Annotated in this window: 52 protein-coding genes and 5 pseudogenes; 36 read left to right on the forward strand and 21 right to left on the reverse strand. The window is 60.6% G+C overall.

Translation table 11 applies throughout. The features are described 5' to 3' along the window. Window positions 1–57: 57 nt before the first annotated feature. A complete protein-coding gene (locus tag P9292_RS41750; protein ID WP_309965938.1) occupies window positions 58–921 on the reverse strand; it encodes an NADPH-dependent oxidoreductase in 864 nt (287 codons plus the stop codon). A gap of 295 nt (window positions 922–1216) precedes the next feature. On the opposite strand from P9292_RS41750, the gene P9292_RS41755 reads away from it, so the two are divergent. The 6 genes from P9292_RS41755 to P9292_RS41780 all read left to right on the forward strand — a co-directional run bounded on the left by P9292_RS41755 (window position 1217) and on the right by P9292_RS41780 (window position 6951). Beyond that, window positions 1217–1663, forward strand: coding sequence for a hypothetical protein (locus P9292_RS41755; protein WP_309965941.1), 447 nt, complete (start codon window positions 1217–1219; stop codon window positions 1661–1663). Between the two features lie 41 nt (window positions 1664–1704). Then, window positions 1705–2373 carry a sulfate ABC transporter substrate-binding protein gene (locus P9292_RS41760; RefSeq protein WP_309965944.1) on the forward strand — a complete coding sequence of 223 codons (669 nt, stop codon included), beginning with the start codon at window positions 1705–1707 and terminating at the stop codon, window positions 2371–2373. 100 nt (window positions 2374–2473) lie between these two features. Next, the gene (locus P9292_RS41765; protein ID WP_309965946.1) at window positions 2474–2746 is read left to right on the forward strand and encodes a hypothetical protein; all 273 of its coding nucleotides are present in this window, start codon (window positions 2474–2476) and stop codon (window positions 2744–2746) included. After that, window positions 2743–4521 (forward strand): SulP family inorganic anion transporter, encoded by a 1779-nt coding sequence (locus P9292_RS41770; protein ID WP_309965949.1) that lies wholly within the window; start codon window positions 2743–2745, stop codon window positions 4519–4521. The genes P9292_RS41765 and P9292_RS41770 overlap by 4 nt, the downstream gene beginning before the upstream one ends. A 142-nt stretch (window positions 4522–4663) precedes the next feature. Next, window positions 4664–5668 carry an LLM class flavin-dependent oxidoreductase gene (locus tag P9292_RS41775; RefSeq protein WP_309965952.1) on the forward strand — a complete coding sequence of 335 codons (1005 nt, stop codon included), beginning with the start codon at window positions 4664–4666 and terminating at the stop codon, window positions 5666–5668. Next, the gene (locus P9292_RS41780) at window positions 5665–6951 is read left to right on the forward strand and encodes an NtaA/DmoA family FMN-dependent monooxygenase (RefSeq protein WP_309965955.1); all 1287 of its coding nucleotides are present in this window, start codon (window positions 5665–5667) and stop codon (window positions 6949–6951) included. Before P9292_RS41775 ends, P9292_RS41780 begins: the two co-directional genes overlap by 4 nt. A 64-nt stretch (window positions 6952–7015) precedes the next feature. Here P9292_RS41780 and P9292_RS41785 read toward each other — a convergent pair whose 3' ends face one another. Then, window positions 7016–8284 (reverse strand): acyl-CoA dehydrogenase family protein, encoded by a 1269-nt coding sequence (locus P9292_RS41785; RefSeq protein WP_309965958.1) that lies wholly within the window; start codon window positions 8282–8284, stop codon window positions 7016–7018. 35 nt (window positions 8285–8319) lie between these two features. Beyond that, a pseudogene (locus P9292_RS41790) lies at window positions 8320–8634 on the reverse strand (nitrilotriacetate monooxygenase); the annotation flags it as partial. Between the two features lie 270 nt (window positions 8635–8904). Here P9292_RS41790 and P9292_RS41795 point away from each other — a divergent pair. From P9292_RS41795 to P9292_RS41840, 10 genes and pseudogenes are all read left to right on the forward strand, one after another. After that, the gene (locus P9292_RS41795; RefSeq protein ID WP_309966506.1) at window positions 8905–9714 is read left to right on the forward strand and encodes an ABC transporter substrate-binding protein; all 810 of its coding nucleotides are present in this window, start codon (window positions 8905–8907) and stop codon (window positions 9712–9714) included. Window positions 9715–9782: 68 nt separating this feature from the next. After that, on the forward strand, window positions 9783–10514 hold the full coding sequence (locus tag P9292_RS41800; RefSeq protein WP_309965961.1) for an amino acid ABC transporter permease: 732 nt from the start codon (window positions 9783–9785) through the stop codon (window positions 10512–10514). Continuing rightward, on the forward strand, window positions 10511–11236 hold the full coding sequence (locus tag P9292_RS41805; protein ID WP_309965964.1) for an amino acid ABC transporter permease: 726 nt from the start codon (window positions 10511–10513) through the stop codon (window positions 11234–11236). The genes P9292_RS41800 and P9292_RS41805 overlap by 4 nt, the downstream gene beginning before the upstream one ends. Window positions 11237–11374: 138 nt before the next feature. Next, window positions 11375–12304, forward strand: a complete 930-nt coding sequence (locus tag P9292_RS41810) for a TauD/TfdA family dioxygenase (RefSeq protein ID WP_309965969.1) — start codon at window positions 11375–11377, stop codon at window positions 12302–12304. 14 nt (window positions 12305–12318) lie between these two features. Further along, window positions 12319–13329 (forward strand): ABC transporter substrate-binding protein, encoded by a 1011-nt coding sequence (locus P9292_RS41815; RefSeq protein ID WP_309965972.1) that lies wholly within the window; start codon window positions 12319–12321, stop codon window positions 13327–13329. A 19-nt stretch (window positions 13330–13348) separates the two neighbouring features. Further along, on the forward strand, window positions 13349–14149 hold the full coding sequence (locus P9292_RS41820; protein ID WP_309965975.1) for an ABC transporter ATP-binding protein: 801 nt from the start codon (window positions 13349–13351) through the stop codon (window positions 14147–14149). A gap of 21 nt (window positions 14150–14170) precedes the next feature. After that, window positions 14171–14962 carry an ABC transporter permease gene (locus tag P9292_RS41825; RefSeq protein WP_309965977.1) on the forward strand — a complete coding sequence of 264 codons (792 nt, stop codon included), beginning with the start codon at window positions 14171–14173 and terminating at the stop codon, window positions 14960–14962. Between the two features lie 20 nt (window positions 14963–14982). Next, window positions 14983–15579 (forward strand): annotated as a pseudogene (locus P9292_RS41830) (FAD-dependent oxidoreductase); the annotation flags it as partial. A 490-nt stretch (window positions 15580–16069) separates the two neighbouring features. Further along, the gene (locus P9292_RS41835) at window positions 16070–16567 is read left to right on the forward strand and encodes a hypothetical protein (protein ID WP_309966510.1); all 498 of its coding nucleotides are present in this window, start codon (window positions 16070–16072) and stop codon (window positions 16565–16567) included. Beyond that, complete coding sequence (locus P9292_RS41840; protein WP_309965980.1) at window positions 16564–16890, forward strand: ferredoxin family protein; 327 nt, start codon at window positions 16564–16566, stop codon at window positions 16888–16890. Before P9292_RS41835 ends, P9292_RS41840 begins: the two co-directional genes overlap by 4 nt. Window positions 16891–16908: 18 nt before the next feature. Here the strand turns inward: P9292_RS41840 and P9292_RS41845 are convergent, their stop codons facing one another. Continuing rightward, window positions 16909–18066 carry an acyl-CoA dehydrogenase family protein gene (locus P9292_RS41845; RefSeq protein WP_309965982.1) on the reverse strand — a complete coding sequence of 386 codons (1158 nt, stop codon included), beginning with the start codon at window positions 18064–18066 and terminating at the stop codon, window positions 16909–16911. A gap of 179 nt (window positions 18067–18245) precedes the next feature. Between P9292_RS41845 and P9292_RS41850 the strand changes: the two genes are divergently transcribed. Next, window positions 18246–18725 (forward strand): RidA family protein, encoded by a 480-nt coding sequence (locus P9292_RS41850; RefSeq protein ID WP_309965985.1) that lies wholly within the window; start codon window positions 18246–18248, stop codon window positions 18723–18725. A 17-nt stretch (window positions 18726–18742) separates the two neighbouring features. Here the strand turns inward: P9292_RS41850 and P9292_RS41855 are convergent, their stop codons facing one another. After that, window positions 18743–19945 (reverse strand): acyl-CoA dehydrogenase family protein, encoded by a 1203-nt coding sequence (locus tag P9292_RS41855; protein WP_309965988.1) that lies wholly within the window; start codon window positions 19943–19945, stop codon window positions 18743–18745. 281 nt (window positions 19946–20226) lie between these two features. Here P9292_RS41855 and P9292_RS41860 point away from each other — a divergent pair, with 281 nt between their 5' ends. The 5 genes from P9292_RS41860 to P9292_RS41880 all read left to right on the forward strand — a co-directional run bounded on the left by P9292_RS41860 (window position 20227) and on the right by P9292_RS41880 (window position 25323). Beyond that, complete coding sequence (locus P9292_RS41860; protein ID WP_309965990.1) at window positions 20227–20862, forward strand: peroxidase-related enzyme; 636 nt, start codon at window positions 20227–20229, stop codon at window positions 20860–20862. A gap of 120 nt (window positions 20863–20982) precedes the next feature. Further along, window positions 20983–22014, forward strand: coding sequence for an ABC transporter permease subunit (locus P9292_RS41865; protein WP_309965992.1), 1032 nt, complete (start codon window positions 20983–20985; stop codon window positions 22012–22014). Then, on the forward strand, window positions 22008–22793 hold the full coding sequence (locus P9292_RS41870) for an ABC transporter ATP-binding protein (protein ID WP_250487851.1): 786 nt from the start codon (window positions 22008–22010) through the stop codon (window positions 22791–22793). The genes P9292_RS41865 and P9292_RS41870 overlap by 7 nt, the downstream gene beginning before the upstream one ends. Window positions 22794–22815: 22 nt before the next feature. Then, window positions 22816–23838, forward strand: coding sequence for an ABC transporter substrate-binding protein (locus P9292_RS41875; protein ID WP_309965996.1), 1023 nt, complete (start codon window positions 22816–22818; stop codon window positions 23836–23838). A 15-nt stretch (window positions 23839–23853) separates the two neighbouring features. After that, entirely contained in the window at window positions 23854–25323 is a 1470-nt protein-coding gene (locus P9292_RS41880) for an NAD(P)-binding domain-containing protein (protein WP_309966000.1), read from the forward strand. A gap of 10 nt (window positions 25324–25333) precedes the next feature. On the opposite strand, the gene P9292_RS41885 is transcribed toward P9292_RS41880, so the two are convergent. Further along, a complete protein-coding gene (locus P9292_RS41885) occupies window positions 25334–25921 on the reverse strand; it encodes an NAD(P)H-dependent oxidoreductase (protein WP_309966003.1) in 588 nt (195 codons plus the stop codon). Between the two features lie 284 nt (window positions 25922–26205). Between P9292_RS41885 and P9292_RS41890 the strand changes: the two genes are divergently transcribed. After that, window positions 26206–26556 carry a DUF3088 domain-containing protein gene (locus P9292_RS41890; RefSeq protein WP_309966006.1) on the forward strand — a complete coding sequence of 117 codons (351 nt, stop codon included), beginning with the start codon at window positions 26206–26208 and terminating at the stop codon, window positions 26554–26556. Window positions 26557–26607: 51 nt separating this feature from the next. Here the strand turns inward: P9292_RS41890 and P9292_RS43470 are convergent. Next, window positions 26608–27347: pseudogene (locus tag P9292_RS43470) on the reverse strand (MetQ/NlpA family ABC transporter substrate-binding protein). A 326-nt stretch (window positions 27348–27673) separates the two neighbouring features. Here P9292_RS43470 and P9292_RS41905 point away from each other — a divergent pair. From P9292_RS41905 to P9292_RS41915, 3 genes are read left to right on the forward strand one after another with little or no spacing between them, the layout of a single operon-like run. Beyond that, a complete protein-coding gene (locus P9292_RS41905) occupies window positions 27674–29002 on the forward strand; it encodes an LLM class flavin-dependent oxidoreductase (protein ID WP_309966011.1) in 1329 nt (442 codons plus the stop codon). Between the two features lie 23 nt (window positions 29003–29025). Beyond that, window positions 29026–29382: a hypothetical protein gene (locus tag P9292_RS41910; protein ID WP_309966013.1), complete on the forward strand. Its 357-nt coding sequence runs from the start codon at window positions 29026–29028 to the stop codon at window positions 29380–29382. 12 nt (window positions 29383–29394) lie between these two features. Continuing rightward, on the forward strand, window positions 29395–29967 hold the full coding sequence (locus P9292_RS41915) for an ABC transporter substrate-binding protein (protein ID WP_309966517.1): 573 nt from the start codon (window positions 29395–29397) through the stop codon (window positions 29965–29967). 34 nt (window positions 29968–30001) lie between these two features. Here the strand turns inward: P9292_RS41915 and P9292_RS41920 are convergent, their stop codons facing one another. The 6 genes from P9292_RS41920 to P9292_RS41945 form a co-directional block, all read right to left on the reverse strand. Then, window positions 30002–31696 (reverse strand): rhodanese-like domain-containing protein, encoded by a 1695-nt coding sequence (locus P9292_RS41920; RefSeq protein ID WP_309966016.1) that lies wholly within the window; start codon window positions 31694–31696, stop codon window positions 30002–30004. Window positions 31697–32116: 420 nt separating this feature from the next. Next, the gene (locus tag P9292_RS41925) at window positions 32117–32566 is read right to left on the reverse strand and encodes a hypothetical protein (protein ID WP_309966018.1); all 450 of its coding nucleotides are present in this window, start codon (window positions 32564–32566) and stop codon (window positions 32117–32119) included. A 37-nt stretch (window positions 32567–32603) separates the two neighbouring features. Beyond that, window positions 32604–33005 (reverse strand): hypothetical protein, encoded by a 402-nt coding sequence (locus P9292_RS41930; RefSeq protein ID WP_309966021.1) that lies wholly within the window; start codon window positions 33003–33005, stop codon window positions 32604–32606. 1010 nt (window positions 33006–34015) lie between these two features. Continuing rightward, window positions 34016–34618 (reverse strand): TetR family transcriptional regulator, encoded by a 603-nt coding sequence (locus tag P9292_RS41935; RefSeq protein WP_309966024.1) that lies wholly within the window; start codon window positions 34616–34618, stop codon window positions 34016–34018. Window positions 34619–35110: 492 nt separating this feature from the next. Beyond that, the gene (locus P9292_RS41940; protein ID WP_309966027.1) at window positions 35111–35281 is read right to left on the reverse strand and encodes a DUF6726 family protein; all 171 of its coding nucleotides are present in this window, start codon (window positions 35279–35281) and stop codon (window positions 35111–35113) included. Window positions 35282–36451: 1170 nt separating this feature from the next. Continuing rightward, window positions 36452–37114 (reverse strand): DUF3313 domain-containing protein, encoded by a 663-nt coding sequence (locus P9292_RS41945; protein ID WP_309966030.1) that lies wholly within the window; start codon window positions 37112–37114, stop codon window positions 36452–36454. Window positions 37115–37597: 483 nt separating this feature from the next. On the opposite strand from P9292_RS41945, the gene P9292_RS41950 reads away from it, so the two are divergent. The 5 genes from P9292_RS41950 to P9292_RS41970 all read left to right on the forward strand — a co-directional run bounded on the left by P9292_RS41950 (window position 37598) and on the right by P9292_RS41970 (window position 42059). After that, window positions 37598–38872, forward strand: coding sequence for a paraquat-inducible protein A (locus P9292_RS41950; RefSeq protein WP_309966032.1), 1275 nt, complete (start codon window positions 37598–37600; stop codon window positions 38870–38872). Then, window positions 38865–40493 carry an intermembrane transport protein PqiB gene (locus P9292_RS41955; RefSeq protein ID WP_409015600.1) on the forward strand — a complete coding sequence of 543 codons (1629 nt, stop codon included), beginning with the start codon at window positions 38865–38867 and terminating at the stop codon, window positions 40491–40493. Before P9292_RS41950 ends, P9292_RS41955 begins: the two co-directional genes overlap by 8 nt. 26 nt (window positions 40494–40519) lie before the next feature. Then, window positions 40520–41074 (forward strand): PqiC family protein, encoded by a 555-nt coding sequence (locus P9292_RS41960; protein ID WP_309966522.1) that lies wholly within the window; start codon window positions 40520–40522, stop codon window positions 41072–41074. Between the two features lie 269 nt (window positions 41075–41343). After that, window positions 41344–41766 carry an IS66 family insertion sequence element accessory protein TnpB gene (locus P9292_RS41965; protein WP_309966035.1) on the forward strand — a complete coding sequence of 141 codons (423 nt, stop codon included), beginning with the start codon at window positions 41344–41346 and terminating at the stop codon, window positions 41764–41766. 26 nt (window positions 41767–41792) lie between these two features. Continuing rightward, a complete protein-coding gene (locus P9292_RS41970) occupies window positions 41793–42059 on the forward strand; it encodes a hypothetical protein (RefSeq protein ID WP_309966038.1) in 267 nt (88 codons plus the stop codon). Window positions 42060–42323: 264 nt separating this feature from the next. Here the strand turns inward: P9292_RS41970 and P9292_RS41975 are convergent, their stop codons facing one another. The 3 genes from P9292_RS41975 to P9292_RS41985 form a co-directional block, all read right to left on the reverse strand. Further along, window positions 42324–42668 (reverse strand): response regulator, encoded by a 345-nt coding sequence (locus P9292_RS41975; RefSeq protein WP_309966041.1) that lies wholly within the window; start codon window positions 42666–42668, stop codon window positions 42324–42326. Window positions 42669–42734: 66 nt separating this feature from the next. Beyond that, window positions 42735–44285 (reverse strand): ATP-binding protein, encoded by a 1551-nt coding sequence (locus tag P9292_RS41980; protein ID WP_309853505.1) that lies wholly within the window; start codon window positions 44283–44285, stop codon window positions 42735–42737. Between the two features lie 2 nt (window positions 44286–44287). Continuing rightward, window positions 44288–45091 carry an alpha/beta hydrolase gene (locus tag P9292_RS41985; RefSeq protein WP_309966044.1) on the reverse strand — a complete coding sequence of 268 codons (804 nt, stop codon included), beginning with the start codon at window positions 45089–45091 and terminating at the stop codon, window positions 44288–44290. Window positions 45092–45248: 157 nt separating this feature from the next. On the opposite strand from P9292_RS41985, the gene P9292_RS41990 reads away from it, so the two are divergent. Beyond that, a complete protein-coding gene (locus tag P9292_RS41990; RefSeq protein ID WP_409015603.1) occupies window positions 45249–45794 on the forward strand; it encodes a low affinity iron permease family protein in 546 nt (181 codons plus the stop codon). A 1707-nt stretch (window positions 45795–47501) separates the two neighbouring features. On the opposite strand, the pseudogene P9292_RS41995 reads toward P9292_RS41990, so the two are convergent. Then, window positions 47502–48398, reverse strand: a pseudogene (locus P9292_RS41995) (YihY/virulence factor BrkB family protein); the annotation flags it as partial. Between the two features lie 1610 nt (window positions 48399–50008). Here P9292_RS41995 and P9292_RS42000 point away from each other — a divergent pair. Next, window positions 50009–52408: an ATP-binding protein gene (locus tag P9292_RS42000; RefSeq protein ID WP_309966050.1), complete on the forward strand. Its 2400-nt coding sequence runs from the start codon at window positions 50009–50011 to the stop codon at window positions 52406–52408. A gap of 57 nt (window positions 52409–52465) precedes the next feature. Here P9292_RS42000 and P9292_RS42005 read toward each other — a convergent pair whose 3' ends face one another. The 3 genes and pseudogenes from P9292_RS42005 to P9292_RS42015 form a co-directional block, all read right to left on the reverse strand. After that, entirely contained in the window at window positions 52466–52897 is a 432-nt protein-coding gene (locus P9292_RS42005; RefSeq protein ID WP_309966054.1) for a response regulator, read from the reverse strand. Between the two features lie 595 nt (window positions 52898–53492). Further along, complete coding sequence (locus P9292_RS42010; protein ID WP_309966057.1) at window positions 53493–54512, reverse strand: IS110 family transposase; 1020 nt, start codon at window positions 54510–54512, stop codon at window positions 53493–53495. 93 nt (window positions 54513–54605) lie between these two features. After that, window positions 54606–55257, reverse strand: a pseudogene (locus P9292_RS42015) (transposase); the annotation flags it as partial. A 307-nt stretch (window positions 55258–55564) separates the two neighbouring features. Here P9292_RS42015 and P9292_RS42020 point away from each other — a divergent pair. Continuing rightward, the gene (locus P9292_RS42020) at window positions 55565–56011 is read left to right on the forward strand and encodes a DUF2721 domain-containing protein (protein ID WP_309966060.1); all 447 of its coding nucleotides are present in this window, start codon (window positions 55565–55567) and stop codon (window positions 56009–56011) included. Window positions 56012–56095: 84 nt separating this feature from the next. Here P9292_RS42020 and P9292_RS42025 read toward each other — a convergent pair whose 3' ends face one another. Continuing rightward, window positions 56096–56305: a hypothetical protein gene (locus P9292_RS42025; RefSeq protein ID WP_309966063.1), complete on the reverse strand. Its 210-nt coding sequence runs from the start codon at window positions 56303–56305 to the stop codon at window positions 56096–56098. 184 nt (window positions 56306–56489) lie between these two features. Between P9292_RS42025 and P9292_RS42030 the strand changes: the two genes are divergently transcribed. Beyond that, complete coding sequence (locus P9292_RS42030) at window positions 56490–56861, forward strand: DUF6723 family protein (protein ID WP_309966066.1); 372 nt, start codon at window positions 56490–56492, stop codon at window positions 56859–56861. Between the two features lie 17 nt (window positions 56862–56878). Further along, complete coding sequence (locus P9292_RS42035; protein WP_309966069.1) at window positions 56879–57148, forward strand: DUF1488 family protein; 270 nt, start codon at window positions 56879–56881, stop codon at window positions 57146–57148. The last annotated feature ends 523 nt before the right edge of the window (window positions 57149–57671 follow it).

Consider the following 57671-nt stretch of genomic DNA (forward strand, 5'->3'; position numbering starts at 1 on the left):
TTAAGCAGGTCCCGAGAACGAACGAATTCGAATAAGCTTACGTTCGTGAAAGCGGTCCTATCGTAGTTCGAAGCCGAGGGTCTGCAGCGCTTCACGCAAGCGATCGCGGCCGTGCAGCGATTCCCGCGTGCGCCAGCGTTCGATCGAGCGCTGCGTCCACGGTATTGCGGACTGTCCCTGTTGTACCTGAAATTCGGCAAGCAGCGCATCGTAACGGGAAATGCCATCGAACTGCGCCGCGGCTTCGTACTGCTCGCGATGCAGTACCACCGACTGAGGCAAGCGCGGCTTGACCTGAGAGGCATCGTTCGAATCGGCATGGCCAACGCACATCCCGAACACGGGCAGCACGTGCGGGGGCAGGGCGAGTTCTTCCGCCACCTGCTCGGGCGCGTTACGGATCGCACCGATATACACCGAGCCCAGCCCGAGCGATTCGAGCGCCACCACCGCGTTCTGTGCGGCCAGCGCGGCATCGATGACACCGACGAGCAAGGTCTCGAGATAGTGCAGGCCCTCGGGCTGAACATCGGCGCGAGCGGCCACGGCTTCAAGACGAGCGAGGTCGGCGAGCCAGACAAGCAGCAGCGGCGCCGCACGAACATGGTGCTGATTTCCGGCCAGCACCGACAGACGCACCTTGCGTGCAGGGTCTTCGACGGGGATCACGCTCCAGGTTTGCAGGTTCGAAGAACTGGGTGCCGATTGCGCAGCAGCGATCAGTGTTTCGAGCGTGCCGGCCGGCAGCGCGCGGTCATCGTAAGTCCGCACCGAACGATGCGACAGCAGCGTTTCGAGCGTCGCATTCCACTCGGGCAATGTCGCTGGCGGATACGAACCATAGCGCGTGTGAAGCGACTTGCGTGCGCTATCGGCATCGAGGCTCGCCGGAGCGCGTGAGGGTGTGGTCTGCTCGGTCATGATCTCTGTGCGGGTGACGGGCGCGAGCGAATCCCGGGCCCTCGGCTGCGTTACAGCAAGCACATTAATGGAGTCCGTCATTCCTTAGAACGAATGGATCGTCCGATCCTTATCAGCATCGAAGCCACGCATGGCTGCTATTAAGTTGCACGAACGTCCGTGACGCACGGCGGCGCGCGGCGCAGCGTTTGCGAAGCGCGGAATATGCATTCTCGGAACGCTCGGTTGGCCGGCGCGAAGCGCGCTGCTAGATTGTGCGCAAGGTCATCAAACGGTCATGCCGGAGCGCGTCGGGATGCAGTCAGACAAATCACTCGCGACGGAAATCGATTCGCCCGATCAGGCCGACGATCCGTCACGCGCGGATCAGACCAGCGCTTCCACGTTTATGACAGCGCTGATCGTGTTCGGACTGGCGGCGTTGATCATCTGCGCGGAAACCGAATTCCGGCATCAGGGAGCGCCGCCGGGCAATTCGCTGTGGAGCCATCGCGTGGTGATTCGCCAGGGCCTCGACATTGCCGATGCGCGCCGTATCGTGCACAAGGAAGCCGGGGATCGCACCGGCGGTTTTGTGCTGGCGGCGGGCGATGACTGCCTCTACCTCGATGACGCCAATTGGGTATCGCACGAACCGGTGAGCGGCGATGTCCTTGTGCCGGTTTTCTGTCCTGCTCACGGTGCCGGATGGGCATCGCTGGCCTTCCTCGAAAAGAATCGCGCGCCGTTCAACCATCAATAGCGTCGCGCTTGTCCTGTTGCGCGTGCTTATCCGGAGGCATCATGCGACGCCCGTCTTTGCTCAACCTTGCGGCAGTCGTGGGCGTGATCGTCGCCGTGGCGCTGATCGGCATGCGCAAAGTGCATGGCGGCGCGGCATCGCATCGTCTGCTCAATGTTTCCTACGATCCGACCGTCGAGTTGTATGAGCGCCTGAATGCGCAGTTCGTCGATCGTTACCGGCGCGAAAACGGTGCGCAAATCGGCATTACGCAGTCGCACGGCGGTTCGTCGCGGCAGGCGCGCACGGTCATCGACGGTGAACAGCAGGCCGATGTGGTGACGCTCGGCCTCTACTCCGATGTGGATGCGCTCAGCAAGCAGGGGTTGATCGCACCGCACTGGGCGGACCGCTTGCCGCATCATTCGCAGCCGTATTACTCGACCATCGTGTTCGTGGTTCGCAAAGGCAATCCGAAGCATATTCGGGACTGGCCGGATCTCGTCGGGCCGGGGGGCGAAGTCGTGACGCCGGATCCGCGCACCTCGGGCAACGGCAAGCTGAGCGTGTTCGCGGCGTGGGGCGCAGTCGTCACGCGCGGCGGCGACGAGCATTCGGCGCGCGACTACCTGCACGCGCTGCTGGAACACACCGTGAGACTCGACCCGGGCGCGCGCCGCGCCGCCAGCACGTTCACGGTCGAAAAGCTGGGCGATGTGCAACTCGCCTAAGAAAACGAAGCCTTGCGGGAAGTCCGGGACAACGCTGCCGAACTCGAAGTCGTCTATCCGCCGGTGAGTATTCTCGCGGAGCCTTACGTTGCGTGGGTCGATGCCAACGTCGCTCGCCATCACACTGAACGCGAGGCGCAGGCCTATCTCTCCTTTCTGTTTTTCCGACGATGCGCAACGCATCATCGCGCAGGCCGGCTATCGTCCTTATGACCCGCGTTTCGCGGCCTCGTCCGCGCCGCTGACGCTGTTTCGGGTGACCGCCATTGCCCGTGACTGGGACGACGCGAATCACCGTTTTTTCGATGAAAACGGCATCCTGGACAGCGTATCCCGATCAGCGAGCACCGCCACGAACGGAAATCGATCATGACACGAACCGCCTTGCGCTACGACTGGCCGACCGGGCGACGCGATCTGCTGGCGGCGCTGACCGTCGCGGCGATCTCTCTGCCGCACGGCATGGCTTACGCTTTGATCGCGGGTGTCGATCCCCGCTTCGGCCTCTACTCGGCGGTGGTGGTGACGCTGGTGGCATCGCTGCTCGGTTCGTCGTCGCATCTCATCAACGGGCCGACCAGCGCGATCTCGCTGGTGGTATTCAGCGCGCTCGCCTTTCTCGATCCGAACAACACCGCCGATGTCTACGAAGCGTTGTTCCTGCTCGGCGTGATGGTCGGCATCGTGCAGATCGGCATTGCGGTGTTTCGGCTCGGCGATCTCACGCGGTACATCTCGGAGTCGGTCATCATCGGCTTCATGGCGGGCGCGGCGGCGTTGCTGGCGATCGGTCAGATCGGCAATGCGCTCGGCGTGCGCGAGAAAGGCAACGGTCATCAGCACGTGCTCGAACGACTGTGGCTCACGCTGGCGCACGGCGATCCGGTCAACCAGAAGGCACTGGCGGTCAGCGCCGCCTCCATCGTGCTGGCGCTGGTGTTGCGTCGCGTGGCGCGCCGCTACCGGCTGCCGCAGCTGGACATGTTCGTCACGCTGATCGTGATCTCCGCACTTGCGTACGCTCTTGGCTGGGCGAAGACCGGGGTCGATGGACGCGCGCCGATCGCGGTGATCGGTGCGCTGAAAGCGGGCCTGCCGTCGCCGCATATCCCGGAAATTCAGTGGAGCTGGCTCGGGCAGTTGTCGTGGAGCGCAGTGGCCATCGCGTTCCTCGGATTGCTTGAGGCGCTTTCCATCGCCAAGTCCATCGCTCATGAAACCCGCCAGCCGCTCGATTACAACCGGCAATGTCTGGCCGAAGGCGTGGCGAATCAGATCGGCGGGTTCTTCCGCTGCTTGCCGGGCTCGGGATCGCTTTCGCGTTCCGCGATCAACTATCAGGCTGGGGCCGCCACGCGCATGTCGGGGGTGCTGACGGCCTTGATCGTTGCCGTCACCGTGCTGATTCTCGCGCCGCTGACACGGTATATACCGAAGGCCGCGCTGGCGGGTCTGCTGTTCGTCACGGCGCTCAGATTGATCGATGTGAAAAGGCTGCGCTACACCTTGCGCGCGTCGCGCTATGACGCGCGACTGGTCGTCATCACCGCCTTGTCCGCGCTGCTGATCGGTGTGGAGTTTTCCATTCTGATCGGCGTCGCATTATCGATCTTGCTGTTCGTGCCGCGTGCCGCACGGCTGAAGGTCTACGAACTGGTCGTAAGCGGTGAGGGCGTGGTGCGCGAGCGCCTTCCCGACGACCCGCCGTGCAGCGCCGTGGCTGTATGGGATTTCGAAGGCGAGTTCTTTTTTGGCGCGGCGCCGGACCTGGACCGCTACCTGGAGCGTCTCAGAACGCGCCTGCTGATTCAGCAGAGCCGCTACCTCGTGCTGCGTCTGAAACGAGTCCGCAATCCGGATGTCGTCTGCATCGAGCGACTGGAGCATTTTCTGCGCGATGCTCAACGCGATGGGCTGGTCGTGTTGCTCGCCGGTCTGAGGCCCGAATTTCTCCACTTGCTCAAACGCCTCAACTTCACGGACTGGTATCCGGCGGACCGGTTCTTTCCGGAAGAGGATGAAACCTGGTCGGCTACCGTGCGGGCCGTGCGCCGCGCTTACGCCTTGCTCGGCGACGGCAACGTCTGCCCGCATTGCATCGGACGCGCGGATGCGGCGCGCCCGGCCGAACTCTACTACCTGGTGTGAACGCTCTTCAGTCAGAGACGCCACGAGGCGGAATATCGATGTTCCGAACGCTCGTTTTGCGGGTGTCGTGACGGCTGATAGATTGTCCGGACGCATCGTTTTTTTGACCGATCGCTTTAGACCAATCCAGGGGAGAGTCAGCTTGTCCGCGCCATTGAACTTCGGAATCGAACTACCCGGAAGCGAACTGCTGAACGCGCTCAGTCCACATGGAGCGAGCGATCTCGGTCGCGCGCTCGATGCCAGCGGCGCAGACTATGCCGTGCTCGGCGGCGAGCGCGACGGCGAGGTGCCTTTGGCATCACCGAGTCCGACCTTAACCGGCGCGTTGCTGGCACGTCATTCGCAGTGCGTCGGCTGGGTGGTGGCCGCTTCGCCGCAGCGAGATCATCCGTTCAACATTGCGCGGCGCACGGCATCGCTCGATCATTTCAGCGCGGGCCGCGCGGGTTGGCTGGCGCTTCGCCGGGACCGGGCGGCCGAACTCGGACTGGGCGCGAAAAGCGTGTGGACCCACGCGCCCGCCGATGCATCGACACTCGCCGATGCCGTTCTCGCGGTACGCAAGCTATGGCGAAGCTGGCCGCGCGAATCGCTCGATGCCGATCACGCCGTGGCGCTCCAAGCGCCGGTGCGCATTGCCGGCCACGAGGGCGTTTTCCCGACCCGCGGACCCTTGAACAGTCCCACCACGCCGCAAGGCGAACCCGTGGTGTTCTGGCGATGGCACGCCGTCGCGCCCGTCGCAAAGGAACTCGCAGCGCTGCGCAGCGCCGATGTCGTTCACGTCGATGCGGACGCGCTCGACGCTTTCCTTCACACGTCCGCCGACGTGCTCGATCGCGCCGATGCATCCGGTGAACCCATCCGCATCCATGTGCGCACAGTCTGGCGCGACACGCTCGAAGCGCAACTGAGCCGATGGCGCGCGTATCCCCACGTGACGGGCATCACCTTGCTGCCGCGCGCGGGCGAACTGCGCGCATGGTTTGCCGATGGACGCATCGCGCGCCTGGCGCAAGCGTCCGCCGACCGCAGCGAGCAAGCCATCACGCTTCGTGCGCGTCTCGGGATCGCGCGCCGTATCGAACCCGATCTGAGCGGCAATCCGCTCGCTTTCGAAACCGCGAAAAAGGTCGCCGCATGAGTCAGCAGTCATCGCGCCACGTCATTCTCAACGTCAATGTGCTCGACTTCGGCGTATCGGCCGCGGCCTTCGAGTATTCGGGCTTACCCGCCGATTCGGTCACCTCGGCCGTTTACCATGCGCAGATCGGCCGCATCGCCGAACGCGGCAAGCTCGATGCGTTCTTTCTCGCCGACAGTCCCGCGTTGCCGCACGATCCACGCGGCCGTGGCGCACGGGCGCTGGAGCCGTCGCTGATCCTGACGGCGGTGGCGGATGCAACGCGTCATCTCGGGGTCATCGGTACGCTGTCGACCACCTACAACGATCCCGTGGAACTGGCCGAGCGGTTGCTGACGCTCGACCATGTCAGCGGCGGCCGCGCCGCATGGAACGCAGTGACCACCTATAGTCCCGCCGTCAGCCCGAACTTCGGTCTCTCCGATAACCCCGAGCGTGAGCTGCGCTATCGCCGCGCCAACGAGTTTGTCGATGTCGTGCTGGGTCTCTGGCGCGGCGCAATCGATGGAACCACAGTCGAGCATCACGGCGAGTTCTTCGATGTTCATGGACGACTGGCGCTCGGTGCGTCGCCGCAGGGACATCCGCTGGTGGTGCAGGCGGGCGGCTCGCCGCAGGGACGGCAACTGGCGGGCCGGTCGGCGAACGCGGTGTTTGCCGCCGAACTGGACCTCGAGGCCGCGCTGGAGCACTACGAGCAGGTCAAGGCAGCAGCGGTTTCGGCAGGCCGCCGGCGCGAAGACATTGCGATCTTGCCGGGACTGATCACGATCATCGGCAGCACGCGGGAAGAAGCCTACTCGCGCGAGGCGCGGCTGAGCGAACTGGCGGGCGGCCGGCACGAGGTCGGCGCGCTCAGTGCGCGGCTCGGTTACGACCTGTCGCGACTCGGCTACGACGAGCGGATTCCCGCCGAGGCTTATGCCGATCTGCCCGATCCGCAGCTGTTCAAGGCGTCGCTGGGCTTTCGGGAATCGATCGTGCGCGTGTTGCGCAAGCGCTCCTATACGGTGCGGGAGCTGGTGGCGGAATTCGGTCACAGCACGCACAAGCGTTTCGTCGGCACACCGGAGGAAATCGCCGGATTTATCGAAACGTGGTTCCGTGCCGGGGCGGCAGACGGCTTCAATCTGATGCCCGATGTATTTCCCGACGGTCTCGACGTATTCGTCGATGAAGTGGTGCCGCTGTTGCGCAAGCGCGGCCTGTTTCGGCACGAGTATGAAGACGATACCCTGCGCGAGCGGTGGGGTGTGGCTCAGCCGACGCGTATCGCCGCCTGAGTACGGAGTCAACGGAAGGGGCCGGGTTGACCGGCCCGCTTACACGACAACGTCGCCGTCGACCTCAACCGTTACCCACGCGATACGACGCCGGCGGCACCGTGCCGTTCACGACATATGCGCCGACCTGCCGTTCCCGATACACACGCGGATTGTGCGACGAGATGGTGCGGGCATTCCGCCAGTAGCGATCGAGTCCGGCCGTGCGCAGCGTCGCGGACGCGCCGAGGGCATCGAACAGATCGGTGCTCGCATCGAGCACCAGCCGCGTAATCACCGAGACGGACTGATCGACTTCCACATGAGCGAGTGCGTTGGCGTGTTCGCGTTGAGCGGCGTCGGCATCGGTATCGAGATGCGTCTGGTAGCTGCGTTGCAGGGCTTTTGCGGCATGCAGCGCGATCGCGCCGGCTGAATAGGCCGCACCGTGCACGCGGCCCACCACCTGAAGGATCTGCGGATCGTCGGCGACGCGCGCGGCGTTGCCATGACTGTAGACACGATCGCGTTGCTGGACCCGGCGTGCCACATCGTCGGCCAGCGCACGGCCGATTCCCGCCAGCGATGCCAGATGCACGAGCTGGTAGAAGGGCACGGCGTAAGGGAAGCGCGCGGCGCTGGGGCGGACCCATTCGGGCTCCACGGTGACGTTCTCGAATATGGCCGTGCCGCTGGCGGTGAGCGCCTGACCGAAGCCGTCCCAGTCGTCTACCACCTCGACGCCGGGGGCCGTGCGCGGCACCTGCAGAAAAACCGTTTCTTCGCCGTCCTGTGCCGCGACGGCCACCCAGTCCGCAAACAGCGAGCCGGTGGTGTAAAACTTCTTGCCGTTGAGCCTCAGCCCCTGCGGCGTGCGCGAGAGCACGGTGGCGAACGTGCCGACCTTGGCCGTGCCGGCCTCCGAGAGTCCCGCGCCGATGAGCGCTCCCTGCGCGAGCAGGCCGAGCCAATGCGCCTGCCATTCCTTCTCGTGCGCCGTCAGCACGTCTTCGACGAAACCCAGATGCGCTCGCACCGCATTGACCACGTTGGTATCGGCGGCGCCGAGTTCGATCAGCAATCCGAACAACTCGGGCAGCGTCGCGCCGACGCCGCCCTGATCGCGGGGCAGTCGCAGACGTGTGACGCCGGCTTCACGCAGCCACTCGATTTCATCGTGCGGCAGACGATGTTCCAGATCGCGTTCGACGGCGCTGTCGCGAATGCGTGCGAACAGCGGGCGAAAGCGGTTCGCCAGTTCTTCGTAGCGTTCGCTGGGCGGCGCGCCCCACGCGGACAGCGGATTGTCGATCGCCTGTACGTCGAGTGCCGGCGGCAGCGTTGCTTGCGTCATGATGGTTCGATCCTTTCAAAAATGTCGATACGGGTTCAGGCGGTCGCGGCGCTTGCGTGAGCGGGACGTTTGAGTCCGAGATGCTCGCGCAACGTGTGGCTGCTGTATTCGTTGCGAAAGAGGCCGCGGCGGCGCAGTTCGGGCAGCACCAGGTCGATGAATTCGGCCAGCCCGCCGGGGAACCACGGGGCCATGATGTTGAAGCCGTCCGCGCCGCCTTCCTCGAACCATTGCTGCAACTGGTCTGCAATGCTCGCGGGCGTGCCGATTACCTGCTGATGCCCCCGCGCCCCGGCGATGCGCAGATAAAGCTGGCGGATACTCAGTTTGTCGCGCCGCGCGAAGTCGGCGGTTGAGCGCCGAGCTTAATGATCACTTGCCGGGTTGCTAACCAATATTTGCTGCATTGCATATTCATGGAGGTCATAACATGGCGGCCCGAATAGAGCACGTAAAGCGCGCTTCCCAAATCTCCTTCTCCGCTTTCGACCTGACTAAATCTTCGTTCCTTTGCCTTCGATGCACCGATAAAGTGCGGCTCTCGCCATGCGCGGTCGTCGTTCGACGGCGTGCCGGCAACATACAAAAGGACCGATATGAGGATCAAAACCTGGGGCGTGATGCTTCCGGCATTGCTGAGCGTGCTGCTTGCAACGGCATCGAATGCGGCGCACGCCGACCGTCTCGACGACATCAAGAAAGCCGGCGTATTGCGGGTCGCCGCATTCGACAGCAACCCGCCGTTCGGCTTCGTCGATCCGAAGAACAATCAGATCGTCGGCCTCGATGTGGATTATGCGAACGCGGTCGCCAAAAGTCTGGGCGTGAAGCTCGAAGTGCAGCCGACCAATCCGGCCAATCGCATCGCGTTTCTGAAGTCGGGCAAGGTCGATCTGGTGTTCGCCAATTTCACCATTACCGACGAGCGCAAGAAGGAAGTCGATTTCAGCACGCCGTACTTCGCATCCGGCACGCAGTTCATTGCGAAGAAGGGCGTGCTGAAGTCGCCGGATCAGCTGAACTCGCTGCGCATCGGCGCGGACAAGGGCACCACCAACGAGCAGCAGGTACGTGCAAAGTTTCCGAGCGCGACCATCGTCGCTTATGACGACACGCCGTTCGCGTTCGCCGCTCTGCGCACGGGCAACGTACAGGCGATCACGCAGGACGGACCGAAGCTCGTGGCGCTGCTGGCACGCGTGCCGGACAAAGCCAACTACGAGATTCCCGCCTTCACCATCTCCAACGACTATGAAGGCGTGGGCGTACCGAAGGGCGAAACGCGCCTGCTCGATGCCGTCAATGCCACGCTGACGAAGTTGGAAGCCGACGGTCAGGCTGCCCGAATCTACGATGCCTGGTTCGGTCCGAAAAGCGCCGCGCCCTTGCCGCGTCTCTACAAGATCGGCGACCCGCAAAAGAGCAGTTAAGCCGCCGATTCATCCTTCCATTGCCCGCGCCTCGCTCGTTCGAGGCGCGGGCTTTCTGCGTTTTCGTTATGGCCGACTGGCTTGAACCCAAGTACTTTGCATGGCTCGAACAGGGCTTCGTTATCACGCTGGCCTTGTCTGCGTGTGCTGCATTGTGTGCGACCTTGCTCGGTTTGATAATGGCTGTCGCGCGTACGGCACGACATGCCGCCATCGCACGAATGGCTGCGCTTTATGTGTTCGTCTTCCGTAACTCGCCGCTGTTGGTGCAACTGTTGTTCTGGTACTTCGGCGCGGCCGCACTGTTGCCGTCCGACTGGATGACGTGGCTCAACACGCCGCATGCAATCGGTTTAGGTCCGCTGAGTCTGCGATGGCCGAGCTTCGAACTGTTCGCGGGATGGATCGGCCTGACGTGTTATACGAGCGCGTTCATCGGTGAGGAATTCCGTGCCGGCCTGCGCGGCGTGAGCCACGCGCAGGAGCAGGCTGCCGCCGCGCTCGGCATGGGCCGCTATACGGCGTTGCGCTATGTGATCCTGCCGCAGGCGCTGCGTATCGCGACACCGCCGCTCGCGGGGCAATACATGAACCTCGTGAAGAACTCGTCGCTGACCATGGCGATCGGCGTCGGCGAACTGTCGTATATGTCGCGTCAGGTCGATACCGAAACCTTCAAGACGTTCCAGGCATTCGGCACCGCCACCGTGTTCTATGTGCTGACCATCGCGCTGATCGAAGTGGCGCTGGTGGTCTGGCAGCGCACCGGCACGCGCGCTTTGCAGCGGGGTCACGCATGATCGGTATCGATACGGTGCGCTATCTGCTGATCGGCGCGTTTCCGGCGGGACCGCTCGGCGGCGTGGCGTTGACTATTGTGCTGGCCATCACATCGGCGCTGCTCGCGGCGATGATCGGGCTGGCAGGCGGCATTGCGCTGGCCATGACCCGCGGCATCGCGCATCTTTCGCTGACGGCGCTGGTCGCATTCTTTCGGGCGATTCCCGTGCTGATGCTGATCTTCTGGACCTTCTTCCTGATGCCCATTTTGCTGCACGTGAATGTGCCGGGTCTTGCCACCGTCATTTGCGCACTGGCGCTGATCGGCGGCGCATATCTGTCGCATTCGGTACAGACGGGCATCGTGTCGATCGGAGAAGGGCAGCGGCAAGCGGCGTTGTCGCTGGGCCTCACGAAGTGGCAGGCGCTGCGTCATGTGATCCTGCCGCAAGCCGTGAGCGTGATGATGCCTTCGTTCGTAAATCAATGGGTCTCGGTGGTGAAGGACACGTCGCTTGCGTATATCGTCGGCGTGCCCGAGTTCACGTTTCTCGCCAACCAGCTCAATAATCGTTTGATGGTGTATCCCGCGCAGATTTTCCTGATCGTCGGTCTCGTCTATCTGCTGCTGTGCGGGGCCTTGCAGTGGTCGGCAAGCCGCTTGCTGAGGCGGCACGCCGGGGTCCCGCAACGCGGCGCGCAACCTCAGAACGTAGGACATCCGCACGCGGTCCGTAAATAACGCATTGGACGAAGCATTCGAGCGGAGTGGTGAAAAGCGTCATCGATCAATCGTTCATACGCTTGCTAAAAATGCTTCGTTGCGAAGCACTGCTGCCCGATGGTCTGATTCAACGACACAACGACCACGGAGAAACCTATGAGCACGGTGCTGGATCATCCGCAAACGCTACATCATCAGGATCTGCGCGTACGGCGTTACAAGCCGCTGGTCGGCGCGGTCATCGAAAATGTCGACTTGTCCGCACCGCTCAGCGACGATAACCGCCAGACGCTGCGGCAGGCGCTGGTCGATCATGGCGTGATCTTTTTTCGTGAACAGGCGCTCACGTCCGAACAGCATGTGGCGCTCGCGCGCATCTTCGGCAATCCGATCCGCAAGAACGTTTATCTGCCGGCGGTCTCGGGTTTTCCCGAGATCGAGGTCATCGCTCACGGCGGCGACAAGACCCGTTCGGGCGGGACGGATAACTGGCACGTCGATGTCTCGTGGCAGCATCAACCGCCCAAGGCCACCGTCCTCCATGCGCAGGAGATCCCGGAAGGCGGGGGCGGTGACACGATCTGGGCCTCGTCGGCGGCTGTCTTCGACCTGTTGGATGCCGATCTGGCCCGCTACTTCGAAAAGCTGACCGCGGTGAATACCTTCATCGCCTCACCCAAGAAAGGCGCGCTCGCCGATCTCCTGAGCGGCTATGAAATTCCCGAGGGCGCGGAAGAGAACAGCGTCGAAGCGGGCCTGGAACGCGTGCGCGACGCCGCGCAGAAATATCCGCCCATCGAGGTGCCGGTCATCAAGACGCATCCGGAAAACGGACGCAAACTGGTGTTCGTCAATGAAGGGCATACGAGTCATATTCTCGGCGTATCCAAAACGCAGAGTCAGAGCCTGCTGAACTATCTCTACGACCTGATAAAGACGCCGGAAGTGCAGGCGCGCTTCGAATGGAAGCAGGGCGATGTCGCCATCTGGGACAACCGTCAGGTCCAGCACTATGCCGCGCGCGATTACGGGACGGCGAAACGGCGCATCCATCGCATCACGCTCGAACACGACGGCGTGTTCTGATCGGAGGCGCACGCGTGATTGCTATCCGGCGATTCTTCCATGTTGCGTTGCCCGTGGCCGCGTTCGCGGCCAGCGCGGCGAGCTACGCGCAAACACCCGAAAAAACCGAACTGCGCTATCAGGGCTGGGCGAGCAAGGTGCTGTATCCCGAGCTTGCCGAAGACCTGGGCTATCTGGCGCCGATCAAACTCAAGTGGGTCGGCAACACGATCAGCGGTCCGCAGGACATTCAGGCGGCTGTGACGGGCGATGTCGATTTCGGCGGCGCCTTCAACGGATCGATCGTCAAGCTGGTCGCCGCGCATGCGCCGGTGAAGGCGGTGATCTCCTATGTCGGCACCGACAAGGAGACCAACGGCGGCCTGTTCGTGCTTCAGGACAGCGCGATCAAGGCGCCGCGCGATCTGATCGGCAAGAAGATCGGCGTGAATACGCCGGGGGCCTATCAGCAGTATCTTGTCACGGCGTATCTGCAGAAGTCGGGCTTGTCGCAGGCCGATATCGACAAGGTGATCTTCGTGCCCGCGCCGCCCGTGAATCTCGCGCAACTGCTTAAACAAAATCAACTCGATGCCATCTTTCTCGAAGACATCATCAAGGACAAACTGCTGGCGGATGGCGGGACGCGCCTGCTCACGACCGATTATGCGCAGTTCGGTTCCTACGGCTATGCGAGTTATCTGTTCACCGATCGCTTCATTGCGCAGAACCCGAACACGGTCCGCAAGTTCGTGGACGGGACCGCGCGCGCCATCGAATGGACGCGAAGCACGCCGCGCGATCAGGTGGTGGCGCGTCTGAAGAAGATCGTCGAGGCTCGGCATCGTAATGAAGATACGTCGATCGTCAATTACTGGAAGTCACCGGGAGTCGGCGGAAAAGGCGGCGTGATCGCGGCCGACGACTTCACGACTTATATCGACTGGTACGTGAAGAATGGCGTACTGAAGGCCGGTCAGGTGAAGCCGGAGGCGGTCTACTCCAACCAGTTCAATCCGTTCAATCAGGCAGTGGCGAGCCACTGATGCATCGGGAGTCGTTTCGATGAGTGCATCGATAGGTATCCAAAACGTATCGAAAGGATATCGGGTCAACCAGCGCGAGCGCTTCGCGGTTCTCGAAAACGTGTCCTTCGATGTGGCCAGGGGTGAATTCGTCACGCTGGTCGGGCCGAGCGGTTGCGGCAAGACCACGCTGCTCGATCTGATCGGCGGACTCACGCAGGCCGATGCCGGCGAGATTCTCATCGATGGCCGCAAGGTCGAAGGGCCGGGGCTGGATCGCGGCATCGTATTCCAGCAGTACGCGTTGTTTCCGTGGAAGACCGCGCTCGGCAACGTCGCCTTCGGGCTGGAAGCGAAAGGTATCGAGAAGAGAGAGCGCAACGAGCGGGCGCGGCGCTTTCTGGAACTGGTGGGCCTGAATGCGTTCGCGGACCGATATCCGCATCAGTTGTCGGGCGGCATGAAGCAGCGTGTCGCGATTGCGCGCGCATTGGCCTACGAACCGGACGTGCTATTGATGGACGAGCCGTTCGCCGCGCTCGATGCGCAAACGCGCGAGGCCTTGCAGGACGAGCTATTGCGCATCTGGAAGCGCACCGGCACGACCATCGTCTTCATCACACATTCGATCGACGAAGCCATCTACCTCGGTCAGCGCGTGCTGGTGATGGCGGCGTCGCCGGGCCGCATTACACATGTGCTGCCGGTCCCTGTGCCGAAGAGCGATATCAGCGAAGACGTGCGTGCGACGCCCGAATTCGTGCGGCTGCGGCACGAGATCGGGCAACTGATCCGCGCGCGGCGCGGCGCGGTCCATTTGCAGGTCGCGCAGGCGGCCTGAATTCCAACCCGAGGAGTGTCGATGAGTATCGTCGTCGCGACGCCGATTCGCTTTGCGTGGGCTCTGCCGCGCGCCTTGCGATCGAGCATCGCCATTATCGTCTTCGTGGCTTTGTGGGAAGCGTTGCCGCGTCTGGGCTGGGTCGATCGAACATTTCTGCCACCATTTTCGGTCGTGCTGCGCGCGTTGTACGAGATGGCGTTATCCGGCGAGCTCTGGGTGCATGTGTTCGCGAGCGCCGCGCGGGCGTTGAGCGGTTTCGGCCTTGCGGTGGCGCTCGGTGTACCGCTGGGCTTGTTCATCGGCTGGTATCGGACACTGGCCGAAGTGCTCGATCCGCTGCTCGAACTGTTCCGCAATACCGCGCCGCTGGCCTTGCTTCCGGTGTTCGTGCTGGTGCTCGGCATGGGCGAAACGTCGAAGATATCGATGGTGGTGTATTCGTGCATCTGGCCGGTGGTGCTCAACACGGTGAGCGGCGTACGTCATGTCGACCCGTTGCTGATTCGCTCGGCGCGTTCCATGGGTCTGAAGCCCTTGCAGTTGTTCGCGAAGGTCGTGTTGCCGGCTTCGGTGCCCTCGGTGTTCACCGGCATTCGCATTGCGGGCGCTTATTCGATTCTTGTGCTGATTGCCGCGGAGATGGTCGGCGCGAAAGCGGGATTGGGATATCTCGTCAACTACTCGCAATTCACCTTCGAGATACCGAAGATGTATGCGGGCATCGTCGCGCTGGCGTTGCTGGGGCTGGCGTTCAATCATGGCGTGCTGCTGGCGGAACGGCGGCTCGCCGCATGGAAGGAGCAGGCATGACGCGGCGCGCGGGGATATCGATGGGGTTATCGGATACACAGCGGCACTATGAAGCCGACGTGCTCGTGATCGGCGGCGGTCCGGCCGGCACATGGGCCGCGATCAGTGCCGCAGCGCGCGGTGCGCGGGTGGTGCTGGCCGACAAGGGTTTCTGCGGCACGTCGGGCGCGACGGCGCCGTCCGGCACGGGCGTCTGGTATGTGCCGCGCGACCGGGAAGCACGCGAACGCGCCCGCGCGAGCCGCTATACGCTCGGCGGCGAACTTGCCGAACATGTGTGGATGGACCGCGTGCTGGAGCAGACCTGGCTCAACAGCGAGCGCCTCGCGGAATGGGGCTACCCGTTTCCCGTCGACGAAGCGGGCCATGCGCGCCGCACGTCGCTGCAAGGTCCCGAGTACATTCGCCTGATGCGACGCCGCGTGAAAGAAGCGGGCGCGCGCATTCTCGACCATAGTCCGGCGCTCGAACTGCTGGTCGACGAACACGGCGCGGTGGCGGGCGCGGCGGGCGTGCACAGGCAGGCGGACGAGACCTGGAGCGTACGCGCGGGCAGCGTGGTCATGGCAACGGGCGGCTGTGCCTTCATGAGCAATGCGCTCGGCTGCAACGTGCTGACGGGCGATGGACTGCTTATGGCCGCCGAAGCCGGGGCGGAATGTTCCGGCATGGAGTTTTCGAATGCGTACGGGCTGGGACCGGCGTTTCCATCGGTGACGAAATCGCTGTTCTATAACTGGGCCACTTTCTACGATGCAAGCGGCACGGTGATTCCCGGCGCGGGATCGTCGCATGGGCGCGGGGTGATCGCGAAGACGCTGGAGACGCAACCGGTCTTCGCCTGTCTCGATCGCACGGACGCGGATATTCGCGCGTGGATGCGCCGTTCGCAGCCGAACTTCTTCGTGCCGTTCGACCGCTTGAAAATCGATCCCTTCACGCAGCATTTTCCGGTCACGCTTCGACTCGAAGGCACGGTGCGCGGCACCGGCGGACTGCATGTGATCGACGCCGACTGCGCCACCTCCGTCTCCGGTCTCTACGCTGCGGGCGATGCCGCCACGAGCGAACTGATCTGCGGCGGCTTCACCGGCGGCGGCAGCCACAATGCCGCCTGGGCGATGTCGTCGGGCTTCTGGGCGGGCGCGGGCGCGGCGGATCACGCGCGCGCCACGAACGGTGCTGCGCGCCGGTGGCGCGGCCTTGCACGATGGTCCATCGAACGCCGCCATCGATTCCGCGGCGCTCGTGCGGGCAGTTCAGGCCGGGGTGCTGCCCACGCAGCGCAACTGGACGCGCCGCGTCGATCAGCTCGAAGACTCCTTGTCCCGGCTCGATGCGCTGTGGCGACAGGTGCGCGCGGCGTCGGCATCGGAAAGAAAACAGGCGGTGCGCGCCCGCGAGGCGGTTGCCATGCTCGCGGTGTCGCGCTGGATGTATCGCAGTGCGCTGGTCCGCACGGAGACACGCGGCATGGCTCGTCGCGCGGATCATCCGGCCGCCGATCCGGCTCAGCGTCATCGCTTGCTGAGCGGCGGGCTGGATGAAGTATGGGTTACGTCTCATGCCGTGGGCAATGAAATCAGGGAGGACGTGGCCGCATGATCGAGATCGTCGATACGGAACGCTGCACGGGCTGCAATATCTGCGTGCGCGCTTGCCCGACCAATGTCTTCGACGCCGCGTCATCGTCGGGCGACGTGCCCGTCATCGCGCGGCAGGACGATTGTCAGACCTGCTTCATGTGCGAGTTGTATTGCCCGGAAGACGCGCTCTATGTCGCGCCGCAGACGGTGGCGAGCGCGAACGTGGAAGAGGCGGCGCGAACGCTCATCGGAAGCTATCGACAGGCGATCGGCTGGCGTCGCGGTCAGCGTTCGGTGGCGGCGGACGACGCCAGCTTTGAACTGCTGAGCCGCGCGCATTGACGCGGACGCGGCGCTCGCTCAAGCGCCCAGCGACGCCCTGGCTGCATTGATGCGAATCAGGCCGTTGTTCGGCGCATGAATCCGGCTGCACAGCACATTGCGATGATGCCGCTCCAGCGGGTTTCGCCGCGCCAGTCCGTGGTTGCCTGCCAGGTCAATCGCCGCTTCGACTGCCGCGATCGAATCGTCGATGACTTCATGTTTGACCACGGCGGCAAGCGTGCCGGGTGCACGGCCCGCATCGAGCGCTTCGGCGTGAGAGCGCAGCAGCCAGTCGCTTGCGGCAAGCCGCACCTCGATCTGACCGATGCCTTCCTGTACCGATGGCACCGTCGCAAGCGCCGCACCGCCGAGCACCGACGGCTTGCGCTCCTTCACGAACGATACGACCCAGTCGCGCGCCGCCCGCGCCGCGCCGTCGTACACCGAGGCCACCAGATTGAGATACCACGCAATGACGTGCGGATCGCGTTGCAGGCCGAGATGCGCGGGTTGCAAGGCGACGGCGTCATCGGCATCGAGCGAAACATTCTCGAACACCACGTCATGGCTCGCGGTGGCACGCATGCCGACCGGGTCCCACGTCTCGCGGATATGCACGCCGGGCGCGTCGCGCGGCACCAGAAAGTGACCCAGGCGCGGCACTTCTTCATCGGTGCGCGCCAGCACGTTGATCCACGAAAGCAGCGGCGCGCCCGTCACATAAACCTTATGCCCCGACAGACGCCAGCCGTCGCCTTGCCGGCGCGCGATGGTATCCGGCAGGCCGCCGTAAGAAGGGGAGCCGAGTCCCGGTTCGACTTGCGCGGCGTTCAGCAGCGCGCGGCCGCGCACGGATGCGTCCTTCAGCCGATGCGCGAGCGCGGGCGGCCAGTCGCCCGAGCCGGTATGCTCGGCCCGCGCGATGATCGCGTGCTGGCAGTAGTGCATGGCGAGAATCAGCGCGACGGACGGATCGCCGCGCGCCACTTCGCCGACGATCGCCCGCGACACCGCCAGTCCCGCGCCGAAGCCGCCATCGTCTCGCCCGATGTTGGCGCGTAGCAGGCCTGCGGCTTCGAGCGCATCGAATTGCGCGGCGGGCGGCGCGCCGCTGCGGTCGTGTTCCGCCGCTGCTTCCGAAAAGCCGCGGGCGAGGTCGGCGGCGGCATCGATCAGTGTGTTCGGGTTCGTCATCTGAGAGCTTGTATGGTTTGTTATTGCCGGGCGGCGTTCACGGAGGGCCGATTCGATCCGCATCCGCTCATATCGATATCTCGCTTCGATGGTTACGTTGCCTGCGACTGTTGCGTACGATTCCCGACCGGGCCGGGCACGCCCGCGATCCGAAACACGTCAGAAACCACAGGAGCGACATGAGCGCCGACGAAAGACTGAACCGCCTGATCGAACCGGGCAGTACCTCGAACGAACCGAGAGCGAACTATCGCAATGCCACGCGCTGGGGCGATCTGATCTTCGTTTCGGGCAAATCCACCAGCGGCGCGGTCGGAGACAAGCCGCCGAAAGGCAGGCTCGGCGAGACGCTCACGGTCGCCGACGGCATCGCGTTCGCGCGCGAAGCTGCGATCGAACTGCTGCTCGTGCTCCGCGACGAACTCGGCTCGCTCGATCATGTCGGTCAGGTGCTCGACGTGCAGGGCTTCGTCAATGCGGACGCTGCTTTCGAGGACCACGCGAAGGTGCTCGACGGTGCGTCTGACCTGCTGGTCGAGGTACTCGGCGAGGCCGGTGTGCATGCGCGTTCGGTGTTCGGCGCGGTGTCGTTGCGCGGCGGTCAGCCGGTCATTCTGCGGGCGATCGTCGGCGTACGCGCATCACGCAACGGTCAGTGAGGGCAGTGCATGTCCGATCACACCTTTCCCAGCACGCCGAGCCAGGCCTGACCGATGACCTCATGGGCCGCATCGGCGTTAGGCGGATGAAACGCGCCCGCGCGCACGTCGCGATACAGCCGTTCGAGTTCACCATTGCGCGACAGTGACGACGCGCCCGCGATCTTCAACGCGAGGTTCACCACGCGCAATGCGCCATCCACCGCATGTTGTTTTGCCGCCAGCAAATGTGCGATCCACAATTCATCCTCGTTGTACCCGTTCCACCACCGCTGCGCCGCACGTTCGATCAGCGCCTCGATGCTCGCAAGCTCGATGGCGGCCTGCGCGACGGCCTGCTGCGTCAATGGTTTATACGCAAACGTCTTCCCTCCGATGGCAGGGGAACTTCGCGTCTTCGCAGTCTGCACGGCCAGATCGAAAGCCCGTTTGGCGATGCCGTAATAGACCGCGCCCAGACCGGGCAACACGGCGCCCAGAATGCCGTCGACGAACGGATCGTCCGGAATGCCCGCAGGCAGCACCCTCAGCACCTCCGCCCGTGGCGCGATGGCGCCTTCGAGAAACGTGTCGTCGCTGCGCGTGGCGCGCAAACCGAGCGCGTCCCACGTCTGCACCGTGCGATGTCCGGCCGCATCGCGCCGGATGAACGCATGCACGATCTTCGGTGCGGCGGGGTCCGTGTCATCGATACCGTGCACGCCGAGCCAGTCCCAGGCCGGCGCCAGCGACGTGAAAATCTTTCGGCCATCGAAGCGATATCCGCCATCCGGCAGCGGCGTCGCTTTCACCGATGACCACGCGAGACCCAGATCGTTGCCCGGCTCACCGTGACCGGCCGCGAACACCTTGCCCGCGCCCGCTTCCTCCAGAATCCATTGCGCCGAGAGGTCGCCGCGCCGGTACAGATGAAGCGCGGCGCCGACCCAATACAGATGCATGTTCAGCGCCAGCGCCGTCGATGGCGCACGCGCTGCAAGCCGCGCCTGCTCACGTTGCAATTCCGGCAGCGTCAGGCCGAGTCCGCCGAACTCGACCGGCACGCTCGCGCGCAGAAAATTCGCGTCGTGCAAGTCGCTCAGGTCTTCGGAAAAGAAGTCGTTTTCGCGATCGTAGGCCGCTGCACGCTTGCCGATGACGTCGAGCAAGGCATCGGACAGCAGATGCCTCGGATCATGAGAGGATGCCCGCGCGACAGCGGGTTCGAGTACGGCGCTCATCGAGACTCCTTTATGCGAGAACGGGAAATAATCGTCGTGTTCCGACGCCTGTAACTTCCGTCATATCGCCGTCCACGTTGGGAAAAAGGGGGAAAAAAGGCATAGCGGCTGCGCTCGATTCTGCGCCGCGCCCGATCGTGCGATCCAATATCGATTTGCGATTAGCTATTCGACTTATGCGATGTTTATAAACTACGGATAGCTTATGAAAAATCGGTCGAAGCCCGGCTTGTCGTGTGCATTAACTTGAGCTTTTACCCTTATTCCGGGAGAGCCCGACGATGTCCACGCTCGTTTCAGACACCACATCATCCGGTCCGTCCCTCGCCGCGCGGGATCAGGAACCGGTCTCGCGCTTCGGCGTCGCCGACGAGGAACGCCTGCCGCCGCATGTCACGTCGATCTATGCAAAGTTCCGCCGTCAATACGGCTTCGTGCCGAACTGGCTCGCGGCACTGTCCATCAATCCGGACACGGCATATCGGCTGGTGACGTTTTACGAACACCTGTTCGATCCGCATCGCAGTCATCTGACCGCGGCAGAACGGGAACTGATCGCCGTCGTCACGTCGGCAGTCAATGAGTGCAGCTACTGCGTTTTCAATCACACCCAGGCGCTGGCGGGCGTGCTCGGCGACACCGTACGCGCGCAACGTATCGCGCAGGGCTATCACCACGTCCGCCTCACACTGAAAGAGCACGCGCTCGCGGAGATTTCGGAGCGATTGAGCACCGACGCGGGCGGTATCAGAGAAGAAGACCTGCACGAGTTGCGCACGCTTGGATTCACCGCCCAGGCCATCACGGAAGTGCTCGAGATATCCGCGTTCTTCAACTATGCCAACCGGCTGACGATTGCATTGAATGTCGTGCCGGACGATCGGTTTTTCTCGGGTCGCGATCTGAAGACCGTGTGAGCGCCATTCATGACGATTCGCGCGGCCGAAGCATATCGATAGTCCAATTGATTGATTCACATCCGCTAATCGGATCGCTACGCTGCGCAGGTTCACTCGTCGGCCTTCCATCTTTTCACTATGTCCACACGCACTCAGACGCTCGATGCGAACAGCATCGGGCAGACGCATGAGGCTGCTTCGCATGCGCCGCTCGCGTCGCGCAAGACCTTTATCGCCGCGCTCGCCACGCTCGCCACGCTCGGCTGGCTGGGCGGCGCAGCACTGATCCAGTGGTGGCCGTCACTCGACGACTGGCCCCATACACGCGAACTGTTGATTCTCGAAATTGCGCTGGCGATCGCTTGTGCGCTGCTTGTCGCGGGAACCGTGGCGCGTACGCGGCTTGCATCGAAATGGATCGATGCCGCGCCGTGGCTGCTCGCGCTGTCCATAGGCATCACCGCCTGGGAAGCGGCGACCGCCCAGCTCGAATGGCTGCCTCGTCCGTTCTTCGCGCCTCCGCAAGCGCTCATTGCGGTGTTCTTCGACGACCTGCCACGACTCGCCGCAAGCGTCGGTAACTCGTTCGTTCTGCTCGCTTATGGCTATGTGCTCGGCGCATTGACCGGTTTTGCGGCGGGTGTGTCCATCGGCTGGTCGCGTGCGGTGGGCTATTGGTTGCATCCGGTATTGCGGCTGATCGGACCGCTGCCGGCAACCGCATGGCTGCCGCTGGCTTTTTTCTTCTTTCCGTCGAGCTTTTCCGCCAGTGTCTTTCTGATTGCGCTCGCGACGGCGTTCCCCGTGACGGTGCTCACCTGGTCGGGCGTGGCGGGCGTCAACAAGGCGTTCTATGACGTGGCGCGCACGCTTGGCGCAAAGCCTTCGTTTCTCATCTTGCGCGTGGCGATTCCGGCCGCGCTGCCGAATGTGTTCGTCGGCCTGTTCATGGGCTTGGGTGCATCGTTCTCAGTGCTGATCGTTGCAGAGATGATGGGCGTGAAGGCCGGACTCGGCTGGTATCTGCAATGGGCGCAGGGCTGGGCCGCGTATTCGAACATGTACGCGGCGCTGCTCGTGATGGCGCTGATGTGCTCGGGGCTGATCACGCTGCTGTTCAAGGTGCGCGACCGGGTGCTGAGCTGGCAAAAGGGAGTGTTGAAATGGTGAGCGCGGCGGCGGTCAGAACACAGCAAGCGCAGGGCTCGCGCATCGACGCAAGGCATGTCAGTCATGCATTTGCGCTCAAGGGCGAAACGCTGCCCGTGCTCAGCGACATCAGTCTGTCCGTGGAGCCGGGCGAATTCGTAGCGCTGCTGGGCCCAAGCGGATGCGGCAAGTCCACCTTGCTGCGGCTCGTCGCGGGCCTCGATCAACCGCTCGAAGGCACGCTGCACGATGACGGTGCGCCGATCACCGGTCCCGATCCGTCACGAGTCGTGGTCTTTCAGGACCCGACGCTGTTTCCGTGGCGCACGGTGCGCGAGAACGTCGGTCTGGGGCCGCAGGCGCAAGGCACGCGCCGCGAGGCGGGTGCGCGCATCGACGCGGCGCTGGAACTGGTCGGTTTGTCCGCCTTCGCGGATGCGCATCCGCATCAACTTTCTGGCGGCATGGCGCAGCGCGCGGCGCTGGCGCGCGCGCTCGTCAACGATCCGCGCCTGCTGGTGCTCGACGAGCCGTTCGGCAAACTGGACTCGCTCACGCGCATTCGTATGCAGGGCGAACTGGTGCGCCTGTGGCAGCGCGCGAATTTCTCCGTGCTGCTCGTCACGCACGACGTTGAGGAAGCGCTCTACGTCGCCAATCGCGTGATCGTGTTTTCGGCGCGTCCGGCGCGCATTCTCACGGAGGTCCGCAACGATCTGCCCTATCCCCGTCATCGCGACGATCCGAAACTCGTCGCATTGCGGCGCGAAGTGCTCGCGCAACTCGGTCTCGACACCTGAAAGCTCATAAGGAAACCATACGATGCACCCCGATTTGATAGATCCGTCAAGACGCGCCTGGCTCGCAAAAACGGCGTGGAGCGCGGTCGGTCTCGCGCTTGCCGGAGGGAGTTTCGGTCTGCCCGCCACGCGCGCGGCAGCCGACGAAGGACTGAAGCAGCTCAAGCTGTCGTGGAACGCGGGCGGCATCTGTACCGCTCCGGTGCCGGTCGCGGCGAAAGAAGGCTTTTTCCGCAAGCACGGGCTGGATGTCGAACTGGTCAATTTCGCCGGCTCGACGGATCAACTGCTGGAAGCCATCGCGACCGGCAAGTCGGATGCGGGTGTGGGCATGGCCTTGCGCTGGATCAAGCCGCTCGAACAGGGCTTCGATGTGAAGCTGACCGCTGGCATCCATGGCGGCTGTATGCGGGTACTTTCATCGAAGTCGTCCGGCATCGTCGATCTTCAGGGTCTGAAAGGGCGCACCATCGGTGTGAGTGACATGGCGAGCCCGGCGAAGAATTTCTTCGCGATCAGCTTCAAAAAGATCAACATCGATCCGGAGAACGACGTGCACTGGCGGCAGTATCCCGCGCCGCTGCTCGGCGAAGCGTTGAAAAAAGGCGAAGTGCAGGCCATTGCCGACGGCGATCCGACCATCTGGAATCTGCGCGAGTCGGACCATCTCTACGAGGTGTCGAACAACCTGTGCGGCGAGTATGCGAACCGCGTGTGCTGCGTGCTCGGCGTGCGGGGCTCACTGGTGCGCAAGGACCGGGCGACGGCTCAGGCATTGACGCAGGCGCTGCTCGAAGCCACCGAATGGACCGCCAATCATCCCGACGAAGCGGCGGCCATCTTCGCGCCGAATGCGCCCAGCGCCAACGTGGCGCAACTTGCGGCGATGCTGCGCAGCCATACGCACCATCATCATCCGACGGGCGATGCATTCAAGAAGGAAATATCGCTGTACGCCGACGATCTCAAGACGGTCGGCGTCATCAATGCGAGCACGGACAGCAATCGCTTTGCGACGCGCGTGTTCTCGGATGTTCTTGCCTGAACGAGTCTTCCATACATGAGTTATACGAAACTTTCCCAAGCAGGCGATCATGATATCGGCGCACGGGAAACGCTGCGTCTCATCGGCCCCGATCCGGACAACTGGGTCGTGGCGAGAGAGGGAATCGACCACAACGTGCTGATCGTCGGCGGCGGGCAGACGGGTGCGGCCTTCGCATTTGCGCTGCGGCGCGCGGGCATCGGCCAGGTCAGTGTGATCGATGCCGCAGCCGACGAAGCGCGAGCGGGATCATGGACCAATTACGCGCGCATGAATCGCCTGCGCACGCCGAAGATTCTGCCGGGGCCGGAAGGCGGACTGCCCGCGTTGAGCTTTCAGGCGTGGCACGAAGCGCGGCACGGTGAGGCCTCGTATGCGGATATCGAGCGGATCGGACGCACTCAGTGGGCTGAATATCTCGACTGGTATCGCACCTTCCTTGGCATTCAGGTTCGTTACGGCACCACGCTTACGCTGATCGAGCCGGAAGGCGCGCACTTCCGGCTGCATCTCATGGTGCGCACGGCAAGCGGTGTCGAACATCGCGTGGAGACGGCGCGCAAGATCATTCTCGGCAACGGCGTGTGGGGCAATGGACGGCCGAATATCGCGCCGCCGCTCCAGGCGCTGCCGGCGACGCATCTCGCGCATACGTCGGATGCCATCGATTTCGCCGCGCTCGCGGGCAAGTCCGTCGCGGTGATCGGCGGGGCGGCCTCGGCTTTTGATGCCGCCGCGACCGCGCTCGAAGCCGGCGCACGCGACGTGCATCTGTTCGTGCGCCGTGCCGACCTGCCGGCGGTTCCAGTCAGCCGGGCGCGTGCCTACCCCGGCGCGTACGACAACTTCCCGTCGCTGCCCGACGCGGTGCGCTGGCGGCAGGCGCTGCGCTTCCGGCGCGCCGGTTCCACCGCCCCCGCCGACGCCGTCGAGCGCGTCGCGCGTCACGCCAACTTTCATCTGCATCTGGGCGCACCGTGGCACGAAGCCGGGGTCAAGGGCGATCGCGTGCATGCTCGCACCGGTGACGGTGCGTTCGACTTCGACTTCGTGATTGCCGGCACCGGCTATGCCGTCGATCTCCACGCGCGGCCTGAACTCGCCCGCATCGCCGATCATGTGCTGCTTTGGCGCGGTCGCTACACGCCATCGCCGGATGAGCAGGACGACGCGCTCGGCGCGCATCCCTATCTCGGCGATGCGCTCGAATACGTGGAGAAGCAGCCGGGCGAGGCGCCGTTTCTGCGCAACATCCATGTATTCAATCCGGCGGGCTTTGTGAGCCGCGGCGTGCCGGTGGGTGACGTGCCGTGCATGAAGCGAGACATTCCGGCAGTCGTGCGGCGCATCAGTCAGGATTTGTTCATCGACGATCTCGATGCACACGAGGCCCGCATGAACGGTCAGGTTCCCGCTGACTTCGATGATGCGGCGTTCGCGCATCGCCTCTATCGCAAGGCGGGTGCGGAAGCGTCAGCGGACTGATACGGCGCGCTCAGCGCGCGCTGAAGGCCAGCGCGAATGCCGACGCCTGCCGACCCACCGTCAGCAGTTGTTCGCTGACTTTCGGGTCCGAGCAGGAGTCGGCACTTTCGAAGCGCGTTTCCAGCGTATTGACTGCGGCGCCGAAGGGCGTCGGCCATCCGCGCAGCGCATGCACGATCGAACGCAGGGACGTGAGCACCGTGCCCGCGGCTTGCCAGCCGTAAGCAGTCACGATCGCGCCCACCGCGCGGCCGTCGAGATAGGGACGTGTGTCGTCACGCAATTCTTCCAGCGTGTCGAGCGCGTTCTTGACCATGCCGGAAATGCCGCCGTGATAGCCCGGTGTGGCAATGATCAGTGCGTCGGCCGAGCGGACGGCTTCGATCAGTTCTCGCTGTGCATCGGTCAGTCCCGAGGCCTCGGGCGCGTAATGCGGCAGTCCGTGCACGAAAGCCCCACCGAACAAGCGCACTTGCGCGCCGGCCTCTTGAGCGCCCTTCAGCGCAAACCCGAGCGCGCGTTCGGTCGACGATTCAGCGCGCGTGGTGCCGCCAATTCCGACAATGATCGGAGGACGCGATGGTTCGATACGGGACAAGTGGAGACTCCGGGAGAAAGCGGCATATCTGTACCGCGATGGACCGGCGAGCGGCCGGCAGCGCGTAGTCTAGCGAGCGATATATCGCACAAGAACAAAGTAATTCAGCTAACGTTATTCGATAGCGCTCGCGCCTTGATGCGCCGCCAACTCGAACGAAAGCGCCGGCGGATGCACGATGTGGTCCTCATTCGCACATCTGATTTCAATATCAGATGCAAATTGTTTCCATCGATGCGCGTCGTGACTACGCTAGTGCGGTCTCAACCACGAACGCCACCATCATGACCCAACGCGATTTGCTGATTCTGCTGGAACCGGGCTTCACCGATCCGAAGCGCCCGGGCGAAGTCTTCATCTGTCCGGACGGCGCGCCCATCGAAGGATTGCTGGCGAGCGATACCGCGCGGACCAGCCGGCTCGATATCCGCCGCGTGCCGTTCGGGCGTCCGCGCCGCGCCGCCGTCGAAGCCCTGAGCGAGGAGCATCAGAGCCTGCCCGTGCTGGTGCTGGGCACCGAATATCCCGCGCCGGACGACGCGCAAACGCTGGGCGAGAAGCGCTTCGTCACGGACACGGGCCGTATTCTTGCGCTGCTCGCGGAGCGGCACGGATTCCCGAAAGTGCACGATTGAACCAGGCAGGCGCGCGGTGTGGATCGCGCGCCGATTCGCTTCGGTGCGACTTCAGTGCGGAAAATAGTCGGACAGGCGGAATCCGTCATATGCATGGTTGCCGGTGATCGCCTGCCGGCAAGCATCCGAGCGATACGCTGCGACGATATCCTCAGTCTGCTTCGAATGCTGATTCGCGGCCTTCACCACCACGTGATTCACGTAGGGAGAGCTCATCTGTTCGCGCGCGAGCGTGCTCGGCAGCGCGTGTCTGCTCGATACCTCGATGTTGCCCTGAATGGCCGCGAAATCGACATCTTTGAGCGCGCGCGGCGCCTGCGCCGATTCCAGCGGCACCAGCCGGATGCCCGCCGTATTGCCGATCACGTCGCGTTCCGTGACATCGACGGGATTCGGGTTCGGACGAATGCGGATCCCGCCGATGCGCTGAAGGATCTTGAGCGCACGTTCGAGATTGACCGGATCGTTGGGCCGGCGACGGTCGCGCCTTTCCTGACCTCCGACAGCGCGCGGTGCTTGTTCGAAAACAGGCCCATCGGCGGCGTGGGCACCTGAACCACGCCCACCAGATCGGTTCCGTTGTGGTCGTTGTAGGACTTGAGGTAGATGCTGTGCTGCATGACATCCGCCACAATCTCGCCCCGATAGACGGCCTGATTCGCTTCAAGCCCCGTGCTGAATTCGACGTAGCGCACCGTGTAACCCTTTCGGACGAGTTGAGGCTCGACGCCTTGCCGGAATTCGTCCGCGTAGGGGCCAGGAACGAATCCGACGCGCAGGGTAGTGATCATCCGCAGCCCGGACGAGCGTCGGGGCGAGCGCGCAGCACGCGAGCGCGAGGGCGATCAGCTTTCCTGACCATAAGACAGATGAGCGATGTGAATCGAACATGTGAGCAAGTGTTGGGATGAGTGAACGCGCGATGCTATCAACGCCAGAACGCGCAGCGAAACGATGGATCAAGCTAACCAATCGCACTGCGCTGATAACACGTGCCGGGCCGCTTCTGCGCCATTCCCGGAATTGTTAGATCGATTCGTTGGTTTGGCTTTTGGCCGCTGGTTTGTATGCTGATGCCGCCGTTCTCCCGTATCGACGAACCACACAAGACCTCACCATGCCCCGATCACTGCATCTGAATCTCTTCGTTCACGGACGCGGACATCACGAAGCTGGCTGGCGTCATCCCGGCGCCACACGCCACGCGCTGACGGATATCGACTATTGCCGCGAGCTCGCGGTGAAAGCCGAACAAAGCCGGTTCGATTCGATCTTCTTCGCGGACGCGCTGGCACTCGGCGACGGCGCACAGTTTGTCGCCTCGGGCGCGCTGGAACCGGTCACCACGCTTGCGGCACTCTCGCAGGCGACGTCGCGGATCGGGCTGATCGCCACGGCATCGACCACCTATACCGAGCCGTTCAATCTGGCGCGCCAGTTCGCTTCGCTGGATCATATTTCGCGCGGACGCATCGGCTGGAATATCGTCACTTCGTGGGTCGGCGGTGCCGGGCCGAACTTCGGTTATACGCAGCAGATCGAGCACGCCGAACGTTATGCGCGTGCGCACGAGTTTCTCGAAGTCGTCACGCAGTTGTGGGATAGCTGGGCCGACGACGCCATCGTCGATGACCCGGCGGGCGGCCGCTTTCTCGATCCGGCCCGCGTGCGGCGCATCGGCTACGAGGGCCAGTTTCATCGCGTGGCCGGGCCGTTGAATCTGCCTCGTCCGCCGCAGGGGCATCCGGTGCTGGTGCAAGCCGGATCGTCAGCGACCGGCAAGGCGTTTGCCGCGCGTTATGCAGAAGCGGTGTTCACCGCGCATCTGACCAAACAGTCGGCAATCGACTTCTACGCCGAACTGAAGGCCGGCGCGAAGGCGCTGGGCCGCAGGGAAGAGGACATCGTGATCCTGCCGGGAATCAGCGCCGCGATCGGATCGACCGAAGCCGAAGCGAGCGCACTGCTGGATGAACTCGATTCCCTAACCGATGTGAGCGTCGGGCTGGGGCGTCTGTCGAACCGTTTCGGCGGCCACGATTTTTCGGCGCTGCCGCTCGACCAGCCGCTATCCGTCGATGACTTCCCCGACCCGGCCACGGTGCAGGCGGCGCAAAGCCGCGCGGCGGTCATCACGCAGCTGGTCGCACGCGAGCGGCCGACATTGCGCGGCCTGCTGCGCAAGCTCGCGGCGGCGCGCGGGCATTTCACCTTGTCCGGCACGCCCGAGCAGATCGCCGACGTGATCGCGGACTGGACCGAGAGCCGCGCCGCCGATGGCTTCAATGTCATGCCGCCCGTGTTGCCCGCGCAGTTCGACGTGTTCACCGAACAAGTCGTGCCTATCCTGCAGAAGCGCGGTCTGTTCCGGCGCGAATACGAAGCGTCTACTTTGCGCGGCCATTACGGTCTTGCGCGTCCCGTCAATCCTCATTTCGCTTCCTGATGATGGTCCGATTTCTCAAACGATTGCTCAAACCTATGCTCGCGGCGGGGCTCTTTGCGCTTGTGTGCACCGCGCACGCGGACGATGGCTATCCCACTCAGATACGCATCGGTATCCAGAAAGGTGACGGGCCGGTGGCGCTGCGGGCATCGGGCAAACTGGAGCAGGCGTTCGCGCCGCATCATGTGAAAGTGACGTGGCACGAATTCGTGTACGGCGCGCCGCTCGTCGAAGCCATCAATGCCGGCGATGTCGATGTCGGCACGGTCGGTTCGACTCCGCCTATCATGGCGCAGGCCGGCGCAGCGCCTGCTGTCGTCTATGTGGCCAACGCGCCGAAGCTCGTGAAGAGCTATGCGATCGTTGTGCCGAAGGATTAACCGGTAAAGGACCTGCACGATCTGAAGGGCAAGAAAATCGCCTTTGCCAAGGGCTCGCAAGGTCACCTGTTCGTGCTGAAGGCAATGCGGGACGCGCATATGGACCCGGACTCGGCTGAGTTCGCTTACCTGTCCTATGGCGATGCGCGTTCGGCTTTCGAGCGCGGCTTCGTCGACGCGTGGGCCGTGCCCGATCCGCGTTATGCGGACACCGAGCTGAGCACGGGCGCGCGGACCATTCTGACCATCGGCGAACTGTCGGTGCCGCAATACGGTTTCTACATTTCCACGCGGAGTTTCGCGCAGGAATATCCCGCCGCGCTACGCCTGCTGTTCGATCAGTTGGATCGTCAAACCAGGGAAAGCCTGGCGCATCCTCAGGACACCGCGCGGTTCCTTTCGGGCAACACGGGCGTGCCGCCGGAAGTCTGGGACCGCGCTATCTCGCGTCTCGAATGGGGCGTGAGCTATCCGATTGCTGACGACGTGCTGAACGCGCAGCAGGATTCGGCGAATCTCGCTTTCGAAACCAAGGTCATTCCGCGTCGCATCGATGTCCGGCAGGCGGTGCTTCAGATCAAGTGAACAGCTTGTCCGATCTGCGGCCGTAAGCGAAGACTCATTTCCCGGCGCGCGCTTCGGCCTCCGGCTGGTCGTTTCGAACGGCGGCATGGCCGATGCGGAAAACGCTCAGTTCATCCGGCTCGCATTGGGCAATCAGGCCGGTCTCACATTCGAGGTAGGCGCGCGCCGCATCGAGGTTGCCATCGTGACGGTCGTGCACGAAGAACAGATAATCGATCCGCGCCTCGCGCGGCAGAACGATCGCGAATCGTTCGACGGGCAAGCCTGCCCGTTCCCATGCGTCCAGTCCATCGAATGCGCTCGTCACGTTTTCGAAACCGGCGTCACGCAGATCTCCCGCAACGAGCGATGCGGCATCGCGGCTGGCCCGATCGGCGAACAGCACGACCGGCGTATCGCGATCGGCATGCGCCTGACGCAGCGTCTCGGACACGCGCGGTCGGATGGTCCAGTGCGAACCGGTGGGGCGGCCGTCCTGATACGCCGCGCTCGGACGCAAGTCGAGCACGACGGCATTCGAGGCGAGCGGCGCAGCGAACGGCGAGACGGCCGGACTCGTAGGTGCGTGGTTCAGTGAGTGCCAGCGCGTAGCGGTCGCTGCATCGACCAGCGCGGTTTCGAAGCCGAGTTGCACGAGCCAATGCGCGACGACAGGAGCGCGAATGCCGTCGTGGTCGATCAGCAGCAGCCGCGCGCGCCGCACGGCGGCGACCGTCTGATCGTTCGCCTGAATGAGCTGGCCGCCGGGCGCGTGAGCCGCGGTTGGCAGGCCATCGCGAGCGAATTCTTCGGGCGTGCGTATATCGAGAAGATAAGTCGTACGATGCGGGTCGTCTCGCCATTCGAGCGCGGCGGCCTCGTCGAGCGTGCGCACGCCGAAGCGTTCCGCCAGCGCCTGCGCGCGGTTGCGCGCGTCCTTGCGCTCCGGCCCGCCAGGACCGGGGGACAACACGTCCGCATAGCTGCGCGTGCTGCCGTGCTCGAGCGCGAAGCCCGCGAGCGTCCAGCCCTGCGTGCCGTTTTCCAGTGCGAACACTTCACGGCGGATGCCAAGATTGATCAACGTCTGCGCGCCGATGATGCTGCGCGTACGGCCCGCACAGTGGATCACGAGTGTAGTGTCCGGTGCGCCCGCGAAGGCGTCGACCCAGGCCGCGAGTTCGCCGTTGGGCACGCAGACCGAGCCGGGAATGGCCATCTTTCGATGTTCCTCGCGCGTGCGGCCATCGATCAGCGCGAGCGGACAGCCGCCGCGCTCGATGCGCCACCGCTGCAACTGCGCCGGGCTGATTCTCGGCGTGCCGTAAGCATGCTCGACCAGTTCCCCGAAAGTCTTCGACGGCACGTTGACGCCGCGAAACAGCGTGTAGCCGGCCGCGCGCCACGCTTCGACGCCGTCGTCGAGAATGGCGATGTCGCCAAATCCTAGTTCGCGCAGGCGCGTGGCGGCGCGCCATGCGATCAACGCTTGCTCAAAGCCATCGTCCGCGTCCTCCGTTCCATGTGCTCCATCATCGACGAGCGCGATGCGCACGTTCTTGCGCGGCAGCAGGCGCGGCGCGTCGAGTTCGAGTCGGCTGTACGGCAGCGGGATGGCGAAAAACGGATGTCCCTCGCCGAAGCGACCGGACTCGCGCACATCGAGCAGGGCGATTTCGTCGCCGTCGTTCAGCCAGTTTCGCAGTGTGAGCGCGTCGATGAAGCGGATTGCGTCGGAAGTCAAGGACATGGATAGGCTGGATACAGGTGAGTCAGCGACAGCATCGGTCGCGGATCGCAGAGAAAGAGCAGGCGCTTGTCATGCCGAAACTCCTGGCGATGGCGGAAGCCCCATTTTGAAACCGGCGAGCGGGTTTTCGAACCAAGCAATCGTCACAACCATATTTGGCTGGGACGGCCACACGTTCGAAGTGCGCGGCGCGGTCTGCAGATGATCATTCACTGGCCGCTGCACCTTCGGCGGGATCGTGCCCACAAAGACGTGCTTCATTCGGACAACTAATAAAAAACTGATAATGTTAATTATGTCAAAGTCCGTATCCCGTTCGATCTGCCTTGGGATCGCAGCGCAGACCGATCATGGCGGCCGGGCTTGTCAGGAATGTGCGAAACGCGCAGCCTCAAGCCGCTTTAGCGGGCTTGGTCGATTTCACGGGAATCTGCTCGATCCGCGCGACAAATTCCGAGTGACCGCACGTCCAAAAAGCCGGCGCGCCTCGGAGATAAGGTGACCATTTGACCTCGGGTGGCAACAGCTTGCTGAACGATAGATTTGCCTTATGCAGATAGCTGAAGAGTAGATATACGTATTCGAGTAGCCATGAATCGTCCGCCGTCTGGACCCAGCCTTGCGCCTCTTGCGAATTTCTGGATCGGCGAGAATGCGCCGGCGTGTGTCATCATCGTTGGCGCCGTCGCGAATCCAGCCCAGGAAGTCGTCGCCGCACAGGCCCAGCACGCGGGAATGTGATTCTTTTGCCTTCGTAAGATGTACGAGCGCCTGTCGAAACGACGCGAAGCGGTCGTCGTTGCCGATGTTGAAGCTCGCGTCGAGCGCGCCGTACCGTACGCGCCACCACGGGTCTTTCAGCAGTTCCATGAGGAGCGGCCGGTTCTCGTCCGCGCTCGTTACGATTTCAGACAGCGCTGCCGACACGCTCTCCGTCACGTGCCAGAGCGGATGAGACAAGAGCACGCGAATGATCCGGATGGCCGTGCGCCGATCCGGCGATGATGGGACGGCAAGCACATTCGCGAGCAACTCCAGCGCGCGGCAAAGAAGTGTACGCGCCATTTAGTTGCCTGCGATAAGCGTCTTCCTGAAGCAGGTCCCGCAGTTCATTGTGCTCCTTCACAAACTTCTTGCCCAGTAATAGCCGGCGTTCTTCATTGACGCTCAGGTGTTCGTTCGCACGCTGACGCAGTGCCGCCGGGACATTTTCGCCGTCGCGATGGAGGGCATAGATGAGCAGATTGAGCAGCGCGAGAATCGCGAGCGTGCTGGCCCGCCGTGATGACCTTGGCGATCGCTTCGGCATGGCTTGCCGCCATACCATTGGATGTCAGGACCTTAAACGCCAGCGCGGGACCTCCTCCAACGACGGGTTGACCAATTCCATCAGATGCCCTTTTTGGATACAATATCCTCTAAGGATGTGCGCCGCTTTCGCTCCCGTCAACCGGCTATCCGCGCGGATATCGCGGGCGAGGATGATTTCACCGGGCCCGATATCGGAAAAGCCGACGCAAAGAACCGCTCGTAGCACGCTGGGTTAGGCTTTCGGGCATTCCGGCCGAATCGCGAACCGGCATTCGTCGCGCGAGCGCAACGTTAGGAAGCGCGTCGAAGGCACCACGCCGCGCTCGATATAGAAGGCCCAATACGTCGCCGCCCATTCTCACGAGGTTCCCGCGCTTGGAGGTGCCGGCGTGTCGAGCTGACGCCGCGCGTGCGCCATCACAACGCCTGCTTCCATGACTGCATCGACGCGTGCGGACGCGTAGCGCACGACGCGGTAATGGTCGAAGGTCAAGTCGTTGCAAAAGCCGAATGGCGTCGTGCGCGCAGATCGTGCTGACGGCAGCGAAACGGTCGAACACGTCCATCGCGTGGGCTAACCAGGGGCTTAGTTTTCCAGCCCGCCCTTCAGACTCTCGCCTCTTGCCACGCTGCACTCATTGCGTCGGCGCAGCGCTGGCCAGTTCGCCATACTCTTTGAGCATCGCAGAGAATATCTGGACCGATGGACCAACGATCGATCCACAGAAACTCGCCCTGTCGTGCGACGGTCTCGGCGGAAGTCGCGATGTTGCAGCCCGACTGGATAGTGCCGACGTAGGGCGTTACATTGCTCGACGCGCTCGCATGACAGAAGATCCAGCAACTACGCGCATAGCTGGGCTGCCCCGAAAATACCGCTTGGGTCGCTCCCGAGTCGCTAGAACCAACTGGGGTGACCTTGGTGCGATCCATGCAATCGAATGGATCAAGCCCGACAGAATGATGCGCCACAACCAACGCAGATCCGCCGCTCACCGAATGAATATCTCAGGCGCCGGAACGCTTCTTCACGGTGGGCTTTGCGGCCAGAGCTTTCCAGGCGTCATCATCGAGCAATCTGTCAAACAGCCGTTGACGGTCTTTCCGGGTTAGTGAAGACATGCCGAGTAACGTCGAATACGCGAGGCCGCTGGCGGCCAACAGACGAATCAATGAAAAATCACGATCCAAAGCCTCTGCTTCAATATTCTTCAACGTTTCTTCATCAATTGCCCGAAGGCGCTCCAGAAGGTCCGAGTTCGGGCTCGCGATCAGTGTTGCGAGCACAGCCCGTGCAACAGAATGAGGCTGATTGGCCGATTCGCGGTAAATCGCAATCTGGGCGGCAAGGGTCTGCTCCGCCTTCAATGAGCCCTCTTTGGCGAGGTATTTCTTTGCAACTTCCTCAAAATGGTGACGATGATGTTCAGCTAGCGCTTCGAGAATTCCGCTCTTGGTGTGAAACTGGTGCAACAGCCCGCCCTTGCTGATCCCGCTTTCTTGCGCCAATGCATCAAATGTCAAACCAGCGATACCGTCACGGGCAAGTATCGCCAGTGCAGCTTCGATCGCTTTCTTGCGTGTTATTTCCGAACGAGTGTGATTGTCCATTGCTATTCAAAGAGCTGCCCACAACACATAACCCGAGCGCGTAACGCTCTTCGCCAGCCGCCCCTGTGCATTGCACGAGTTGTGCGATCTCATCGCCCGGCTCACCGGAGACGGCGGGGGGTTGAACCGGGACATCGGGCACGAAGACAGCATTCTACGACATTTCCATGTTCCTAATCCGACCGTCTAGACGGTTTACATATAAGGTTTTCCATGATACGTTCTTGTCTCAACAAAGCGGATACTGGACATTCGGCCGACTCGGGCACATGAGGGCAGTCGCCCGAGCACTGCATGCACGACACCGGTCCGGACCGCAAACCACCAATCGGAGTCTGTGCCATGACACGCGCCGCGTCGCGGCTTGCGGTCCGCATCGCGAAAGCTGTCCGCCGCCTGTTCGCGGTCCTTCACGAAGTGGTGACCGGTCGATTGTGACGAAACCAACCATCGATCGCCAAGGCCAGCCCACCTCCGGAGTGGTTCAATCGATCACGGATCAATGACCGTTGCGCAGGTATCCGCGGGTACCGCCGCTAAATGTCCCACCACCGGAACGATCTTGATACCCGCCGACGCAACGCGGCACGGAGATGCAGCGAAACCACAGCCGCCCAGTCCGAGCTGCAGAACGACGCATGCTGTACAAACAAGGTGTTTCATTAAAATTTCCCCCATGAGAGAAGAAAGTAAGTCGCGTATCTCGACCAGGACGAGAGACGTAAATCAATGCATTTGATCCGGTGCGCGTACAGTGCACTTGCAGGAAAACTAAACACTCACGACGGAGCACTGCGTGAATAAAAGATGCATCGCCTGCCAAGGCCTGGCCTGACGTTCCGGTCGCGCCACACGCGGGATCAATGCCTCCATCCAGTCACGCGCCAGATGGGCTCCTCCGCCAGGGGTCCCCGTGTATCCGCGCGTAGTCGATCAAACAATCGATCGCGGTCACAGAACCAGTTAGGGAAGCATGACAGCACGTGTCCCGTGGCCAGTTCTCGGTTCAACGATGCCATTTCGGAAGGCTCTGCTTCATGCCTGATCCGCTTCGCCTTAATCGAATCTATCTTGCGGATGACATTCTGAAATTCAGGATCTCGCAATTGCTCTCCTCCGAGAGCAACCTGCCGTCTCGCGGCTGATGGACAGTCGCCCGGGCCGTCATTAGCTGCGCCATACGCATGAACTGCGCTTCAGTCGACTCCCGCGCCCGTGCGGCAAGATACGCGCGCGTGAATGTCTCGAAACCATCATCCCGCTATAAGTAGTACCCTCAGCGTCAAGCCGATCAAGAAACTGGTGCGCGATCCCTCGTTTCCCGTCCCGCTCGTCTTCGGCAGCATTAGCGCCGCTGCTCCGAATGCCAGCACCCGCGTCACTCAGAACGTATAACGTGAGATCGACAGAATCATCACGGGTCGAAAGCCCGTCTTACCTCTTCCCCTTCGTTGAATACGCGGACTGGACAACCGGATCTCAACGACCGGGCTCATCATCGTGAGGCACCATGACCACCTGAACGGGCACCGACCACGAGCGCGATGTATATAAAGGCACAGAAAACGCCTGCCAGCGTGCCCAACACATCCCTGGCGACTGCACCGCGTCGAAAATGGACCGGAATCCCTATCACCACATAAGCGGTCGCAAACACCACCGCCACCAATCAGAGGCGGAGGAACAGACGAGACAACGAAGTCGACTAGAGCGGGCATGAATAACCTCTGCGGAAGTCCAGGACAGTCGCCATCTGTGCGGCGAATTCCGGCGATTACGACGTACGCACGGCGCGCCAGACCGCGCCTCTGCTGACACAACGCCGTGGGTTCCCTAGTGAAGCTGAGCAACCAGTGCGGCAGCGCCCTTGTCGAGGCCGGTCTTTGCAGCACCCAGCGACCCGAACGCGGCCGGCAGGTTCATCGCATTTGGATACTGCTTCGAAACATAGGCCTTCAGCAGTCGCCCGTTGCTGCTGTCATAGACCTCCACCGCGTAGGAAACCGAGCCACTGAATGCTCCCTGGCCGCCCCGCACTGCCTGCACGCCGTTGTAGAGATTGCCCGCCAGGTCGAAATGCATAAACTGCCCGACCAGTGGCTTTGTCCTTTCCGCGCCGGTCAATGTCAGCTTGACGCGCAGCGTATCAGGCCCGGGCTGCTTCGCGAGCTGGAATCGTGTTGCCAATTCTTTGGAGAACGTTTTCTCCATGTAACCGGCAAGCTCGTCCCGGTCCGCGTTCTTCACGTCGCCGAACTGGTTGTCGCTCCCCTGGTACACGACGACCGGGTCGAGCAGAACCTGCGTATATCGCGACCAGACCACGGGGGAAGCGTATTTGTAGGGCACCTTGCCTGAATCGTCATCGAGATTCTGCTGCAACTTTGAGGAAGAGGAAATGCCCGTGTAGGGGACGGGCTGCACACCGGCACACGCAGACAGGGTTAGCACCGCCACAGCGGCGACAAGAAGCGGGACGACGTTTCTTCTGAACACTTTGCATTCCTTTAGGATCATTTCGAGCCGGGAGGGCCCATTGTTCTGGGCGGAACCGATGAGACCGGACAGTAGCATCGTTTTTGTTCTCTGTAAACCGTCTATCCGGTTTGTATATTCATGATTTACACGCTACCATTTAACCGTCCTGCTCCGCGAGCCGCCCCGCCGGCACCGTGCGCGGCATGACGTCTGTATATCAAGATATGGATAAAAGACCCGCTTGGAGATTTACCGCAGAGAAGGCGATTGATGTCGTGCTGACCGATATTTGACGGAATGTGTCCGCGGAGTGAGGCTCGATTCGCCGCGCGCAGAAGTGACATCAGCGGTGAACACCGATAGGGGCGCCACATCCGTGTTACAGATCTGGCTGAGGAACAAACCGTCCGTACGGTTTACACGTGCTTATTGCAGTGCTAGCCTTGCCGACTTATGTGGACCGTCCGTGGTGAGTTGCGCAAGAGAAACCGGATATCAAAGATGAACGAAAGCAAACTTATCGCGTGTCACGACTGCGACCTGCTCCACCGGAAGCCCCTACTATCCCTATCCGGACGTGGCGTCGCGCGCTGCCGGCGTTGCAATGCAGTCCTCCACCGGTGCCTTCCGGCAACATACGACCGCGGCCTCGCCTTGACAGTGACCGCGGCGGTCCTGTTTGTAGTCGCCAACTGCTTTTCCATTGTCGGACTCTGGGTCAATGGCGCATTCGTTGAAACAACGCTGTTCGGAGTGGTCTCATCTCTGTGGGGCGACGGCATGTGGCCTTTAGCGGGCCTTGTCTACGTGACGACTGTCGTGATGCCGTCGCTGAACATCCTGGCAGTGATCTGTCTGCTTTTGCCGCTCCATCTAGGCCGGTTGCCCCGGCACCCCGAGTTCATTTTGCGAGTACTCAGGCATGTTGCACCCTGGGGAATGATCGAAGTGCTCATGCTCGCCATGCTGGTCGCGCTCGTCAAACTCGTGCACCTCGCGACCGTTGTACCCGGTGTCGCTCTGTGGGCATTCGGCGCGGTTATGGTGCTGGTCACCGCAGCAAATGCTTCCTTCAATGCGGCGGATATCTGGGCGCGTCTCGATAGCGTGTCGGACGTCGACGCTGCGTCAGGCTTGCCCGAGGAAAGTGCGGCGCCTCCGACTGCGGCCCGCGTCGGTCTGCTCGTGTGTCATGACTGCAGCCTGGTGTCAAAGCCGCTTGCACACGCGCATGGCGGCATCTGCCCACGCTGCGGCGCGGTATTACATCTGCGCAACCCACAAAGTCTGCCACGTACCTGGGCGTTTCTGCTGGCTGCGATGATCCTCTACATCCCAGCCGTTCTCCTGCCGGTCATGGTCACTAGCACTTTATTTGGTACCCAGTCGGACACGATCCTGAGCGGCGTCGTCTTTCTCTGGAACTCCGGGTCGTGGGCGCTTGCCGTTATTGTCTTCATTGCCAGCATCGTGGTACCCATGCTCAAGATCCTTTCGCTCGCTTATCTCGCCTGGAGTACGCAGTTGCGCTCGCCTGTCATCCCCCGCAAACGAACGCGCATCTACCGTTTGCTGGAACTTGTCGGCCGCTGGTCGATGCTCGACATCTACGTCATTACGATCCTTGTTGCGCTGGTCCAGTTCGGTTCGGTTGCAACGATCGATGCAGGTCCAGGGGCCATCGCATTCGGATCAGTAGTCGTGCTGACCATGTTCGCAGCACTGTCGTTCGATCCCCGGCTCATATGGGATCCAGTGGAGCTGGAAGTTGAATAAATTGTCGGAGCAGAAAGAGAACAGCGACGCGGCCGGCTTTCCGGAAACATCGACTGTGAAACCGTCGAGCTGGCGCGTGCAGGCCGTGTGGCTCGTGCCGCTCGTGGCGATCCTGATTGCAGGCGGCCTCGCCGTGCAGTCGATCATGCAGAAGGGCCCAACCATCACCATTAGTTTCACTACAGGAGAAGGCATCGAGGCTGGCAAGACGAAGATCAAGTTCAAGAACGTCGACGTTGGCGTGATCAAAAGTCTTGCGCTGTCCGACGATCATAAGACAGTGCTCGCCCGTGCCGAAATGTCTCGCGGCGTCGCCAGCATGCTTGTCGGCGATACCCGCTTCTGGGTCGTACGGCCGCGTATCTCCGGAGGCACGGTGTCGGGCATCAGCACATTTCTATCCGGCTCTCACATCGGTATGGACATCGGCACATCGAGACAGGTGCGGCGCGACTTCGTCGGTCTCGAGTCGCCCCCGGTACTCGCCTCCGGCACACCGGGGCGGGAATTCGTGCTAAAAAGCGGCAACATCGGCTCGCTCGATATAGGCTCACCGCTATTCTTCCGGCGACTGCAGGTCGGCCAGGTCGTCTCGTATGCACTTGACCCTGACGGCGCAGGCATGACAATACATGTCTTTATCAATGCGCCTTACGATAAGTACGTAACGAACGACACCCGCTTCTGGCACGCGAGCGGTGTGGACGTGACCCTGGACACAAGCGGTGTGAAGATCAATACTGAATCCATGGTGTCGATGCTGATCGGTGGTCTTGCATTCGAAACCCCGCCAGAGACGACCTCAACGACCGAATCGGATGCGCAGCACCAGTACGAACTTTTCGCAACTCGCGCCGAGGCGATGAGGTCGCATGACGCGATTGTCGATGAATATGTGCTGAACTTCAAGGAGTCGGTGCGTGGATTGACTGTGGGTGCACCTGTCGACTTCCGGGGCATCGTCATTGGCGAGGTATCGGCGATTCACGCGCACTTCGACCCGGTTACTCGGGAGTTCAGTATTCCTGTCGACGTGAATCTATATCCCGAGCGCCTGATTTCGCGTGATAACTGGCAAGGCAATCTGGGCGGCACCGGGGCGGAGCGAAAGCACTTCGCGGACTATCTTGTCGCGAAGGGGATGCGGGCACAACTGAGGACAGGGAGTCTTCTCACCGGACAGTTGTATATAGCGATCGACTTCTTCCCCGCCGCGCCAAAGGCGGAAGTTGACTGGAGCAGGAAGACGCCCCAGTTGCCGACGGTAACAGGCGACCTGCAGGGCTTGCAGGAGTCCATTACAAGCCTGGTAGCGAAGCTCAATGCGATTCCGTTCGATGGGATCAGCAAGGACCTGCGCAAAACGCTGAGCGACGCAGACATCCTGTTGAACACAGTCAGTACGGAAATTGCTCCTGACGCCAAGGCAACACTCGCCGCGGCCCGGGAGGCACTCACGTCGGCAAACTTCACGTTGCAAAGCGACTCTCCATTGCAGCAGGGCGCGGCCGAAACCATGCATGAGGTTTCGCAAGCCGCGAACTCGATCCGTACGCTGACGGAATATCTCGAACGTCACCCAGAAGCGTTGATCCGAGGCAAAACCGACGACAAACCATGAGCCGCCATTTAACCTTAGCTTCTGCCATGATCGTGTCGGCCCTCGTCGCAGGGTGCGCTACGTCACCGACGGCCAGGTTGTACACGTTGAGTCCCGTTAAGGTTGCAGAAATGCCCCCGGGTACTAAGCCGGTTGTGGTCGCGATCGGTCCGGTTACGGTTCCGGGCCTGGTCGACAGGCCACAGATCGTCTCCGCCATCGATGCGAACCGCGTGACTATCGATGAGTTCGCTCGTTGGGCCGACCCGCTAAAGAGTCAGATCGCACGCGTGCTGGCTGCGGATCTTACACAGCTCATGCCTGGTTCCATTGTGTCGGTCTATCCCCAGCGTCTGAACGACAAGGCATACAGAGCATCGGTCGATGTTCAGAGCTTTGATTCATCGGCCAGCGGTTCTGTAAGGCTGGCTGCGATCTGGTCAATCCGCCCACCAAAGCGGAATGCGGTTGAAGGACGTACAGTGGTTAGCGACACGACAAGCGGTCCTGGCTACGGCGCGCTGGTCAATGCATACAGTCGAGCCGTCGCGTCGGTGGCGAATGAGATTGCTCTAGCAATCCAGTCCGATATGGCGCAGTGAACGCAGACGGAATAGCATTCGGAATACACCAGGCAGGTGGCGAGCGCGCTGGAGCACGGCAAATTTCGTTGACAGCCGAGCGCAGCGGATGGGACCACTCTAGAAGCTTGAGCGAGCATACGCGCGCAGGATCGTCTGGCGAACAGACCCACGTCAGCCTCACCATAAAATCACAGTCAAAAAGTATGCGGTCCTTCAGGGACGCCCTAGCAACGGACGAGTGATTCTTTGATGCTACCTGGCCACGTCGACAGCTGGGATGAGAGGACGTGACAGAAGATCGAGATTTGCGTAGCCGTCTGGTAGTCGGCGCGAAGCGAGATGGTCGCAGGAAATACGATCTCCAAGCCCACGAGGAACTGGTCCAGCTGCGCACGACGTCCGGCATTTCGATAGCGCGTACGGCGATGGAAGGCGGCCAGAAGCCGAATCTGTCGCGCGAGTGGATCACGCGCCAGAAGACACATGCGGCGCAGAATTCCGCGGAGAAGGAACTGAGGCCGGCAGACAGGGCATCGCTTGATGTCACGCTGCCGGCCTTGCGGACTCACGCGCCCGACGTGCCATCACCATTTGTGCCGGTCGTGCAGGGTGCTGTGACGGTTGAACGAGCGGTGTCCGCGCGCACACCATCGATCACGGTTGCGTTGCCCCTACGTTTGCCCAGAGGCCCAAAGAATCATCGGTACTAGAAGGTCAGCCGTTTGCGATAAAGCGCATGATCCTGATCGCCGATCCCGGCTACTACAGCATTGTTCGCATGAAGATCGAGATGTACGTCTGGCAGATACGCTGCGACCAAACAGAGAATCACTCGTCCATTGCTAGGGCGTCCTTGAAGGACCGCATACGCTTGAAGAGCTTCGACGCGATCTCCCTCAACGTACCTGACCGGCACGACCAACATGCGGAAACGCTGCAGGCGGCGACCAATCCGGATGCCGTTCTGGAAGCAATTGAGCAACGAAAAGAGCCACGCGAATGAGTCGCTTAAACAGCTTAAACCGGTCCCGGTACCGCGCCTCATCGCAATAACGGTTTAATCGAGCAGACACGGGAATGCCTTCGTCGAAAGGTGTTTCCCAGAGGCCATTTGAACTTAGCATCCCCATGCAATTTTGTTGCCCGCAAGATCGCCTATCCGAGGCACGTCATGTGCGTTTTCACGGAGCACAAGCGGTTTTACCGTGAACTCCAAATCGTACTTGCCGTTCTTGAACAGTACAGGCGTCAAAGAACCGCACCTTCGTTAGCCGACTGTTTTTGAAATCAAGCGCAGCAACTTTTCCACGGCAAAAGGTTTTTGTAGCAAGGCGGCCAATCGCAATTCCGAAACAGGAGGTGTTGCGCTAATTGCGATTACCGGAATTTTGCGAAGTCGGTCATTCGATTTAAGATGGTTGAGTAGCTCCTCGCCGTTCATCTTCGGCATTTGCCAGTCAGAAATGATGACGTCTGGCAGCCAGCCGTCGACGATTGCAAGGGCGGCAATTCCATCAAGCGCAACTCTCGTTTCATATTTGGCGTCGTCGAGAATCATCGAGAGCACTTCAACTATCGCCAGTTCATCGTCGACGAGCAAGATTTTCGGCATGTGATACTTCCTGCTATTACGGTGGACCGCGCGGCTCACTTCTCCTAAGCAACAGTCGGTCCCGATTTACGCCAGCAGCGCGAGTAGACGATCATAATCGACTGGTTTCGCCAAATGATGGTCAAAGCCAGCATCGAATGCCGCCTGACGGTCCGCTTCCTGGCTCCAGCCGGTGAGCGCGATCAGCAAGAGAGTTTCGCTCGGAGACGCGAGCCGTAGCTGTCGGGCGACTTCATAACCGGATATGTCCGGCAGGCCAATATCGATGAGCAGAACATCGGCTCCAAATTCGGACACTGACCGCAAAGCAGCCTGGCCGCTACTTGCAGTTGCGGTCACGTGTCCGTCGGTTTCAAGCAGCATCGAAAGGCTAACCGCTGCGTCTTCACTGTCATCGACGATCAAAACGCGGCGCTGTTTTCGGTCGGTGGGCGGTTGCCACTCTTCGCCGTCCTGCTCGTTGGATTGAACCGGAGCGAGCGGCAAGAAGATCGTGAATTCGCTGCCTAGCCCCACGCCCGCGCTTGCCGCCGTCACCCTTCCACCTTGTTGTTCAGTCAACGCTCGCACAAGAGACAACCCGATACCAAGGCCGCCTTGTGCATGTGAGCGGGCTGATGGCAGCTGTGAAAACATGCTAAACACCGTCGAGAGGCTCTCGGACGCGATGCCGATGCCCGAATCTCGTACGGTGACCGCTATTTCGCCATCATCACGCCACGCTTCGACTTCGATCCTTCCTCCAGCCGGCGTGTATTTGGCAGCGTTGTTAAGGAGGTTCAGGATGATCTGAGTGAGTCGGGTCGGGTCTGCTTCGACATATACCGATGAGCTCGGAAGTTTCGTCGTGAGCTGGTGAGACTTCGCTCGAATGAGCTCACTTGCGGCTTCGAGCGCACCATGAACTGCCGCAGCAATATCGACGCGCTCCAGGCGCAACTCAAGCTTGCCCTCCGCAACACGAGAAATATCCAGAAGGTCATCGACAAGCCTAGCGAGCTGCGTGACCTGGCGGTCCAGAACGCCGCGGCACCATTCGGCTTGTTGCGCAGAGACCGTATTAGTGGCGAGAAGCCTTACAGCCGCATGAACCGGTGCCAATGAATTACGCAGTTCATGAGCAAGCGTAGCCAAGAACTCGTCCTTGTGGCGATTCGCCAGGAGCAGGGCATGTTCTGCCCTACTCTTTGCTTCAAGAGCGTCCTCGGCCTGCCTGCGAGCGCGCAGAAGCTCGCGTTCATATTTATGACGGTCGTGCACGACTATGCAGGCCAGGTCATCAATCTGGCCATTCTCAAGCGTCCTTCGGGATGCATTGATCAGCATCGGCACCTTGTGTCCATCGCGATGACGAAATTCAAGTTTGACTTCTGCGACCGAACCTTGCATCTGCAGTAGCGGCGCCCAGTGAGTCTGGTGAAAAACTTTGCCGCCCATCGTCAGAAGATCCTGCACGCGCCGACGATTGACCAAATCCGAGGCTTCAAGACCCAACCAACGACAAAACGTGGCATTCACACGCACGATGGTCCCGTCAGTCGCCGCGGTGATGAGGCCGCACGACGCGTGCTCGAAAGCGTCGCTCAGTGAGCCAGGCGGTCCAGGAGTGGGTCCCATCTTCAGAGACCTAACCCGCGCAAAAACGCTTGGGTTGCCGCCCCGCTGGGCTCGGGCGCGCTCAAATGCGGACAGTGCCCCACATTGTCGACGACGGCAAGCGTGCTGCCGACAATGGTTTTGTGCATGTATTCACCGACCGCAACCGGCGCAAGCAAATCGTCGTTGGATTGAATGATCAGCGTCGGAGTGGTAACACTGCTCAGCTCACGCCGATGGTCTGCAAGGAATGTGACCCGCGCAAAGTGGGCCGCGATGTCCGGATCCGTTCGGCAGAAACTGTTCGCCAGTTCTTCTCCGAGCTCAGGTCGCTCGGGAGCGCCCATGATGGCCGGTGCCATTGACCCTGCCCAACCAAGATAATTGTTCTCCAAGGTTTCGAGCATCTCTTCGATGTCGTCCCGCTCGAACCCGCCAACGTACTCGCCGTCATTGATGAAACAAGGAGACGGGCCAATCATGATGTTCGCCGCAAATTTCTCCGGCGATTGAAGGGCCGCGAGCATGCCAATCGTCGCGCTAACAGAGTGCCCAAGAAACACCGCCGGGCCGGTCGCAAACTGATCGACGATCTCAAGCACGTCGCCGGCATAGCCCCGAAGCGAACCGTACTTGTTGCGGTCATAAGCAGACAAGTCTGACCTTCCGCTGCCGACCAAGTCAAACATGATCGTTTGATAATTCTTCCCGAACGTCTGCGCGAAGGTGCGCCACATGTTCTGGTCGCAGCCGAAGCCATGTGCGAAAACGAGCGTGACAGGTCCCGCTCCTTGGATATGGACATTGTTGCGCGTCTTGAGATTCATAGAAGCTATCCGAAAGTCAACCCCGGATTATTTCATATGCGCTCGCTAAGAAACTTTTCGACTTCTGCCACCGGAGGAACGTCCGTGCCCTACCCGTTGTAGGATGGCCGAAAGCTTGACAGTTTAAATTAGTGCGAATCCAACAGCCCAAACCGCTATGAAAACAAACGACCCGTTTGTCGAAGCCGAACCGATGGATACCGTACCGACTACGTCCACGCCGGCATACGCCAATCGGCATCCTATCGCTCGAGCTTTCGATTATTTTGCAAGTGCTGTTACGCGTTGGGCTGGATCACCCCTCGCTTTTGGCCTCGCGGTCATCTCCGTGATTGCCTGGCTTGTCTCAGGACCCGTGTTCCACTTTTCAGAAAATTGGCAGTTGGTGATCAACACCGGTACCACCATCGTCACGTTCCTGATGGTCTTTCTGATCCAGCAGAGCGCGAATAAGGATAGCGTCGCCGTCCATTTGAAACTTAACGAGCTGCTGGCGTCACACCGGTCAGCTAATAATCAACTGATCGGAATCGAAGACGCGTCGGAGGACGAGCTGCGAAAACTCGCCGCCGCTTACTTAAAACTTGCCGCCGACGAAGAAAGTGCTCGGCGGCATCTTAGCGACGACTTTGGCGCGGCTGCCGACATTGCGCGTCGGCTTGCTGAGACGAGAGCACGATCCGTGAACGAAAGGTCGTCCTGAAAAGACATTTAGTTAAACGTCCGGTCACAGTGTGGTTCGATTGTAGGAGGGTTTCGCAGCAAAGCGTGCAGACTAAACCTTGGCCGGTCCACCACCGCTCCGGTCCGGGGGCAGTCAATTCAATGGGACTCAATCGTGATCTCATCAAGCCGATAGACAGAGTCCTTGGCCCAGCTCTCCACCTCGTATGGACTCCGGCATCCAAAGATGCCTTTCACCGCTACACCATCGATGAAGATGCAGCCGGACCAAAAGCCGCAAGAAGTGCAGTAGATCCTCAGGTATGTTTGCGTACGCATGATTCTTCCTGAGGGCCGAGGATGAGGTCAGCATACGCTTGTCAATGGCGAAAAGCTCTTGTGACCGACTTGGCTTGTTCCGCGTTATGCCGTGCGCCGGAGAGCGGCGCAAACCGGATGCGACCCGCGAAGCGCGTACTAGCGGTCTCAGCATGCTTCCTCTCGCAAACCGTCAAAGCTTGGCGCTCCCTATTGGCGACTAACGTCCAATGTTGAAATGTTAACCGCTTGCCATCGACGAGATACTCCTGCTGCATAAATCCTAACTACTTGAATTCTTATCACCCCCCTCGCCGGAAACATTTTCGACGACGCGCTGGTGACCAATAGTGAAATGAAGCAGCGCACTGATCGCTATCCGGATGAACTTTTGCCAGGATCAGTGGCTGTTCCCGCAACATCCGTCAATGTTGAACCTTCGGTGGCACAACTAACGTTATAACTTGCCCGATAGCGCGAAGCTGTTGGCACCCGTTGACCAAGCAGCATACCAAATCGCATCCGGCTACAATGCCACAGAGGCGACGATGCGACGTACTTACTTCAACAGGCTGTTACCTTATTGAATGAGTACTGCAGCCAAGCTCGATTATCCCGCATCGTCGTCCCCGCCGTAACGGGTCGCCGCCTCAAGCATGCGGCGCTGATGTCTCACAACCGCGCGCCGCCTGCGCGGTTGTGAAGTTAAAGCTCGTCCGTTATAAATCAGGCTATTCACGCGGGGGCCGCTTGTAATCTATCCCCATCCCCGATCCCTGCGAGCGGCGCAACGCCACTGCTCATCCAGCGGGTTGCATTGCTTTGGCTCGCCCTGCTATGCCACGTGCTGACCGCGTGTCTTCGAGGGCGCAATCCAGCAAGTCGGAAACGTTGCCGGAAAGAGGTGAAGTCGCCGGAGCGTGTTTCAGTAACGTCCCAAGGAGTTTCCGATCGAGGAGCAAGCTAGGTTCCACGCATTTCGCGCTTCCGTTCCCATACTTCGCTTTGTGCTTGAGGGTTGGAAGCGACGAACAACGCAGCGAACGAGCACAACCCGATCAGCAAGGTTGGCGGCGTTGTTGTCTTGCGCCCGGAGTTGTGCACGAACTCCTCGGGACTCTAGCTCGACGAGGATGGAAGGTCACAGGCATCACCGGAGGCACCGCTCCCCGACCTACTTTGGCGCTTAATACGAAACGCGCTATTTATGGCTCAAACGCTTGGGGGCCCGAATAACGATGAAGAGGCCGGCCCCGACAAGCGCCAACGCCCATCTAACGGGGTTGACTTGAGCCGGCCGTGCAGCGCGTTCTAGGGCACCCTCGTCCGGTCTCACCCGTCCCATGCTCGCAGATGTTTGCGCAAGCGGCACGGCTGACATGGGCGCCGCTGTGCCCAACGTTCGTGAAGCCGGGGAGCCGGCGCTGTCATCGCGGCTATTGCGGTCTTTATCCGTGGCTGCGCCGTTTTCAAGGGTCTCACCGCTTCGTTGTTCAACGCGCGATGCAGCCGCTTCCGCCCCAAGCAACAGAACGGCGGCAGCGAAGTAAAGCCACATCAGCAAGACTGCCAGCGATCCGGCGGCTCCAAACGCGCTGGCCGTGCCAGCATGGGTCAGATACAGGGCGAAGAGCTTTTTGCCGAGCGAAAAGAGAACAGCGGCGATGCTGCCACCGACCATTGCATCCCGCCAGGGTACAGGCCCGTCAGGCAGATATTTAAGCAATGCAGCGAAGGCGCATGATAATATCACGAGCCCAATCACAAATTGCGCGACGTCGGTCAAAATAACTAAAGGCGACGCTCCGAAAACCCACTTCCCTGCAGCTTGCAAAGCAGTATCTAAGACGAGTGATATCACGAGTAGGAACGCGACACCCATCACTAGGCCAAAGGAAATCAGGCGTATTTTGACAAGCGCCGTCACGCCCGACTTAGGGCGCTCTTTGGCCGGCCAAATAATCGATAAAGCAGTGTTCAGAGAAGAAAATGTAGCTGAAGCACCGACGGCTAACAGCGCGAACGAGATCAAGGCAGCGACGCCCCCGCCGCCGCTCCGGTGAGCATGCTCCACGATAGTCTGAACGCTCGCGGCCGCATCTTTGCCAAGCATTCCACTTATTTGACCAAAAAGTTGGCCACGCGCTGCCTCCGTGCCGAATACAAGCCCCGCCACCGCAATCACCATGACGAGCGTCGGCGCGAGCGAGAACGCAGAATAAAAAGCAATGCTGGCCGCCATGGGCGCACCGCGATCTGCTGAAAAGCGTTTGAACATCCGAGTGGGCCATGCACTCGCCCGGCCTAAAAGGGACTTCGCATTCATTGCTGGCTCCTTGCGTCGGTGACTTGTGCCTATAGCATTCTCGATGCCTATGTAGGTTCGGGAGCCAATGGACGCAAAACCCCGCAGCGGTCGTGGCGAGCGGCTCAACTGGATCGCGCAACTCGAATACGCAAGGTTGCGGAGTGTCGCCTATGTAACTGCATTCGCGACCTGGCTCGAGTCAATCAGTTTTCACTTCGATTAAGTCAGCCGGTTTCCACTTCCCGTTAAAATAAGCTTCCTCGGGGCCGTACAAACGGAACAGGAAGAACCAGCCTTTTAATGGAAAAGAGCCAACAGCTCGTTGATTTTACGAGCATGAATGTGACTTTTCGATTCCCTCGATGGTGTTGTCGAGGCGCAACGTTTCCCTGTGCCGTGGGCGCTAATTCTGCTACTACACCGGTCCGGTGCGCTTAGTCTGCTACTGCAGACTAGACGTTGTAGCGCGCGCGCAGGCGGACGATGTCCAAATCGGTGCTCGACTGTTTGCGCTCGACACTACTTTCGATGTCTGTCTCGAAGACCGTTGGCATTGCCCCCACTTCGCTGGAAACGAATTGGGCGGAACTCCGATCTTGCGGCATTGGAGGAACACAGGAGAACACGGGCCTGACTTAGACAGCAAGTTGCTGCAGGCATGTCATGCGGAACGACTGCTAACGCCGGAAGCAAATGCCCCGCAGAAAGATTGCCCGAACTATGCTGCATTAGCGGAATTAGTGCACCCAGTAGCAGAATTAACGCACCTCTACAGCCAGCGCATTCGGCCAGCCCGGCGATCGTGGCTATCGACGTCCTGGCCGGTCGTCATCGCAGCCTTCGCAACCCAAACAACTAGTGTGTACCGTCCGCAATACGCCGCCGTACCGTGGTGATTTCCAACGTCAGAAACAGCAGCCTATGACCAATATGATGCGTCGACATTGGCTCTGGGCCAGCCCGCGCGCGGCTTGGAAGCGCGCCACGTGCCGCGGAGACCACTCTTGCCCACCTTTCCGGGCCTAACGAACATCGTCATCTGCGCAACACCTATCCGCCGCGCACGCGCCTCTTCTCGGCCTGCACATAGGTAGAGTGGTTTGCAACGACGTGTGAACGCCAAATTGACTGAATAATTGCTCAGGTGCATTAATACGGATGCTTGACTGTATGAAAGCGCCGCACTAATTTCCAGCAGCAATCGCGCGGCGAGCACGAAACATGGATTGGTTGCTTATCGAGGTGAGCAAATGGTTGAGGCGATTTGGAGCTTCGGCCGGATTGAAGCACCTCAACACATGTAGACCTCTGTAATGCGGTACCAACCCGCGAATATCAGCGTGATCCACCGTCGAGACTTACTGCTACGCCGCCCTCAGGGAATTCGGATGGCTAAGGGAATCCGAAAACCGATCTCAAATTGACATGGGAAGTCATATCAATTAACGGACCTCTACACCAGGTTTCACATCCCCGCACGTCTCGAAGCGGGCACGGTGACCTATTGCCAACTTTTCAGTTTGAACGAAGCAGTTTGAACGAAGCGCCTCCGCCGGCACGGACGTTGCGCGTGATACCTTTCTTACAATCAGAGTAATGAAGCGCCGCGTCCAAGCGCAATCGTGCACATGGCTTCCGCACTTATCTTCGAAGAAATCTTCAACACCGCTCCGACGGGCAGTTACCTCCTTTCTCCTTCAACGGACGCAATCATTCTCGCGGTCAATGACGCCTTCCTGAAGGTCTCGACGCTTCGTCGCGAAGACATGGTCGGGAAAAGCCTTTTCGAAGTCTTTGCGAACAATGCTTCAGATCCGGACGACACTGGCGTCGAAGCGCTGCGAGCGTCGATCGCGCGAGCGATCGAAACCGGCGAAACACAGGCGATGCCGCTCCAGCGCTTCCCACTTTGGATATCCGCTGATGACGGAACCACCCGTTACGAAGAACGGTTTTGGAGCGCCGTCAACACGCCGATCTTCGATGCTGCCGGGCGCTTGTTGTGTGTTTCTCACACCACAACCGATGTTACAACGGCGCACCTGACCCGGCAGGCCCTCGCAGCAAGTGAACAGCGATTTCGCAGCTTGTTTGACGCCATCAACCAAGCATTCTGCGTCATAGAACTGTCGTTCGATGGGAATGGGAAGGCATCCGACTACAGTTTTGTGATGGCAAACGCCGCATTCGAGGCGCACACCGGCCTTGGAGACGTCGTTGGAAGGCGTGTCTCGCAGCTCATTCCTGGCCACGATCGCCATTTCTTCGACATCTACGGTGCGGTAGCAACCAATGGCCAGCCCGTGCATGCACGCAGAGAGGCAACAAAGCTCGGACGCTGGTTCGATATTTACGCCTTCCGTCCCGACGTCGCAACACCGCGCCAAGTCGGTGTGCTTTTTTCCGACATTACAGAGCAACGTACGAGCGAGGAGCGCCTGCTCGCGAGCGAGCGAGACGCGCACGCTGCCGCGCGTAAGGCCCTCGACGCTACGCGTCGCCTCGATGCAGTTTTAGAGGCCGTTCCAGTCGGCATCGTCGTTAGCGACAAAGTCGGCGCTATTGAGCGGGTCAACCGTTCCTTCGTTCGCTTGTGGGGAGAAAACCATCCCCGCCCGGTGCAAATCGTTGATTTTAAACAGTGGAACGGGTCTTGGGCCGATCATTCCGACCGGCACGGCCAACCGCTTGCCGCTGACGAGTGGACGACGGCACGCATTCTGCGCGGTGAGGACGCTTCACGGGACATTGTCTCTATTGAAAGCTTCGATGAGCCACCCGATCGGCATACGCTTCTAAGCACGGGCGCGCCGATCATAGACGATCGCGGTGAAATCGTAGGTGCAGTTGTCGCCCAGTTAGACATCACCGATCGGATTAACGCTGAAGAGGAACTGCGGTTGGCAGACAAGCGCAAGGACGAGTTCCTGGCGATGTTGTCTCACGAGCTGCGCAACCCTCTCTCTCCAATAGCGAGCGCAGCAGAGCTAATGCGAGTGGCACCCAACGATGCACAACGGGTCAGCAAGTCATGTGAAATCATCTCTCGACAGGTAAAACACATGACCGGGCTCATCGATGACCTTCTTGACGTTTCGCGGGTGACGCAAGGGCTGATCAAACTCAACATGGAAGTGCTCGACGTCAATCGGGTAGCCGCCGATGCGATTGAGCAAGTCAGGCCGCTCGTCGAGCGAAAGAAGCATCGTCTGTCGCTGCACACTTCCTCGACCGCAGTATTAGTGCGGGCCGATGAAAAGCGGCTGACTCAGGTATTTGTCAACCTGCTCAACAATGCTGCTAAGTACACGCCGGACAACGGCACTATCGACTTTACAGTCGCCGCCGAACGCAAGTTCGTTAAGGTCACTGTCGCTGACAACGGGATCGGAATGACGCCCGAGGTGGCGGCACGCGCATTCGACCTATTCTCTCAAGGCGAACGCAGTTCCGATCGCTCGCAAGGCGGGCTTGGAATCGGTCTCGCGCTGGTTAGAAGCTTGATGCAACTTCACGGGGGAAGCGTCCGAGCCTTTAGCTCTGGGCCTGGACGAGGCAGCCGATTCGTCATGTGCCTTGAGCACGTTGAGACGTCCGGTGCGCTACGAAGCCAGCAAACGCAAGAGCCCTCAACTACACCGTCACTTACCCAACTACGCGTGCTGGTCGTCGACGACAATTTGGATGCCTCGGAGACGCTCGCGATGCTGATGGATTCGCTCGGCAACGAGGTGCGGATTGCGGCAAACGGCATTGCGGCTCTAGCGGAAACGGAACAATGGAGCCCGGACATTTGTCTTCTAGACATTGGCTTGCCAGATATGGACGGATATCAGCTGGCGTCGCTATTGAAGAAACAGCACTCAACGTCCGGTGCAGTCCTCGTCGCGGTGACTGGTTACGGCCTGCAGCAAGATAAAGAAAACGCGCTGGCAGCAGGCTTCGACTACCACTTTGTCAAGCCGCTAGACGTTGGAAGATTGTTTTCGTTGCTTGGCGACCTTGCTTTACGCCGGCGACGGGAATGACCCGTTAGCCAGGACGGCAAACCTGCGCGACAGCCCGCCCACTTAGGCGTACGCCTTTCAAACCTCAGCGGTGAGCTGTTCAAGCAATTCGACTAACGCAGTGGCGGGGTTGCCTTTTTGACAATAGCCGTCGAAGTCGCCTGCCGGGGCCCGCTGCTGAACAAAGGCCTCGTCATGCGCAGTTAGGGCGACTATTACGACGTCTTTGAGCAGAGGCTCGGATCTGAATCGGCGCGCCACCGCAAACCCGTCTAATTCGGGCATCGATATGTCGAGAAAAACCACATTCGGCACCCACTCCAACGCTGTGCAAATAGCGCTTGCACCCCCGTAGGCAGCCTTGGAAGATGTGCCAAACAGTCCGAAATACGCGGTAAAAGCGTCCGCAGCATTCGCATTATCGTCTACCACCAGCACTCGCAGGCGGTTGTCGCGGCGTACCGCGAAACGACTGGTCCAACGGCGCGCATAAGTCTTAGAAGACGGCATCGGTGTATGGATTGCTTATGAACATACAAAAGGTAGCACAACGAGTTCCGGAACGAGAGCGCATTTGCTGCTTAAGGGGTTAGCCTGCAATCGCAAAAATCAAAGTGCCGCTGCCGAAACACCCCGCCGGCTAGCCCAAGCGAAAGCCGAGTGTTTGAATGAATAAATGGAGTCGCCCCTGTAAGTCAAGACACGCGGACACTGCTAGGTTGATGAGACCGCGGCGCGTTTATACTCGCGAGGCGAGCGGTATTTCAGGGCTTTGTGCGGGTGGCGCTCATTGTAGTGTATATGAACGCCTCCCTTTGCGAGGGGCTTCGATCGGCATTCCAGAACAAGACGGGCTGCAGCTGTATATCCGGCCTGTCTGCAGCTCGAATAGCCGCTGCTGGCCACTATGAAATCCGCTGACTCGCACCTCATTGCTCAAACGAGCTCGGAGCTCTCACTACAACACAGGTTCAGCGAGTCCCGGTCCTACCTGTTCTGTCATTCCAAGCGAAACGCCTGCGCAACCGTGTGATGATTCGTGTGTTACGTGTGGACCTTGTGATCGGACTTTATACTTTCCAAGTTGGTTAGACGGCAAGTTAATTCAGGCTGGCCGTGTACTCGAGTACCCTTTTTCATAGGGGCACCGGTGTGCAAGGACTGCCCAGATGATGCGCGCGAGTTTGTTCGCTAGCGCAATCACTACCACGTTTGCTGGCCGCCGTTTTTTCAACTGCTCGACCCATGGACCTGGCTCCTTGGCATTTGCTAATACGCAGCGCGCGCCGTGAGTTAAAAGCGTACGAAGATAGGTGTCGCCCCTCTTGCTGATCCCAAACAAGCTTACCTTCCCGCCCGAACCATGTTGCCGTGGAACGAGACCTATAAATGCTGCGAATTCTCGCCCCGACCTGAATGCCTTGGGGTCGGCCATCGTAGCGACCGCTGCCGTCGCCGTGAGCAGGCCCACGCCGGGAATTCCCGCTATCGCAGAGCAATCTCTATCCTGCTTAAGCCAGGTGCGAAGCCGCTGCTCGATTTTGGCGATTTGCTCGTCCATCCTTGCTAACTCGTTCCATCTGTCGCGCAATGTATCAACCAGCATCGCTGGCAGACGCTCCGCGAGCCTGTGCAGGGTACCTGGCATCTCTTTTTCCAAAACCGCACGGCTGCGACCCATAACCTCTCCGTATTCGGTCATGAGGCCGCGCAAGGCATTTATTTGCATCGTCCGCATCTTTACGAGTTGTTCTTGCATTCTGTGCATGGCAAGCACCGCCTGCTGAGCCTCGGTTTTTACTGCAACAGCCTTGCCTGGTTGCTGAACGGCCAGCCAGATTGCTCGTGCATCCGCTGCGTCGCTCTTGTTGCCAATGTTGAATGCCTTCACAAATCTTGACGAAAGCAGCCTGACCTGATGCCCCAGCTTTGTCAGTTCGCGCGCCCAGTGTTGTGCGCCGCCACACGCTTCCATCCCAATAAGGCAAGGGCTGCGATTTGCGAAGTATTGGAGGAAGCCCGCGCTCTTGATCGTCTTGCTGACAGTCTTCCCTGTGCTCTCGTCTACGTGATGAACCTGAAACACCGATTTGGCGATATCGATCCCAACTGGAGTGAGCAACATAGCGATCTCCCATTTGCACCAAGAGTCCTTGGCCGTATCACTATAGGCCGGCCGCTACAGAACTGGCCCGGGTGGGAGGCGTTCATATCATTGCTCAAACGCGATGGCCAGACGCGAGAGCTCTGTTGGGGCGTCGGGCTTGTCCATATACGCGACGTAGTTGTGCTTCATGGTCTTCGCGAACGATTCGGCGATGCCATTGCTCTGCGGCGAACGGACCGGCGTGGTTAGCGGCTCAAGTCCCAGTTCACGAGCGAAGCTGCGTGTGCGGTGGTCAATGTAGGCCGAGCCGTTGTCCGATAGCCATTCGAAGTTCTGTGTAGCCTGCGTGGTGCCGAAGCGCTGTTCGACGGCAGCCAGCATCACGTCGCGCACCACATCGCCACTATGGCCGCCGGTCGTCGTCGCCCAGCTAATCGCTTCCCGGTCGCAACAGTCCAGCGCGAACGTGACGCGCAGCGGCGTGTGATTTCGACTTCCATTGTTTTTTTCTCGAGTAGTCGTTGCAGTTCCTTGACTTCCTTGATGGCGGCGGCCAGCCCAGATGCGGGCACAACAGATTCACCTGCCTTCACCGCAGCCAGACTGCCTTCCTGGTATTGCTTGCGCCAGCTAAGCACCTGGTTGGCGTTGACGCTGTGCCGGGGTGCGACGCCCGACACGGACGCTCCTGGCTCCAGTGTTTCCTGCACGATGGCGATTTTCTCTGCGCGGTGCGCCGACGATGGCGCTCCGGATCGCTCAGAACTTATATGGATTCCACGTAATGACTAGGCTTACTTTTAGACGCAAGACTATCCCTTATTTTAAGAGAGTCCTCGTGTCCTCAGATACGGGGGGACACTCCAATAAACTCGATCGTTACCTCGTTGACTCGTCCAACGGCCGCCTTGTCACGTATCGGACGCCTGTGGGTTCGTCGGCATAACATGTGCTGAGACTATTGCGACAAACCTGGCAGACGAAGTCAATGACATTTCAGCTGAAAGACGTTCTCGAGACGGCCGGACCCACGGCAAGCCTCGTATTTGCCTCCTGGACTTTCCTACAGCTTGCTTTTGGGTCAAATATTCGTAAGCGCTTTTGACCGGTACCGAACGCTAGTCACCGAATACCGTGCGATTGAAACCAGCAATAACCGGCGGCGGCACATCGCCGAACAGATACCGCTATACAAACGCCGCTGCGAGCAGATGCAACGGGCGACGGTCATCGGCGCCATCGCGGCGATGATGCTGATCTTCACCTTGCTTTCCGGAACAAACGTTACCATTATCGGCCACGACTGGGCGCCTTTGAAGTATCTGGGCGCAGCGTCTACGGTAATCGGGCTTGCGCTCTTGCTATGGGCCGCCTCATACCTGATCCTTGAGAACCGGTGCGTGATAGACGTGCTGCACAGCGAAGTGAAAGATCTCCCCGTGTTGCACGCAAAGCCGGAGTACAGCCAGATCAGTAAAATCCGAATCAGTTACTCCTTGACGGATGAATCCGAATGAATATTGTCTGCGTCGCTTGGGGTTCGCTTTTGTGGAATCTAAAAGTCAGCGACAGGGCTGAACCACCCGGTGGACGGGTTATCGTTAAGATGCGTGCGAGAGTACGGTACAATGGATCAAACTCGACTCACTGAATGGCGGCGCGTAGTGCAGCATCGCATCAAGTAGGACGATCAATTCTTCGGTCGACGAGTAGCCAAGTTGATAACCGATCTCCAAGGCTTGCTCGATCGCACGCGTCAGATCCATTCGCACGACGGCATCATTACGGATGAATGACGCGAGGTCGGCCACCGATCCGTTCAATGGAGCAACGCGCTTGCGCGGCCGCGGCGAACTCCAACCGGAAACGCACAACGCTGTCCTCGTCGCGCGGTAGCCAGTCACCCAACCGTCGGCGTCCGTTACTCTGTGTGTTTTGTGAATTCTTCAAATTACGCTCCGTTCGTCTAAGCGCGGTCCACGCGAGCACGCGCAGTTGGCGATCATCGCGCGTCTGTTCAATTCACTTTGGTACATTTTTTGCTACGGTGGAACTGTTCGTCTATTCAGCGATGCTATGCGCAACGGAAAACGCCCAAAGCTAGTTCTCTTCCCGTTCAAATCTGTCGCACCGGCGGTCGGCTTGACCGAGAACGACTTCGCTGTTTACGCGTCCTACCGCGGCACTCGCGCAAGCGGCTTTCACGGCACGTTGAAGGTGGTGCGCAAGACGGATTTCAAGCTGTTATATCCGTTTAATGGCGCTTCGCCAATCGGCCCTTACACGGGACCGGACGAGGCGCTCGCAGCTGCCCAGCAAATCGGTCGAAAGATCGTTGACGGCGATATTGCAAATCCCGAGCTATAACGGTTACCGACGTCTCTATGAAAGAGGCTCCGAGCGAATCTCAGTTTCAGCTGACCCGGGATGGAGTCGAGTTCGCGATACTCAAAGATGGTCGGCGGGTTGAGTGTGTGATTTTGTTAGGGGCGTTGCAACAGTGCTTTTGGCTCGACCTACCGGCTCACGATGAACGCATACGCCAGTGCTTTGTGGACGGCTATGCTCGCATCCGCGCGATGGCGGAACGAAAGTCTCTGGTTGCTAGCTCCGACATGATTCGCCTGACGCCGACGGACTTTCTGAGAAGATGAGATGACCGTCTGGGCGGCGACCACTTAGGCGCAGCCGAAGATGTTTGCGCTTTTCTTGCGTTCTCGAGCTTGTTACCTCCGGCGCGGTCGTCGGTTCCAATGGATCACCAAGACTTCACGTATCCGGAGAATACCTCCCCAATCATGAAACGCGGTCCGAATCGAATCGGGCCACGTGGTCATCACCCAAAAGTCCCCGTCCAACTGCCGCTTTGCGTTGATGACGGCAAGACGCTCCGATGTGAATGTTTGGGGCGCGGCGGTGTCTTGCTCGCGCTTATCGCATCCTGTCAGAGCAGCCCATCTCCACCTCGCTTTTTCGTTATTGAAGGCGACCTCGAAGACCCGGTAGCCGCCTGGGACGCGCTTATACAATCTGTATCGATTGGTGGAAATGCTGTCGTGCACCTCAGTGGCATCAGACACCGCTTGGGACGGGCGCGAGCCAATTTGCCCCTGTGCTGTCGGCTTGTAGATTCGCGGGTCCGTCCGTCGCTGCATGGTCAAATGAGGGTCGCCGGGT

The organism is Caballeronia sp. LZ001, assembly GCF_031450875.1.
Classification (GTDB): domain Bacteria; phylum Pseudomonadota; class Gammaproteobacteria; order Burkholderiales; family Burkholderiaceae; genus Caballeronia.

Coding starts and splice junctions, on each gene's coding strand:
- P9292_RS41880 (WP_309966000.1), top strand. CDS start 23,854: ATGAGTTATACGAAACTTTCCCAAGCAGGCGATCATGATATCGGCGCA.
- P9292_RS41890 (WP_309966006.1), top strand. CDS start 26,206: ATGACCCAACGCGATTTGCTGATTCTGCTGGAACCGGGCTTCACCGAT.
- P9292_RS41980 (WP_309853505.1), bottom strand. CDS start 44,285: ATGGGACCCACTCCTGGACCGCCTGGCTCACTGAGCGACGCTTTCGAG.
- P9292_RS41755 (WP_309965941.1), top strand. CDS start 1,217: ATGCAGTCAGACAAATCACTCGCGACGGAAATCGATTCGCCCGATCAG.
- P9292_RS41835 (WP_309966510.1), top strand. CDS start 16,070: ATGCCGCCTGGGCGATGTCGTCGGGCTTCTGGGCGGGCGCGGGCGCGG.
- P9292_RS41820 (WP_309965975.1), top strand. CDS start 13,349: ATGAGTGCATCGATAGGTATCCAAAACGTATCGAAAGGATATCGGGTC.
- P9292_RS41920 (WP_309966016.1), bottom strand. CDS start 31,696: ATGTCCTTGACTTCCGACGCAATCCGCTTCATCGACGCGCTCACACTG.
- P9292_RS41875 (WP_309965996.1), top strand. CDS start 22,816: ATGCACCCCGATTTGATAGATCCGTCAAGACGCGCCTGGCTCGCAAAA.
- P9292_RS41770 (WP_309965949.1), top strand. CDS start 2,743: ATGACACGAACCGCCTTGCGCTACGACTGGCCGACCGGGCGACGCGAT.
- P9292_RS42005 (WP_309966054.1), bottom strand. CDS start 52,897: ATGCCGTCTTCTAAGACTTATGCGCGCCGTTGGACCAGTCGTTTCGCG.
- P9292_RS41985 (WP_309966044.1), bottom strand. CDS start 45,091: ATGAATCTCAAGACGCGCAACAATGTCCATATCCAAGGAGCGGGACCT.
- P9292_RS41860 (WP_309965990.1), top strand. CDS start 20,227: ATGTCCACGCTCGTTTCAGACACCACATCATCCGGTCCGTCCCTCGCC.
- P9292_RS41780 (WP_309965955.1), top strand. CDS start 5,665: ATGAGTCAGCAGTCATCGCGCCACGTCATTCTCAACGTCAATGTGCTC.
- P9292_RS41855 (WP_309965988.1), bottom strand. CDS start 19,945: ATGAGCGCCGTACTCGAACCCGCTGTCGCGCGGGCATCCTCTCATGAT.
- P9292_RS41960 (WP_309966522.1), top strand. CDS start 40,520: ATGATCGTGTCGGCCCTCGTCGCAGGGTGCGCTACGTCACCGACGGCC.
- P9292_RS41970 (WP_309966038.1), top strand. CDS start 41,793: ATGATCCTGATCGCCGATCCCGGCTACTACAGCATTGTTCGCATGAAG.
- P9292_RS41825 (WP_309965977.1), top strand. CDS start 14,171: ATGAGTATCGTCGTCGCGACGCCGATTCGCTTTGCGTGGGCTCTGCCG.
- P9292_RS41760 (WP_309965944.1), top strand. CDS start 1,705: ATGCGACGCCCGTCTTTGCTCAACCTTGCGGCAGTCGTGGGCGTGATC.
- P9292_RS42010 (WP_309966057.1), bottom strand. CDS start 54,512: ATGTTGCTCACTCCAGTTGGGATCGATATCGCCAAATCGGTGTTTCAG.
- P9292_RS41870 (WP_250487851.1), top strand. CDS start 22,008: ATGGTGAGCGCGGCGGCGGTCAGAACACAGCAAGCGCAGGGCTCGCGC.
- P9292_RS41840 (WP_309965980.1), top strand. CDS start 16,564: ATGATCGAGATCGTCGATACGGAACGCTGCACGGGCTGCAATATCTGC.
- P9292_RS41785 (WP_309965958.1), bottom strand. CDS start 8,284: ATGACGCAAGCAACGCTGCCGCCGGCACTCGACGTACAGGCGATCGAC.
- P9292_RS41865 (WP_309965992.1), top strand. CDS start 20,983: ATGTCCACACGCACTCAGACGCTCGATGCGAACAGCATCGGGCAGACG.
- P9292_RS41795 (WP_309966506.1), top strand. CDS start 8,905: ATGCTTCCGGCATTGCTGAGCGTGCTGCTTGCAACGGCATCGAATGCG.
- P9292_RS41800 (WP_309965961.1), top strand. CDS start 9,783: ATGGCCGACTGGCTTGAACCCAAGTACTTTGCATGGCTCGAACAGGGC.
- P9292_RS41940 (WP_309966027.1), bottom strand. CDS start 35,281: ATGAAACACCTTGTTTGTACAGCATGCGTCGTTCTGCAGCTCGGACTG.
- P9292_RS41925 (WP_309966018.1), bottom strand. CDS start 32,566: ATGGAACTGCTGAAAGACCCGTGGTGGCGCGTACGGTACGGCGCGCTC.
- P9292_RS41930 (WP_309966021.1), bottom strand. CDS start 33,005: ATGCCGAAGCGATCGCCAAGGTCATCACGGCGGGCCAGCACGCTCGCG.
- P9292_RS41805 (WP_309965964.1), top strand. CDS start 10,511: ATGATCGGTATCGATACGGTGCGCTATCTGCTGATCGGCGCGTTTCCG.
- P9292_RS42000 (WP_309966050.1), top strand. CDS start 50,009: ATGGCTTCCGCACTTATCTTCGAAGAAATCTTCAACACCGCTCCGACG.
- P9292_RS42035 (WP_309966069.1), top strand. CDS start 56,879: ATGAAAGAGGCTCCGAGCGAATCTCAGTTTCAGCTGACCCGGGATGGA.
- P9292_RS41990 (WP_409015603.1), top strand. CDS start 45,249: ATGAAAACAAACGACCCGTTTGTCGAAGCCGAACCGATGGATACCGTA.
- P9292_RS41765 (WP_309965946.1), top strand. CDS start 2,474: ATGCCAACGTCGCTCGCCATCACACTGAACGCGAGGCGCAGGCCTATC.
- P9292_RS41750 (WP_309965938.1), bottom strand. CDS start 921: ATGACCGAGCAGACCACACCCTCACGCGCTCCGGCGAGCCTCGATGCC.
- P9292_RS41935 (WP_309966024.1), bottom strand. CDS start 34,618: ATGGACAATCACACTCGTTCGGAAATAACACGCAAGAAAGCGATCGAA.
- P9292_RS41905 (WP_309966011.1), top strand. CDS start 27,674: ATGCCCCGATCACTGCATCTGAATCTCTTCGTTCACGGACGCGGACAT.
- P9292_RS41845 (WP_309965982.1), bottom strand. CDS start 18,066: ATGACGAACCCGAACACACTGATCGATGCCGCCGCCGACCTCGCCCGC.
- P9292_RS41975 (WP_309966041.1), bottom strand. CDS start 42,668: ATGCCGAAAATCTTGCTCGTCGACGATGAACTGGCGATAGTTGAAGTG.
- P9292_RS41850 (WP_309965985.1), top strand. CDS start 18,246: ATGAGCGCCGACGAAAGACTGAACCGCCTGATCGAACCGGGCAGTACC.
- P9292_RS41810 (WP_309965969.1), top strand. CDS start 11,375: ATGAGCACGGTGCTGGATCATCCGCAAACGCTACATCATCAGGATCTG.
- P9292_RS41950 (WP_309966032.1), top strand. CDS start 37,598: ATGAACGAAAGCAAACTTATCGCGTGTCACGACTGCGACCTGCTCCAC.